Origin of the sequence: Hyphomicrobium sp. (assembly GCF_051860585.1) — a bacterium.
GTDB lineage: Bacteria > Pseudomonadota > Alphaproteobacteria > Rhizobiales > Hyphomicrobiaceae > Hyphomicrobium_C.
Genome location: NZ_JBHYDS010000003.1, coordinates 111962 through 168388, shown reverse-complemented (window position 1 = coordinate 168388; position 56427 = coordinate 111962). Strand labels below are relative to the sequence as shown.

The 56427-nt window shown below is 64.2% G+C and carries 53 protein-coding genes (2 of these 53 only partly in view); 26 read left to right on the top strand and 27 right to left on the bottom strand.

Features of this window, described 5'->3' with window-relative positions; genetic code table 11:
- Nucleotides 1–838: the 3' portion of an ABC transporter ATP-binding protein gene (locus ACTIFK_RS06435; RefSeq protein WP_439542229.1), read on the top strand. 794 nt of this gene lie to the left of the window's left edge; only the last 838 of its 1632 coding nucleotides appear in the window; the start codon falls outside the window, past its left edge; it ends in the stop codon at nt 836–838.
- Between the two features lie 135 nt (nt 839–973).
- Nucleotides 974–1417: a hypothetical protein gene (locus ACTIFK_RS06430; RefSeq protein WP_439542228.1), complete on the top strand. Its 444-nt coding sequence runs from the start codon at nt 974–976 to the stop codon at nt 1415–1417.
- Between the two features lie 127 nt (nt 1418–1544).
- Here the strand turns inward: ACTIFK_RS06430 and ACTIFK_RS06425 are convergent, their stop codons facing one another.
- On the bottom strand, nt 1545–2525 hold the full coding sequence (locus ACTIFK_RS06425) for a C40 family peptidase (protein ID WP_439542227.1): 981 nt from the start codon (nt 2523–2525) through the stop codon (nt 1545–1547).
- Nucleotides 2522–3976: a leucyl aminopeptidase family protein gene (locus ACTIFK_RS06420; protein WP_439542226.1), complete on the bottom strand. Its 1455-nt coding sequence runs from the start codon at nt 3974–3976 to the stop codon at nt 2522–2524. The genes ACTIFK_RS06425 and ACTIFK_RS06420 overlap by 4 nt, the downstream gene beginning before the upstream one ends.
- A gap of 125 nt (nt 3977–4101) precedes the next feature.
- On the opposite strand from ACTIFK_RS06420, the gene ACTIFK_RS06415 reads away from it, so the two are divergent.
- Nucleotides 4102–4755, top strand: a complete 654-nt coding sequence (locus ACTIFK_RS06415) for a glutathione S-transferase family protein (RefSeq protein ID WP_439542225.1) — start codon at nt 4102–4104, stop codon at nt 4753–4755.
- 93 nt (nt 4756–4848) lie between these two features.
- Complete coding sequence (locus tag ACTIFK_RS06410; RefSeq protein ID WP_439542224.1) at nt 4849–5847, top strand: tetratricopeptide repeat protein; 999 nt, start codon at nt 4849–4851, stop codon at nt 5845–5847.
- Nucleotides 5848–6163: 316 nt separating this feature from the next.
- Here ACTIFK_RS06410 and ACTIFK_RS06405 read toward each other — a convergent pair whose 3' ends face one another.
- From ACTIFK_RS06405 to secA, 11 genes are all read right to left on the bottom strand, one after another.
- On the bottom strand, nt 6164–7141 hold the full coding sequence (locus ACTIFK_RS06405; RefSeq protein ID WP_439542223.1) for a type II secretion system F family protein: 978 nt from the start codon (nt 7139–7141) through the stop codon (nt 6164–6166).
- 18 nt (nt 7142–7159) lie between these two features.
- Nucleotides 7160–8170, bottom strand: a complete 1011-nt coding sequence (locus ACTIFK_RS06400) for a type II secretion system F family protein (protein ID WP_439542222.1) — start codon at nt 8168–8170, stop codon at nt 7160–7162.
- A complete protein-coding gene (locus ACTIFK_RS06395; RefSeq protein ID WP_439542221.1) occupies nt 8163–9635 on the bottom strand; it encodes an ATPase, T2SS/T4P/T4SS family in 1473 nt (490 codons plus the stop codon). Before ACTIFK_RS06395 ends, ACTIFK_RS06400 begins: the two co-directional genes overlap by 8 nt.
- 7 nt (nt 9636–9642) lie before the next feature.
- Nucleotides 9643–10947, bottom strand: a complete 1305-nt coding sequence (locus ACTIFK_RS06390; protein ID WP_439542220.1) for an AAA family ATPase — start codon at nt 10945–10947, stop codon at nt 9643–9645.
- 14 nt (nt 10948–10961) lie between these two features.
- Nucleotides 10962–11699, bottom strand: coding sequence for a CpaD family pilus assembly protein (locus ACTIFK_RS06385; RefSeq protein ID WP_439542219.1), 738 nt, complete (start codon nt 11697–11699; stop codon nt 10962–10964).
- A gap of 23 nt (nt 11700–11722) precedes the next feature.
- Nucleotides 11723–13303: a type II and III secretion system protein family protein gene (locus ACTIFK_RS06380; RefSeq protein WP_439542218.1), complete on the bottom strand. Its 1581-nt coding sequence runs from the start codon at nt 13301–13303 to the stop codon at nt 11723–11725.
- 38 nt (nt 13304–13341) lie between these two features.
- Nucleotides 13342–14148 carry a Flp pilus assembly protein CpaB gene (gene cpaB, locus ACTIFK_RS06375; protein ID WP_439542217.1) on the bottom strand — a complete coding sequence of 269 codons (807 nt, stop codon included), beginning with the start codon at nt 14146–14148 and terminating at the stop codon, nt 13342–13344.
- 107 nt (nt 14149–14255) lie between these two features.
- Nucleotides 14256–14738 (bottom strand): A24 family peptidase, encoded by a 483-nt coding sequence (locus ACTIFK_RS06370; RefSeq protein ID WP_439542216.1) that lies wholly within the window; start codon nt 14736–14738, stop codon nt 14256–14258.
- A 48-nt stretch (nt 14739–14786) separates the two neighbouring features.
- Nucleotides 14787–14954 (bottom strand): Flp family type IVb pilin, encoded by a 168-nt coding sequence (locus ACTIFK_RS06365; RefSeq protein ID WP_439542215.1) that lies wholly within the window; start codon nt 14952–14954, stop codon nt 14787–14789.
- A 170-nt stretch (nt 14955–15124) separates the two neighbouring features.
- Nucleotides 15125–15292: a Flp family type IVb pilin gene (locus ACTIFK_RS06360; protein ID WP_439542214.1), complete on the bottom strand. Its 168-nt coding sequence runs from the start codon at nt 15290–15292 to the stop codon at nt 15125–15127.
- A gap of 1288 nt (nt 15293–16580) precedes the next feature.
- Nucleotides 16581–19622, bottom strand: coding sequence for a preprotein translocase subunit SecA (gene secA, locus ACTIFK_RS06355; RefSeq protein WP_439542213.1), 3042 nt, complete (start codon nt 19620–19622; stop codon nt 16581–16583).
- Between the two features lie 419 nt (nt 19623–20041).
- Between secA and ACTIFK_RS06350 the strand changes: the two genes are divergently transcribed.
- From ACTIFK_RS06350 to ACTIFK_RS06335, 4 genes are all read left to right on the top strand, one after another.
- Entirely contained in the window at nt 20042–20989 is a 948-nt protein-coding gene (locus tag ACTIFK_RS06350) for a peptidylprolyl isomerase (RefSeq protein WP_439542212.1), read from the top strand.
- Between the two features lie 62 nt (nt 20990–21051).
- Nucleotides 21052–21384 carry a DMT family transporter gene (locus tag ACTIFK_RS06345; protein ID WP_439542211.1) on the top strand — a complete coding sequence of 111 codons (333 nt, stop codon included), beginning with the start codon at nt 21052–21054 and terminating at the stop codon, nt 21382–21384.
- A 61-nt stretch (nt 21385–21445) separates the two neighbouring features.
- A complete protein-coding gene (gene argJ, locus ACTIFK_RS06340) occupies nt 21446–22693 on the top strand; it encodes a bifunctional glutamate N-acetyltransferase/amino-acid acetyltransferase ArgJ (protein WP_439542210.1) in 1248 nt (415 codons plus the stop codon).
- Nucleotides 22694–22845: 152 nt separating this feature from the next.
- Nucleotides 22846–23505, top strand: a complete 660-nt coding sequence (locus tag ACTIFK_RS06335) for a thiopurine S-methyltransferase (protein WP_439542209.1) — start codon at nt 22846–22848, stop codon at nt 23503–23505.
- Between the two features lie 25 nt (nt 23506–23530).
- Here the strand turns inward: ACTIFK_RS06335 and ACTIFK_RS06330 are convergent, their stop codons facing one another.
- The 4 genes from ACTIFK_RS06330 to bioB form a co-directional block, all read right to left on the bottom strand.
- Nucleotides 23531–24787 carry an adenosylmethionine--8-amino-7-oxononanoate transaminase gene (locus ACTIFK_RS06330; RefSeq protein ID WP_439542208.1) on the bottom strand — a complete coding sequence of 419 codons (1257 nt, stop codon included), beginning with the start codon at nt 24785–24787 and terminating at the stop codon, nt 23531–23533.
- Complete coding sequence (gene bioD / locus ACTIFK_RS06325; RefSeq protein ID WP_439542207.1) at nt 24784–25413, bottom strand: dethiobiotin synthase; 630 nt, start codon at nt 25411–25413, stop codon at nt 24784–24786. The genes ACTIFK_RS06330 and bioD overlap by 4 nt, the downstream gene beginning before the upstream one ends.
- A gap of 223 nt (nt 25414–25636) precedes the next feature.
- Nucleotides 25637–26770 carry an 8-amino-7-oxononanoate synthase gene (locus tag ACTIFK_RS06320; RefSeq protein ID WP_439542206.1) on the bottom strand — a complete coding sequence of 378 codons (1134 nt, stop codon included), beginning with the start codon at nt 26768–26770 and terminating at the stop codon, nt 25637–25639.
- Complete coding sequence (bioB, locus tag ACTIFK_RS06315; protein WP_439542205.1) at nt 26743–27831, bottom strand: biotin synthase BioB; 1089 nt, start codon at nt 27829–27831, stop codon at nt 26743–26745. The genes ACTIFK_RS06320 and bioB overlap by 28 nt, the downstream gene beginning before the upstream one ends.
- A 374-nt stretch (nt 27832–28205) precedes the next feature.
- Here bioB and ACTIFK_RS06310 point away from each other — a divergent pair, with 374 nt between their 5' ends.
- A complete protein-coding gene (locus tag ACTIFK_RS06310; protein WP_439542204.1) occupies nt 28206–28496 on the top strand; it encodes a hypothetical protein in 291 nt (96 codons plus the stop codon).
- A gap of 76 nt (nt 28497–28572) precedes the next feature.
- Here ACTIFK_RS06310 and ACTIFK_RS06305 read toward each other — a convergent pair whose 3' ends face one another.
- Nucleotides 28573–30597, bottom strand: coding sequence for a PhoX family protein (locus tag ACTIFK_RS06305; protein WP_439542203.1), 2025 nt, complete (start codon nt 30595–30597; stop codon nt 28573–28575).
- Between the two features lie 308 nt (nt 30598–30905).
- Between ACTIFK_RS06305 and ACTIFK_RS06300 the strand changes: the two genes are divergently transcribed.
- Nucleotides 30906–31406, top strand: a complete 501-nt coding sequence (locus tag ACTIFK_RS06300; protein ID WP_439542202.1) for a phasin family protein — start codon at nt 30906–30908, stop codon at nt 31404–31406.
- An 84-nt stretch (nt 31407–31490) separates the two neighbouring features.
- On the opposite strand, the gene ACTIFK_RS06295 is transcribed toward ACTIFK_RS06300, so the two are convergent.
- On the bottom strand, nt 31491–32021 hold the full coding sequence (locus ACTIFK_RS06295) for an invasion associated locus B family protein (RefSeq protein WP_439542201.1): 531 nt from the start codon (nt 32019–32021) through the stop codon (nt 31491–31493).
- A gap of 563 nt (nt 32022–32584) precedes the next feature.
- Between ACTIFK_RS06295 and coxB the strand changes: the two genes are divergently transcribed.
- The 12 genes from coxB to ACTIFK_RS06235 all read left to right on the top strand — a co-directional run bounded on the left by coxB (nt 32585) and on the right by ACTIFK_RS06235 (nt 47122).
- Nucleotides 32585–33487, top strand: a complete 903-nt coding sequence (gene coxB, locus ACTIFK_RS06290) for a cytochrome c oxidase subunit II (protein WP_439542200.1) — start codon at nt 32585–32587, stop codon at nt 33485–33487.
- Between the two features lie 87 nt (nt 33488–33574).
- Nucleotides 33575–35188: a cytochrome c oxidase subunit I gene (gene ctaD, locus ACTIFK_RS06285; RefSeq protein WP_439542199.1), complete on the top strand. Its 1614-nt coding sequence runs from the start codon at nt 33575–33577 to the stop codon at nt 35186–35188.
- Between the two features lie 148 nt (nt 35189–35336).
- The gene (locus ACTIFK_RS06280) at nt 35337–36263 is read left to right on the top strand and encodes a heme o synthase (RefSeq protein ID WP_439542198.1); all 927 of its coding nucleotides are present in this window, start codon (nt 35337–35339) and stop codon (nt 36261–36263) included.
- A 41-nt stretch (nt 36264–36304) separates the two neighbouring features.
- Nucleotides 36305–36442 carry a hypothetical protein gene (locus ACTIFK_RS06275; protein WP_439542197.1) on the top strand — a complete coding sequence of 46 codons (138 nt, stop codon included), beginning with the start codon at nt 36305–36307 and terminating at the stop codon, nt 36440–36442.
- Between the two features lie 60 nt (nt 36443–36502).
- On the top strand, nt 36503–37141 hold the full coding sequence (locus tag ACTIFK_RS06270) for a cytochrome c oxidase assembly protein (RefSeq protein ID WP_439542196.1): 639 nt from the start codon (nt 36503–36505) through the stop codon (nt 37139–37141).
- A gap of 222 nt (nt 37142–37363) precedes the next feature.
- Nucleotides 37364–38323, top strand: coding sequence for a cytochrome c oxidase subunit 3 (locus ACTIFK_RS06265; protein WP_439542195.1), 960 nt, complete (start codon nt 37364–37366; stop codon nt 38321–38323).
- A 167-nt stretch (nt 38324–38490) separates the two neighbouring features.
- Nucleotides 38491–38895, top strand: coding sequence for a DUF983 domain-containing protein (locus ACTIFK_RS06260; protein ID WP_439542194.1), 405 nt, complete (start codon nt 38491–38493; stop codon nt 38893–38895).
- 3 nt (nt 38896–38898) lie between these two features.
- The gene (locus ACTIFK_RS06255; RefSeq protein WP_439542193.1) at nt 38899–39663 is read left to right on the top strand and encodes an SURF1 family protein; all 765 of its coding nucleotides are present in this window, start codon (nt 38899–38901) and stop codon (nt 39661–39663) included.
- Between the two features lie 82 nt (nt 39664–39745).
- Nucleotides 39746–41155 (top strand): threonine synthase, encoded by a 1410-nt coding sequence (thrC, locus tag ACTIFK_RS06250; RefSeq protein ID WP_439542192.1) that lies wholly within the window; start codon nt 39746–39748, stop codon nt 41153–41155.
- Nucleotides 41152–42447, top strand: a complete 1296-nt coding sequence (locus ACTIFK_RS06245) for a M16 family metallopeptidase (RefSeq protein WP_439542191.1) — start codon at nt 41152–41154, stop codon at nt 42445–42447. The genes thrC and ACTIFK_RS06245 overlap by 4 nt, the downstream gene beginning before the upstream one ends.
- Entirely contained in the window at nt 42447–43046 is a 600-nt protein-coding gene (locus ACTIFK_RS06240) for a GNAT family N-acetyltransferase (protein WP_439542190.1), read from the top strand. The genes ACTIFK_RS06245 and ACTIFK_RS06240 overlap by 1 nt, the downstream gene beginning before the upstream one ends.
- A complete protein-coding gene (locus ACTIFK_RS06235; protein WP_439542189.1) occupies nt 43043–47122 on the top strand; it encodes an EAL domain-containing protein in 4080 nt (1359 codons plus the stop codon). The genes ACTIFK_RS06240 and ACTIFK_RS06235 overlap by 4 nt, the downstream gene beginning before the upstream one ends.
- 208 nt (nt 47123–47330) lie before the next feature.
- Here ACTIFK_RS06235 and ACTIFK_RS06230 read toward each other — a convergent pair whose 3' ends face one another.
- Nucleotides 47331–47945: a YqgE/AlgH family protein gene (locus ACTIFK_RS06230; RefSeq protein ID WP_439542188.1), complete on the bottom strand. Its 615-nt coding sequence runs from the start codon at nt 47943–47945 to the stop codon at nt 47331–47333.
- Between the two features lie 176 nt (nt 47946–48121).
- Between ACTIFK_RS06230 and ACTIFK_RS06225 the strand changes: the two genes are divergently transcribed.
- From ACTIFK_RS06225 to ACTIFK_RS06215, 3 genes are all read left to right on the top strand, one after another.
- Nucleotides 48122–49003 (top strand): protein-disulfide reductase DsbD domain-containing protein, encoded by an 882-nt coding sequence (locus ACTIFK_RS06225; RefSeq protein WP_439542187.1) that lies wholly within the window; start codon nt 48122–48124, stop codon nt 49001–49003.
- Between the two features lie 52 nt (nt 49004–49055).
- The gene (locus ACTIFK_RS06220; protein ID WP_439542186.1) at nt 49056–49538 is read left to right on the top strand and encodes a peroxiredoxin; all 483 of its coding nucleotides are present in this window, start codon (nt 49056–49058) and stop codon (nt 49536–49538) included.
- A gap of 179 nt (nt 49539–49717) precedes the next feature.
- Complete coding sequence (locus ACTIFK_RS06215; RefSeq protein ID WP_439542185.1) at nt 49718–50263, top strand: hypothetical protein; 546 nt, start codon at nt 49718–49720, stop codon at nt 50261–50263.
- 100 nt (nt 50264–50363) lie between these two features.
- Here the strand turns inward: ACTIFK_RS06215 and rnhA are convergent, their stop codons facing one another.
- The 3 genes from rnhA to ispH are packed head-to-tail and all read right to left on the bottom strand — an operon-like array spanning nt 50364 to nt 52834.
- A complete protein-coding gene (gene rnhA / locus ACTIFK_RS06210; protein ID WP_439542184.1) occupies nt 50364–50816 on the bottom strand; it encodes a ribonuclease HI in 453 nt (150 codons plus the stop codon).
- Nucleotide 50817: 1 nt separating this feature from the next.
- Nucleotides 50818–51786: a homoserine kinase gene (locus ACTIFK_RS06205; RefSeq protein WP_439542183.1), complete on the bottom strand. Its 969-nt coding sequence runs from the start codon at nt 51784–51786 to the stop codon at nt 50818–50820.
- 58 nt (nt 51787–51844) lie between these two features.
- The gene (gene ispH / locus ACTIFK_RS06200; RefSeq protein WP_439542182.1) at nt 51845–52834 is read right to left on the bottom strand and encodes a 4-hydroxy-3-methylbut-2-enyl diphosphate reductase; all 990 of its coding nucleotides are present in this window, start codon (nt 52832–52834) and stop codon (nt 51845–51847) included.
- A gap of 199 nt (nt 52835–53033) precedes the next feature.
- Here ispH and ACTIFK_RS06195 point away from each other — a divergent pair, with 199 nt between their 5' ends.
- Nucleotides 53034–53702 carry a hypothetical protein gene (locus ACTIFK_RS06195; protein WP_439542181.1) on the top strand — a complete coding sequence of 223 codons (669 nt, stop codon included), beginning with the start codon at nt 53034–53036 and terminating at the stop codon, nt 53700–53702.
- A gap of 73 nt (nt 53703–53775) precedes the next feature.
- Here ACTIFK_RS06195 and ACTIFK_RS06190 read toward each other — a convergent pair whose 3' ends face one another.
- From ACTIFK_RS06190 to ACTIFK_RS06175, 4 genes are all read right to left on the bottom strand, one after another.
- Entirely contained in the window at nt 53776–54903 is a 1128-nt protein-coding gene (locus tag ACTIFK_RS06190) for a hypothetical protein (RefSeq protein WP_439542180.1), read from the bottom strand.
- A gap of 134 nt (nt 54904–55037) precedes the next feature.
- Nucleotides 55038–55616 (bottom strand): hypothetical protein, encoded by a 579-nt coding sequence (locus tag ACTIFK_RS06185; protein ID WP_439542179.1) that lies wholly within the window; start codon nt 55614–55616, stop codon nt 55038–55040.
- Nucleotides 55617–55775: 159 nt separating this feature from the next.
- Nucleotides 55776–56267 carry a F0F1 ATP synthase subunit B family protein gene (locus tag ACTIFK_RS06180; RefSeq protein WP_439542178.1) on the bottom strand — a complete coding sequence of 164 codons (492 nt, stop codon included), beginning with the start codon at nt 56265–56267 and terminating at the stop codon, nt 55776–55778.
- Between the two features lie 7 nt (nt 56268–56274).
- Nucleotides 56275–56427, bottom strand: partial view of a F0F1 ATP synthase subunit B family protein gene (locus ACTIFK_RS06175; protein ID WP_439542177.1) — the end only. It continues 423 nt past the right edge of the window; only the last 153 of its 576 coding nucleotides appear in the window; its start codon lies off the right edge, out of view — the gene reads right to left on this strand; it ends in the stop codon at nt 56275–56277.

The following is a 56427-nucleotide window of genomic DNA, read 5'->3' as shown; positions in this document are numbered from 1 at the left end:
GCCGCCGCTGTTCGATGCCTCCGCGCCGGTTGTGGCGGAGACACAGGATCTCAAGGTGTGGTTCCCCATCAAGCGGGGACTGCTCCAGCGCACCGTCGATCACATCAAGGCGGTCGATGGGCTTTCGATCAAGATCTTTGCGGGGCAAACTGTCGGTGTGGTCGGAGAATCCGGTTCCGGCAAGACGACGCTGGGTCTGGCTTTGCTCCGTCTGATCTCGTCGACGGGCCCGATCGTCTACATGGGCAAACGGATCGACGGACTGTCGTCGCGCGAAATGCGGCCTTACCGCCGAGAGATGCAGGTCGTTTTCCAGGATCCGTACGGGTCGCTGTCGCCCAGGCTGTCGATTTTCGAGATCATCGAGGAAGGGCTGCTGATCCAGAAGCCGGAATGGACCAGCGAACAGCGCCGGGAGCAGGCCGCGCGCGCGCTCCGCGACGTCGGGCTCGACCCGAAAGCCCTCGACCGTTATCCGCACGAGTTCTCGGGCGGCCAGCGCCAGCGCATCGCCATCGCGCGCGCGATGGCTCTCGAGCCGAAGTTCATCGTGCTCGACGAGCCGACCAGCGCGCTCGACATGAGCGTGCAGGCGCAGATCGTAGATCTCCTCCGGGAGCTGCAGGCGAAGCGCAACCTTGCCTATGTTTTCATCAGCCACGATCTCAAGGTCGTGCGCGCGCTTTGCAACTATGTGATCGTGATGCGTAACGGTCGCGCCGTCGAGGAAGGGCCGGCGGAAGAAATTTTCACCGCGCCGAAGGCCGAATACACGAAAGCCCTGCTGGCTGCCGCGTTCGATCTCAAGGTGGCCCACCGCGCCGCCGTTGCGGGCTGAACGCTGTAAGCCCTGCGGGTCTCGTTCTCGTCTTGAAATCCGTCGTTCTCTTATTGAGAGCGTTCTCTCCTTGAGGGCCGTCGGCTTTTGGGACATGTTGAGCCCGTTCCGCCCCCCCCTGGTCCCTGAGTGAGTATGCCGAACGATTTCGCATCGACGCCGGTATCCGCCACGATCGAGCAGCTGCGCTATTGGGCGCCGACGATCAAGGATGTGGCGCGCGTGATCGAGAGCGACGGGCCAGGTGACGGCTGGACGCTCAGTATCGTGCCCAGCGTGGTGACGGCGTGCCCCGTGGCGATCACGCTGCAGCCGAGCGGCCGTTTCGACATCCTTATCGCGGGCGAGACCTACACCGACCGCGCGCTTGGCTCACTCGATCAGATCGTGGCGCTGCTCGAACGCATCACCGATGGCGGCGTCGTCCAGCGCCGCTGGGTGAGCTGCGCAACGGGCATCGAGACGGGCGTGGAGACCATGGTCCCGCTGGGGACGGGGCTGGTCTGGCGCAATGGTCCCGAGCCGGACGAGGAATCCGAGCGGCGCGACCGCCACTTTCTCCCGTACCGCCGCATCTGAAACGGACGGGTCATTCTCCCGCGCGCCTAGAGTCTTTCCGATTTTGGTTGGATCGCGGAAAGACTCTAGCCCTTTGCTTTATCGTGCTTCTTATCGGAAAACCGGTTCCCACTTTTCCGGAAGCACTCTAAGCGTCCGGAGCGGGGGACTTGGCTTCCGTTCCGGTCGATTTCAGCCTGCGGATGGCGACGATAGGAGACCCGTCGTTGGCGCGCGCGATGCGCTCCGCGGCCTCGGGCAGCGTTTCCGCCGCGACGGCCATGTGATGGGCATTGGCGTGCACGAGCATGACGCCGTCCGACATGACGCCGACGTGGCCTTTCCAGAAAACGAGGTCGCCGCGCACGAGATTTTCCAGCTCCGGCTGGATCGGCACGGCTTCACCCAGTTCGGCCGCTTGCATGTCGGTATCGCGCGGGCAGGGGCGGCCGGCCGCCTCCATCGACACCTGGACCAGACCCGAGCAGTCGATGCCGATGCGCGTGCGCCCGCCCCACAGATACGGCGAACCGATGAGACGTTCGGCAATGTCGACAAAGTCGCGCTCGAACCGATCGCGTTCGCTGAGGTGGCGCGTCACGACGAAGCCGCCGCGCTCGAGACGGCAGAACTTTTCGCTCCAATCGACGACGCGGACCTCGGCGTTGAGGGGGAGATGCATGATCGGCGGCGTCTTGATGTCGGCGGCCGGGTAGACGAACGTGCCGAGCGATGTGACACGATGCGTGGTCGAAAGAATTTCGGTCGTCAGCGCGGCGGAGGGCACGTAGCCGACATAGCGGTCGCGTTGAAGCTGGATCCAGGCCCAGCCTTCGGCCTCGTCGTACACTTTCACCAGCTCTCCGAAGAGCGCCTCGGTTTCGAGGCCGAGGTTCGGATCGGGCTCGCGGCGCAAGGGCACGACGGGACGCGCCACCTGGCGGACGGAGCCCGCGGAATAGCGCGGCGAAACGACTTGGCCGCGCAGCGACAGCGCCGCGAGATCGTCGCGGAACACGTGGCGGCGGGCATCGAGCTGCGCGGGTGCTGCGCGTCCCCCGAGCGCGGCCGCCGTATCCTTTCGGACGTCGCTGTTTCGTGCGTCGTTATTTCGAGCGTCGTTCGTCATGCCTGGGCTTCTTTGGTGAGCATCGAGAAGAGGGCGCGGGCCGTGTGGGGCTCGCCGCCTTTCGGCCCGAGAGGGCGTGGGGCCGGACGCCAGCCGTAGAGGTCGAAGTGCGCAAAACGGCGCGCGTTCTTGACGAAGCGCTTGAGAAACAGCGCGGCCGTGATGGCGCCAGCGAACGGCGATTCGTAGACGTTGTTCATGTCAGCGATCTCGCTGTCGAGATGGCGTTCATAGCCCGGCCAGAACGGCAGCCGCCAGACAGGATCGCCCGTGGCCAAGCCGTGCTGCGAGACAGACGCGGCGAAGGCCTCATCGTCGGTGAAGAATGCGGGGAGATCGGGGCCGAGGGCGACGCGCGCCGCGCCGGTCAGGGTCGCGAACGTGATCAGCGTGTCGGGGCTCTCCTCATCTGCAAGCGAGAGGGCGTCCGCGAGCACGAGGCGGCCTTCGGCATCGGTATTGCCGATCTCGACGGTTTTGCCGGAGCGGCTCGTCAGCACGTCGCCGGGCCGGAAGGCGTCGCCCGCGATGCTGTTTTCGGCGGCGGCGATCAGCAACCTCAGACGCACGTCGAGGCCACGGCTCATGATGAGCTCGGCGAGAGTGAGTGCCGCGGCCGCGCCGCCCATGTCCTTTTTCATCAGCAGCATGGCGGAGGCTGGCTTGATGTCGAGGCCGCCGGTGTCGAACGTGATGCCTTTGCCGACCAGCGTGACAGCCGGTGCGTCGGCCCGGCCGCCCGGGCGCTGCCAGCGGACGTCGATCAGGCGGGGCTTGCGCGGATGTGCGCGGCCGACGGCGTGGATCATGCGGAAGCCGTTGGCGAGCAGGTCGTCGCCGACGATGGTGTGGATGCTGGCGCCGTGCGCGCGGGCAAGGGCCGCGACCGCGGTTTCCAATTCCTCCGGCCCGAGGTCCGACGCGGGCGTGTTGATCAGATCGCGGCCTTTCCAGACGGCGCCGACCTGATCGACAATGGCCTGATACTCCAAACCGGCCGGAAGCTTGAGGCGCGCCGGCGGGGGCTCGGCGCCACCTTGGGTTTTGTAACGGCGGAACCGATAGGCCCCGAGACCCCAGGCGATCGCCGCCAGCTCCGGTTGCGCCGTGTCGCGCGCGATATGGTAGAGGCCCGCCGGAAGGGTATTGGGCAACTGGCCCAGCAGCAGCTCCGACGGCCCGCACGGATCGCCGGCCGCGCCGTTGCCTTGGCCGAGCACGACGCCGGCCAGCGCGCCTCCGCGGCCCGGGAACACGGCCTGCTTGCGGGCAGCACTCGTGAACCGCGCGCCTTCGAGCCAACGGTTGGCCGTGGCGTCGATGTCCGCAATTGCGGACAGCGGCGTGGCGTCCGACACCAGCCAGATGGGCGTGCTCGGGTCTTGCGTATCATGCGGGGCGAACACGTCGGAGGGAGAGAGCGTGGGCGCTGCGGCGGTCGGTTCGGTCATGGATGGGTCTGGTCTCTGGAATTTCGTAACGACGGCGGCGAATTTTGGTCGCTTGGCGTCACCTTGCGGAATGGGGCAATATCCTTACACACGCACGGCAGCATAATCGCAAGGGGGCTTCGTTCATGGCGGATGGGTACCGGTTGGTCATCGGCAACAAGAATACGTCCAGCTGGAGCCTGCGGCCGTGGCTCGCGATGAAAGAGGCCGCCATCGACTTCACGGAGATCCGGATCAATCTCCGCGCTCCCGATATGAAGGATCAGATTCTGGCTCATTCAAGGGCCGGCAAGGTTCCGGTGCTGTGGGCCGGCGACACCATGATCTGGGACAGCCTCGCCATCCTCGAATATCTGGCCGAGCAGCATCCCGAAATGGCGCTGTGGCCGTCCAATATCGAGGCGCGGGCGCTGGCCCGGTCGGTCAGCGCGGAGATGCATTCCGGGTTTCAGGCGCTGCGCGAGCATTGCCCGATGAAGCTTCTGGCGCGGGAGCCGAAGGATGATCTCATCGACCCGGTGCAGGTCAACATCCGGCGGATCGTCGACATCTGGACGGAGTGCCGCCAGAAGTTCGGCGGCAGCGGTCCGTTCCTCTTTTCGCACTTCACGATTGCGGATGCGATGTACGCGCCGGTGGCATCGCGGTTCAAGACGTACATTCGGGATCTCGCGCCGTTCGGTGACGACGGGACGGCCGCCGCCTACATCGACGCTGTGTTTGCGCTTCCCGCTATGGCCGAATGGTCGGACGGCGCGCGCCAGGAGACGGCCGCCTAACGCCGACGGTTAAGGCTTTGTTGACTGCTGTATCGGAAAGTGACGGGAGAGGGTGCCAGCACCTTCATGTCATGCGATCAGTGGGAGAAACCAATGGCCGACCTCGACGTGCGCTTCGCGATGCCGAAGCCCGTTCGCTCCGTCGGTGTCATTGCGGCCCTGTCGGCCTGCCTGATGCTCGGTGCGTGCGCCCAGGTGGGTGGTGACGAAAGTGGGGGACTGTTCTCCGCCCTGGCTCCTGAAACGGCCCAGCCCGCAGCCGCCCAGCAGCCTTCGGATCCGCTGCAGGCGACCGAATACTGGGGCAAGGAATACGGCAAGAACCCTCGTGATCTCGATGCCGCGCTGGCCTACGCGCAGAACCTTCGCGTGACGGGGCAGAAGCGCGAGGCGATGGCCGTGCTTCAGCAGGCGTCCATCATTCACGGTTCGGACAAAAAGCTGGCGGCGGATTACGGCCGCCTGGCCCTCGAACTCGACCAAATCGGCGTTGCGAAGAAGCTGTTGGCCGTGGCCGACGATCCGACCAACCCGGACTGGCGCATCATCATGGCGCGCGGCACCGTCGTTGCCAAGGAAGGCAGCTACCGCGAAGCGATCACATTCTACGAACGTGCGCAGGCTTTGAACCCGGGGCATCCGTCGGTGCTCAACAACCTCGCGCTCGCCTATACGATGAGCGGGGAGCCGGAGCGTGGCGAGCAGCTCCTGCGCCAGGCGTCCGCAGGCGGCAACGAGAACGCCAAGGTGCGCCAGAACCTCGCTTTGGTTCTCGGCCTGCAGGGCAAGTATGATGAGGCGACGAAAATCGCGTCTGTCGATCTCGAGGCTGCGCAGGCCCAGGCCAACACGTCGTTCCTGAAAAAGATGGTCAAGCTCGACGCCAAGCCGATGACGCCGGCCGGCCCCGCGCCAGATGCGTGGGCTCCGGCGGTTGTCGCGGCCAAGGCCCCGGCCGCGGCTGCTACGCCCGCCGCCGTCGTCAGCGTCACGCCCTCGACAGCTCCAGCGTTGCGCGCGAGCAAGGTCGAGACTGGCTTTGGCGACGCCACCGGCAGCGGGAAAGCCGCGTCGCTGTTCGACGCCGAGTAGGCGCCGGGACACCCGTTCCTGCCGCGTCATCAATCTCCTCAAGCTCGTCATCGTCCGGCGCAGGCGCGTCCTTGCGTCCGGCACGCGGCTCCATCGGCAGTTTGTGCGTGGCCGGTGTCCGGCTGCGCGGCGGTCGCGCTTGTGGTTTGAGCGGGCACCACGGGCCGGAGCCATTGTCCGAGCGATTGCGCCGGTTGCGGTCGCCAGTCCCAATGACGACGCCCGCGCGAACGTGTGTGCTGTCCCAGGAGGACGCGATTTCGGCGATCGCGCGGCAGGCGGACTTGTCCTCGTGGGCAAGGCTGCCCGACGCGGCCTATTGCATCTTGAAGTAGGTGATCGCGGCCGGGCCGAGAATGACGAGGAACAGGACCGGCAGGAAGAACACGATCATCGGGACCGTGAGTTTCGGCGGCAGGGCCGCTGCCTTCTTCTCAGCTTCGCCCATGCGTATGTCGCGATTTTCCTTCGCCATCGTGCGCAGGGCCTGGCCGACGGGCGTGCCGTAGCGGTCCGCCTGGATCAGGGCGGTGGTGACGGCCTTGACGGTCGGCAGAGCAGTGCGCTTGGCGAAATTCTCGAATGCCTGACGGCGATCTGGAAGGTAGGAGAGCTCGGCGGTGGTCAGAGACAGCTCTTCGCTGAGCTCGATGCTCTGGTTGGCGATTTCCTTCGCAACCTTGCCGAACGCGGCCTCCACCGACATGCCCGATTGGACGCAGATCAGCAGCATGTCGAGCGCTTCCGGGAACGCGAGCTTGATAGCCTGCTGGCGCTTTTGCGCGAGGTTCTCAATGAAGACGTTCGGGAAATAGTAACCCGCGGCGCCGGCGAGTGTCGCATATAACAGCTTCATCGAGTCCGTCTGCTCGATGTTGGCGATGAGAAAGAAGTAGATGAGGCCGGCCAGGAACGACACGGGCGGCGCCGCAACACGGAAGAACATGAATGCGACGAGAGGGCCCTGGCCCCGCAGGCCCGCCATTTTCAGCTTGTTGCGCAGCTCCTCGTTGTCGAACTGCTTACGCAGGTTGAGCATGTCGACGATGCGCTGCATGAAGCCCTTCGGTGTGTGCCGAAGCTTTCCCTGGCTGCCGCGCTCTTTCGAGAGTTCGGTCAGGCGCTGGGATCTCAGTTTGTCACGCTCCGTCGCCATGACGCGCATGCGCTGGTTCATCTGGTCGCGCGCGAGCATCGGCATGACGAGGGCCAGAATCGTGGCGAACGCGGACACGGCAGCCAGCATCGTCGCCAGAAACTGCGGAGACATGACCGTATCGACGAACTCTTGCATGCGTGATCTCTCGCAGCGTTAGAATTTGAAGTTGATCATCTTGCGCATGATCAAGATGCCAATGAGCATCCAGGATATGCCCACGAGGATGAACATGTTGCCGGAGCGCGTTTCGAACAGCGGCGCGATGTAGTCCGGCGAGGAGGTGTAGACCATGAACATGACGCCGGGGGGCAGGCAGCCCAAGATGCCGGCAGACGCCTTCGCTTCCGCCGACAGGGCTTTCACCTTCATCTGCATCTTGAAGCGATCGCGCAGCACGCCCGACAGGTTCGACAGGGCTTCGGCAAGGTTGCCGCCCGACTGCTGCTGAATGGCGATCACGATTGCGAAGAATTTTACTTCGGCCAAGGGCATGCGGTGCGTCATGCGCTCCAGCGCGTCTCCGAGCGTCACGCCGACCCGCTGTTGCTCGATCACTTCGCCGAACTCGCTCGCAAGGGGCTCGGGGCTTTCCTTAGCAATGACGCTCAGGCACTCGTTGAGCGGCAAGCCGGACTTGATGCCGCGCACGATGATGTCGATGGAATTCGCCAATTCGCCCAGGAATTTCTTCTGGCGGCGCTGAATGATCTTCGACAGCACGAAGCGCGGCAGGCCGAAGCCGCCAACGAAGAGCGCCGCGATCATGACCATCGGCGTAATGCCCGCGCTCGAGGCGGGGACGGCAAATCGCGAGGCGAATGCGCAGACGACGGCGGAAATCGCGCTCGCTATCCAGAAAAATTTTGGGTCGATATCGAGACCGGCGCGCTCGATGAGAAGGCGCAACGTGACCTTCTCCTTCGCTTTCTGCCGGATCTCCATTTCCTTGACGCTGTCGCTAACCTGCTTCTTGCGGCCGGCGGCGATGTCAGCCTGGGAGCGGACGTTCAGCTTCTTGGCGCGGTTCTCGGTGACGTTCGCGACACGCTTGTCCTTGATACGGTCGCTCGAAATGTAGGGATACATGACAGCATAGGCGGTCGCGGCGATCGCGATCGCGGCCACCATCGCCGTCAGCAGGGGCATCATGCCGGCGTCACCCATGCTTCTCACCGATGGGGTTGCCGTTCTCGTCGAGAATTTCGGCCGCGGCGAGGGCTGCGGCGAGACGGGAGTCTTCCTTGTAGTACTGGGCGCGTTCCCAGAAGGCAGGGCGCGCGATGCCGGTCGAGCGATGCTGCCCGATGAGCTTTCCGTTCACGTCCTCGCCCGTGATGTCATAGACGATCAAGTTCTGGAGGGTGATGATATCGCCTTCCATGCCCGTGATCTCGGTAATGTGAGTCACCTTTCGCGAGCCGTCGCGCAGGCGCGCGGCCTGGATGACGACGTCGATCGAGCCGACGATCATCTCGCGAATGGTTTTGATGGGGAGGGCAAACCCGCCCATCATGATCATGGATTCGAGACGGCTCAGGGCCTCGCGCGGACTGTTGGAGTGGAGCGTGCCCATCGAGCCGTCGTGGCCCGTGTTCATCGCCTGCAACAAGTCGAACGCCTCGGGTCCGCGGACTTCGCCGACGATGATGCGCTCGGGACGCATGCGCAGGCAGTTCTTGACGAGATCGCGCATCGTGATCTCGCCCTCGCCTTCGAGGTTCGGGGGGCGCGTTTCAAGACGAACGACGTGGGGCTGCTGGAGCTGAAGTTCGGCCGAGTCCTCGCAGGTGATGATGCGCTCGTCGTGGTCGATGGTGCCGGTGAGGCAATTGAGGAGCGTGGTCTTGCCGGAGCCGGTGCCGCCGGAGATCAGCACGTTGCAACGCACGCGGCCGATGATCTCGAGGATGGTTTTTGCCTGGGTCGTGATGGCGCCGAACTTCATCAATTGTTCGAGAGTGAGGCGATCCTTCTTGAACTTTCGAATCGTGAGGCAAGGGCCGTCGATGGACAGCGGCGGCGCAATCACGTTGACGCGCGAGCCGTCGGGAAGACGCGCGTCGCAAATCGGGCTCGATTCATCGACGCGACGGCCGACCTGGCTTACGATGCGCTGGCAGATGTTCATCAGCTGCTGGTTGTCGGCAAAGCGGACGCCGGTCTTCTGCGTCTTGCCGTTGACTTCGATGAACGTCGTTGCCGCGCCGTTGACCATGATGTCGGCGATGTCGTCGCGGGCGAGCAGCGGCTCGAGCGGGCCATAACCGAGCACGTCGTTGCAGATGTCCTCGAGCAGCTCTTCCTGCTCGGCGATCGACATCACCACGTTCTTGACCTGGATGATCTCGCTCACGATGTCGCGGATCTCTTCCCGCGCGGCGGCGGAGTCGAGCTTGGCGAGCTGTGTGAGATCGATCGTGTCGATCAGCGCGTTGAAGACGGTCGTCTTGACGTCATAGTACTCTTCGGAGTGTTGACGCTGCTGTTCCGCGGTCTCATGGCGCGCAGGTGCCGACACCGGCGGCGGGGCGCTGTGAGAGGCAGGCGCAGGGGCAGACATCGGCGTTGCCGAGGGACTAGCCGGCAGCCTGCGTTGCGTTCCAGGATCGTTCGTACGCCTGCCAAACATGGTGACCTCAGCGCATCAATTTGAGCTTTTCGAGGAAAGGCGCGAGCGGCGACTTTTTCTCGACTTTTATTTCCCGGCGGTGAGCGAGGGTCATGGCGATATCGCGGAAGGCCTGCGGGGCCTTCGACTTTGCGTTGTACTCTTCGATCATCTGGCCGTTGTTGGCGGCCTGTCCGAAGTTCTCGCAATCGAAGTCGATGACGGCGAGCGTCTTGACGTCCAGGGCCGCTTCGAATTCCTTCGCCGTGATCTCGGGGCGCTTCTGCATGTTCGCCATATTGAGCACGAGGTGCGGAGGGGAATCGTTCTTGCGCGTGGTGCGCACGAGATCGATGATATTCTTGGCGTTGCGCAGATTGGCGAGATCGGGGATCGCCGTGATGACGATCTCGTCGGCTTGCGTCAGCAGGCGCTTGGTCCATGGCGCCCAGGTGTGCGGGAGATCGACGGCAACGAACGGCACGTTCTGGCGCACGACGTCGATGACCGTTTCGCACCCTTCGGGCGACATGTCGTAATCGCGATCGAGGACGACGGGCGCTGCAAAGATCGACAGATGCTTGGAGCAGGTGGTCAGCAACCGGTCGAGGAGCACTTCATCGAGGCGATCCGGGTTCTGCAGCGCATCGGCGATGCCCTGCACGGGATCCTGATTGAAATCGAGGCCGGTGGTGCCGAACGCGAGATCCATGTCGGCGATGACGATGTCCGTCGACAGGGCTTCGGACAGCGTCCACGCCACGTTGTGGCAGATGGTCGATGAGCCCACGCCGCCCTTGGCGCCGACGAAGGCCAGCACTTGGCCGACGGGATCCGTCTCCGGGTTGTTGTAAAGTCCCGACAGGCATTCCATCAGGTCGAACGTCGAGACCGGCGCGACAAGGTATTCCGAGATGCCGCGCTTCATGAGGTCGCGATAGAGGACAACGTCGTTGGCCTTGCCGATGATGACGACTTTCGTGCCCGGGTCGCAGCTCTGCGACAGCTCATCCAGTTCGGCGATCAGCTCGCCGCGCGACAGATGCGATTCGAGGACGATCAGGTTGGGCGTCGGGCTTTCCTGATAATGCGCAACGGCGGCGCCCGCTCCACCCATCTGGATCGTAACATGCGTCTTGCTCAGGCGGCGATCTTCCGATGCCATCTGGACGGCCTCGGCCACGCCCGGCGTTTCGCAAAACGCCTGGATGGAGATGCGCGGTAGGGGGCGCGCGCGATCGCTCGGGGCCAGCTCTGCGCCCGAGGCCTCGTGAGACTGAGATGTCTGCGGGTCGAACGCCTCAGGCGCGGACCCCCTCATCTGCTTGGACATGGGTGTGCCTATCGTCACTTTGCGATCTTGACCTTTTCATCGTCAGACTTCTTGGCGCCGGTGGACTCGCCCTTCACGTATTTGTCCCAAGCCGCGTCGCGGCGCTCGCCGGGGCGGCCGCTTTCAGTGCGCGGTCCCAGGAGGTCGGCCGGGTTGGCCACCATCACCGCGAGGTTGCGCTGATTGGCGCAACCGAAGTTGGGGTAGTTGCCGTTGTCGCGCTGGTCGGCGAGATTGGTCGGCCAGTAGCCGCACGTCGGCGCTTCCGCGACGTAACGCAGGTATGAGAGGCGCACGGGCGAATTGTAGTTGTCGCTGGCGTGGTAAGCTTCGACCGCAATCGAACTCTCGGGGAATCCCATATCGCTCAGGATCTGGCGAACTTCGCCCACGGCGTTCATGGCGGCGATTTCGTTGTTGCCGCCGCCGGGAGCCTGAATGACAAGACGGCTGTTGCCGGCATCGGTGGCGCGGGCCCGATCCGCGAAGGCGAGCACCTCGGCGCGCTGCCGCGGACCCAGGCCGCGTGCGCCTGCGCCGACGTGAATCTCCATCGTCTGCGGCTCCTGCGAGACGGAAATCGGATGGCGCTGCGAGGGGTCGACCATCGACCAACCGGCAACCTGGGGCTGGGTGACATCGTGCTCGCAACCGGCGACGGCGGTGGCGACGAGCGCCAGGATCGCGCAGGCGGCCGGCCGCAGGCGCGAAGGCGCGCGGTGCTCTGGCAGCGATGCAAATCGGTACGTCATAATCGCGTCTCCAGCGTCAGCCGCTATTCAACAATAAAGCCGTAGTCGCCCTTGAGATCGCCCACGGGGGCGGCGCTCTCGGTGCCGTAGATCCGGTTGAGATGACCCATGAAATTTGCCTTGCGGTCCGTCGCTTCGGCGAGCCCGTCGAGGGGTTTGGCAAGATCCTTCTGGCTGACCGGCTTGACGAGATACGGCGTGACGATGACCACGAGCTCCGTTTCGCGCTTGATGAAGTCGCGGCTGCGGAAGAGCGTGCCGAGCATCGGCAAGTCCTTGAGGCCCGGGAAGCCGTCGATGTTCTGGCGCACCTCGTCGGAGATCAGGCCCGCGAGGGCGATCGAGCCGCCTGACGGCAGTTCCACTGTCGAGTTGGCCTGACGCTTCTTGAGTGCTGGGATCGAGGTCGAGTCGATCACCACTGCGCCGACGTTCGACAGCTCGCTCACTTCGCTTTCGATCTTGAGGCTGATGCGGCCTTCCGAGAGCACTGTCGGCGTGAAGGCGACGCCGACGCCGAACTCCTTGTAGGTGATCGAGGTCTGGCCGTTGCTGTCCTTGACGGGGATCGGATATTCGCCGCCGGCCAGGAACTTCGCCGGCTCGCCGGAAATTGCGGTCAGATTGGGCTCGGCCAAGGTTCGGATCAGGCCATCGCGCTCGAGGGCACGCATGGCCTTGCCGAGGCGGACGTCGCCGTTGCCCCAGCTCGAGACCGTGCCCGAGTTGCCGAAGGTGCCGCTCGGGCCGCCGTTGTAAAAGCAGGTTGTGCCGGCGCACGAGTTTTTATCATCGGTAATCGTGCTGATGCCTGGAATCGGGAGGTTGCCCAGACCCGCTGCCGCCGTGAGCGGAAGCGCATTGGCCGTCAGCAGGCCGAGGCTGAAATTGCCGGCGTTGATGTCGGCCGCAAGGTTGATGCCGAACTGCTTCAGAAGCTCGCGCTGAACTTCGGCCACGACGACGCGAAGCATGACCTGCTCCTCACCCTCGACGCCGAGCAGGTTCACGACCTTGTTCTTCTCGCGGGTGTCGGATTCGGGCGTGGCAACGATGAAGCGCGAGGCGATGTCGCTGGCGCGGTTCGAGTCGACCGGCGTGCGGACGCTGCCGGTGAGAATGACCGTATCGTTGAGAATCTCGGTTTTGACGTTCGAGCCCGGCAGCAGGCGCGACAACAGAGCGTCCAGCACGGCGGTGTCCTGTTCGACGCTGATTTCAAGCGTCAGCACCTGCTCACCGCTTGCGTCGAAGAAGAAGGCGTTGGACTGGCCGATCTTCTTGGCGATGAGATGCACGCGGTTGGACGACTGCACGACGGCGTCGACGATCTCGGGCGCGGAGACCATGACGTCGCGCAGGTCCACCGGCAACTCGACGAGAAGGGATTTGTTGCGGCCGATGCGTACGGCGCGCGTCTGCGGGAGCACGTCGGCAGAGCTGATGCGAAGCACCGAACTGTGCGCGCTGCCGTCGATCGCAACAGGAATGACATCCCCGCCGGCAAGAGCGTGGTGTGCGTGGAAAGCCAGGGCCGATGCAAGGATAAGTGCCGCTGCCCGAACGAATGTTCGACGGGCCGACGGTTCGACGTTGATGCGCATTGATATCGCCTTTTGACGGACTAAAACTCGAGGCTTACTCAGTTTACGCCGTATGCACGCGAAGCAGTTCCATAACGCATCACTCGAATTGCACTGCTCTCCCTGGACGAGGACGGATCCACACCTGCGGTCGGACCGGCATTGACATCGAGGTCGGCGATCGAGCGCAGTGAAAGACTGATGTCGCCCATGGAATTGGAGAGGGCCATAAGCTCCGCCTGACGCGCGGTCAGCTCCAGCGTCGCGGTGTTGGCCACGCCGTCAGCGGTCTTCTTGCCTTCCTTGTTCTCGATCTGCTGACCGATGGCGAGGACGCGCACATTGCCGAACAGAAGGTCGCTGACGAATTCCTCGGTGCCGGAGCGTCCGCGCATGCGGCGGATGAGGATGACGTCGACGCGGTCGTTCGGAAGGATGAGGTTGCCGACGGCGGTTTCTTCTTTGATCCGGGTGGAGATCGCGCGCATGCCGGCGGGCAGAATGGCGGCAAGCACGCCGCCCTGGCCGGCCTTGACGAGCTTGTTGGGTGTGATCGGTTCACCGGCCATCAGCGGTGCGCGCGCGATCGATCCCGAGAGCTGGGTCATGGCGTCGGGCTGTGCGGTGCGCGTGATAAATCCGGGGGTGACCGTTTCCTCGGGCCAGGATTGCCAGCGGAACAGGCTGTCGTTGGTGATCTGGCCGAGGCCGATGTCGGTGCGCGCGACCAGCACGTCGCTCGACTTGACCTTGATCTCGACGGTTTTCTCGACCGGCGGCCTGCTGACCATGCCACGCACCATGACGAACGCGAGCACGCCGGCGGTGGCGGCGATGGCAAGGCCAATGAGCTGCGGTCGTTTCATAGCGGGCGTCGTCCCATGCCGGCAATCTTGCCGTAACCTTTCGCGTAGAGCGGAAGATTGAAGGACAATCGTCAACGCGCCGTTAATGGCTGTGTCGGATTAGGAAGTTAGCCGACGGCTGCGAGAAATAGTGGGGTCTGAGGGAAGACGGTCAGGGCGGCGCTGGCAATGGCGATGCCGTATGGGATGCCGGTTGACCGGTCGTGGAGCCGAATTGTCCAATCCGTCGCGATCGTTCCGGTGAGAGGAAGCTTGCGGAAATGAAGGATGGCAACGGCGAGGAGGCCACCGAACATCGTGACGTAGATGAGAAACGGCAGCAGGTGTTCGAAGCCGATCCAGAGACCCGCCCCGGCCAGAAGCTTGGCGTCGCCGCCGCCGAAGCCGCCGACGGCAAAGAGGGCGATGCCTGCGGTCAGGACGGCCATACCGGTTGCGACGTGGAGCAGCACGGCTTGGGTGGGCAATCCGAAGGCGATGGCGGCAGCAAAAAAGAACACAACCAAAGCGATCGAGACCCGGTTGGGGATCGTCATGGTCAACAAATCGTAGGCGCCGCCAAATGCGAGCAGCGCGGGGAACGTCAGCAATAGTGCGTACTCAAACACTAAGCACCCATCTTTTCGGCTTCTCCGGTATCAACCGTCGAAGCTGTTCGCCGCATCTTCGAAAAAGCCACTCAGGGAATCTCTGATGTTCCCCATGCTCGCAATCAGGCCCACCGACATGAGCGTAGCAATCAGCGCGTATTCGATTGCCGTCGCCCCTTTGTCGTCGGCCCAGAACTTCGCCAATAGAACTTTCATGCGATCTCCTGCCAGCCTGTTACTCGGTTGCCGTGAACGGTATCACGCAGATTGTTAAAGCGGAGTAGACACAGCCACGGCGCGAGTGTCGATTTGCGCGAACGGGTGTGAGAATGCGAAAGGCCGCCGGGAATGTCCCCCAGCGGCCCCTCTGCTTATGCGTTACGCGCTTAGTTCGTGAGGGCATCCTCTACGTCACCGAAGGTGCCGATCAGGGCGGTCTTAACCTGGCCAAGGCTGGCAAGGATGCCGACGCTGATGATGGCTGCGATCAGGCCGTACTCGATTGCCGTGGCGCCGGATTCGTCCTTGAGGAAGCGCGAGAAGATCGTGGTCATGATTTGTAACTCCCAATGTCGACTTCGAATTCTTTTTCAGTTCGCCGCGTGGCATCAGCCGTCGCCTTTGAACTGGAAATCACCCTACGCCCCAACTGTTAAAGGGATGTAAAATCCAGAGGTAAATATATGAACAAGTCTTGAATAGACATGAAGAAATTCGATAAATGTGTATTTTATCCATGTATTCGCTAGTATAGCGGCGCTCACCTCTTGTATTGCTCTGCTCAACGCGCGAGTGTCATTGCGATCAACATGCATGGATCGTAATTAATATTCTATTATTCGCCAAAGCGTGCCAATTTCATTTGGATCTGGTGCGCGGTATTGCGCGCCGAATGCTCGTGAGGCGGATGGACCGCCCGTCGGCGGCATCGCGGACACTTCGCAAAACATCCTGCGGACGTTGGAGGGTGTCGGGCCGTCGGGTGATTTTGGGCGATTGAAAGCCCGGTTCCGGCCACCTTCGGGCTGTGGGGAGCGCCGCCACTAACGGTAAGCGTGTGTGTCAGGTCGCAGGTTTACGCGTTTTTAAGCGTACTTGGCGGCATCCGGACCCTTGCGGCTTTCAGAACGGGCCGGGAGATGGGCCGCCGGCATCAGATCAATCGATTTTGGATTCAACCTCGGCCTCGGGCCTAGGATTCAGTCCGCCACCGGGGAAGTGCGGTGCCTCTAGCGCGGGCGTCGCCACCGCTGCCCGATGGATCCCCGGGACGAGCCCGAGGATCACAACTGTGGGGTGCTGATCAGCGCCGACGCTCTCTCGCTCGGACTACCTCACCCGTCCTTCGGCATGACCACGGCGATGATGTTGGTTTGGACGATGCTGCCGATGCAGCATTCGTCATCCCGGTGTCAGGGCGGAGCCATGCTGTGCATGGACGGCCGGGATCTACGACACGTTGCAAATGACCTGATCGACTCCTCGCCGCGCAGGGGGGACGCGGTGACTGCTGTGCTTCCATCTTACGTGTGCGATTGCGGAAACTTGCGTGGGTCCCGACCTGCGTCGGGATGACGGAGCAACGAGGTTCGGCGTCACTCCATACTGTCATCTCAGGCCTCGGGCCTAGGATTCAGTCCGCCACCGGGGAAGTGCGGTGGCTCCAGCACGGGCCGCTTCAACACCTACAACTTTCCGTCGCCCCGCTGCCTGATGGATCCTCGGGAGTCCACATGGCTACGCCATGACCCCGAGGATGACAGATGGGGGAGGCGGTTTCGGGCCGGACATTGTCGTTGGCATGGCTTCGCCATGACCGGATCCCGCTTTTCCGGCAGCACTCTAGTCGTGCTTGCCGTGGCAATGCTTGTACTTCTTGCCTGAGCCGCAGGGGCACAGCGCATTGCGGGAGATTTTGCCCCACGTGGCGGGTTGATCGGGATCGACGGCATCGGCGGCCTTGCGGGTTTGCAGAGGCGCCCGCTTTTCCGGCGGGCGGGCGGCGCCGCGGCCCCGCGCGGCGATCGCCGCATCGACCATCGCCAGTTCGTCCGACAACTCGTCGAGGCCGGTGGCCGGGTCGATATGGCGGGCGTGCATTTCCGGCAGCTCCGGCTCGTCGAGCAAGGCGCCCTCTTCGCCGGGAGGCGTCAGCTCGACGTGCATCAGCTGGCCGGTGGTCGCCTCGCGCAGGCGGGAGAGCAGCGCCTCGAACAGGACGAACGCTTCGCTCTTGTATTCGTTGAGCGGATCGCGCTGGCCGTAGGCGCGGAAGCCGATGACCTGACGCAGGTGCTCGAGCGTCACGAGATGCTCGCGCCAGAGGTGATCCAGCGTCTGCAGCAGCACCATCTTTTCGATCTGGCGGTACGTGTCGGGGCCGATGGAGGCGGCCTTCGCGGCAGCCTTCTCGTCCACCGCAGCCAGCAGGCGCTCGGTGATCTCCTGCTCCGCGATGCCTTCCTCGGCGCCCCACTGTTCGAGCGGGAGGTCGATATCGAAAATCGCCTGGATGGCCGCGCGCAGCTCGACCATGTTCCACTGCTCGGCGTAGGCGCGCTCGGGAATGTACCGGGTTACGAGGTCGTTCACGACCTGATTGCGAAGCTCCCTGACGGTTTCGGAGACGTCGTCCTCGCCCATGATGTCCTTGCGCTGGTCGAAGATGACCTTGCGCTGATCGTTCATGACGTCGTCGTACTTCAGGATCTGCTTGCGGATGTCGAAGTTGCGCGCCTCGACCTTCTTCTGGGCCATCTCGAGGCTCTTGTTCATCCAAGGGTGCGTGATCGCCTCACCTTCCTGGAGACCGAGCGTCTTGAGGACGCTGTCCATGCGGTCGGATCCGAAGATGCGCATCAGATCGTCGTCGAGGGCGAGATAGAACTTGGAGCGGCCGGGGTCGCCCTGACGGCCCGAGCGGCCGCGGAGCTGATTGTCGATGCGCCGGCTTTCGTGGCGCTCGGTGCCGATCACGTAGAGGCCGCCTGCTTCGAGTGCGATCTTCTTCTGTTCGTTGATGGCGGCCTGGATCTCGGTTTTCCGCTTGGCGGTGGCGGCCTCATCCGGTTCGCGGCCGGCCGCGCGCTCTTCGATGATCCAATCGCGCAACTGGTAATCGACGTTGCCGCCGAGCTGAATGTCGGTACCGCGGCCAGCCATGTTGGTGGCGATGGTGACGCCGGCCGGCTTGCCGGCCTGCGCGATGATGCTGGCTTCCTGCTCGTGATAGCGGGCGTTCAAGACTTGATGGGCGACCGGGGCCGCGTCACCCTTGGCGCTGGCGATCTCGACGAGATAAGCGCCGATGTCGTTGAAGTAAGCCTTGAGCTCGGCTTCGGGGCTCGACTTTCCCTCCTTGGCGTCCTTGAGCGTCTCGGCCTGCGAGATGAGCGTGCGGCCGAGGTTTGCGATGTAGTCCTTGTCCTTCAAAAGCTCGGCCAGCTGCTCGGATTTTTCGATCGAGGTCGTGCCGACAAGGATGGGCTGGCCGCGCCGCGCGCAGTCCGCAATGGTGGTGACGATGGCCGCCAGCTTTTCCTTTTGCGTGCGGTAGATCTCGTCGTCCTCGTCGAGGCGTGAGACCTTGAGGTTGGTCGGGATCTCGACCACCTCTAGGCCATAAATGTCCATGAATTCAGAGGCTTCCGTCAGCGCCGTGCCGGTCATGCCGGCCAGCTTCTTGTAGAGTCGGAAGTAGTTCTGGAAGGTGATCGAAGCCAGCGTCTGGTTCTCAGGCTGAATCTCGACGTGTTCCTTGGCTTCGAGGGCCTGGTGGAGGCCTTCCGAATAGCGCCGGCCCGGCATCATGCGGCCGGTGAACTCGTCGATGATGATCACCTCGCCGGACTTGACGATGTAATCTTTGTCGCGCTGGAAGAGCGAGTGGGCCTTGAGCGCCTGATTGACGTGATGGACGAGGGATACGTTTTCGATGTCGTAGAGCGAGCCCTTGAGCAGGCCGGCTTCCACAAGCATGGCTTCCATGCGCTCGTTGCCGACCTCGTTCAACGCGACCTGGCGCTGCTTCTCGTCGAGATCGATGTAGCCTTCGAGCTTCAACTGCTCCTTCAGGTCTTCCTTCGAGAGCGTCTTGGTCAGTTCCTTCTCGATGGTGGCGTGCTCGGCCATCAGCGCTTTCACGAGCCCGTCGACGGCGACGTAAAGATCGGCGCGATCTTCTAGCGGTCCCGAGATGATGAGCGGCGTGCGCGCTTCGTCGATGAGAATGCTGTCGACCTCGTCCACGATGGCGAAGGCGTGGCCGCGCTGGGACATGTCGTCCTTACGCAGTTTCATGTTGTCGCGCAGGTAGTCGAAACCGAGTTCGTTGTTGGTGGCGTAGGTCACGTCGGCTGCGTAGGCGGCCTTGCGCTGCTCGTCGTCCAGGCCATGGACGATGGTGTCGACGGTCAGTCCGAGGAAGCGGTAGACCTGACCCATCCATTCGGCGTCGCGCTTGGCGAGGTAGTCGTTGACGGTGACGACGTGCACGCCGTCGCCTGCTATCGCATTGAGATACACGGCGAGCGTGGCGACGAGGGTCTTGCCTTCGCCCGTCTTCATTTCGGCGATGTTGCCTTCATGGAGCACCATGCCGCCGATCAGCTGAACGTCGAAATGACGTTGGCCGAGGGTGCGCTTGGCCCCTTCGCGGACGGTGGCGAAGGCCGGCACCAGGAGGTCGTCCAGGGAGGTGCCGTTGCGATACTGCTCGCGGAACATGTCCGTGCGGGCGCGCAAATCGGCGTCGGAGAGGGATTCGACCTCGCTTTCCAGGGCGTTAATCGCCACAACGCGGGCGCGAAAGCTCTTGATCCTCCGCTCATTGGACGAACCGAAGATCTTCGAGGCAAAGGTGCCGATGGTGCCGATGGAAAGCATCAAGAAAATTCCTCAAAATCATGGGCTTGGCGAAGCTGCACACGAGAGATCTAGGGTCTCTCCCCGCCGGCTACCGTCCCGTTCGTGGATCAGTCGTCACCGAGAACTGGAGTAGCGCGACCGCGCCAGTCCGGCCGTTGGCCATTCCCGGGCAGACATAAGGATTGCAGCCCTGAAATGTCAACGCGTGGCGGCCTTTCCTTTTGAGGCGAATGTTCGGCCCGCCCTCCACTGCTGTCCCGGGCAAAAGCGGGCAAAACTCTGCAATTGTTAACTTGGCAGCCTGTCGGGGGGTGGTCTAAGGATGCCCGGAATTTGCGATCCCCGCATCCGTCAGCCTCTACCGGAGCACGCACACCGCGGCACGCACTGGGCGGCCGGCGCACTTCGAGGCCTCAAACCGGCAGGAGCCGTTTCCCGTGATTCATTCCCAAGCCCTACGCCTTGCCGTGCTCGTGATCGGTGGCGCGCTCGTACTCGGCCCGAATACGGCATCGGCGGATGCCGTGCTGGCCAAGGTGAATGGCCAGGAAATCAAGGAATCCGATCTCAAGTACGCCGAGGCCGAGGTTGGCCCTCAGCTGGCTGAAATGCCGGCCGACAAGCGCAAGCGGCTGCTGCTTGAATTCATCATCGAGATGCGCCTGTTCGCGGATGCCGCGGATAAGGAAAAACTCACCAGCGGTCCCGATTACGAAAAGCGGCTGGCCTACTGGGCGACCCGCGCCAAGCGCGATGCCTATTACGAGGGCGCGATCAAGGGGTCGATCAGCGACGGGCTGGCCAAGGGCATCTACGAAGACAAGGTCAAGATGATCCCGGCCGAGGAAGAGATCGAAGCGCGCCACATCCTGGTCGATAGCGAGGATAAGGCCAAGGAAGTTCTCGAGAAGGTCAGCAAGGGCGAGGATTTCACCAAGCTGGCGGAGGAATATTCGAGCGATCCGGGCTCCAAGGCGCAGGGCGGCAAGCTCGGCTATTTCTCCAAGGGCCAGATGGTCAAGGAATTCGAAGAGGCTGCATTCGCGCTCAAGAAGGGCGAAGTCTCGAAGCCTGTGAAGAGCCAGTTCGGCTGGCACGTGATCAAGGTCGACGACCGCCGCACGAAGCCGCTGCCGACGTTCGAAGAGGTCAAGGTGCACATCGTCGACAGCATGGTGCAACAGAAGGGCCAGCAGGCTGCGACCGAGCTGCGCGGCAAGGCGAACCTTGAATACGTCGATGCCGAAATCGCCGAGCAGGTGAAGCAGGAGACGGCCATCAACGCTGCCAAGAAGAAGATGTTCGAGCAGCAGATGGAAGATGAGGTAAAGAAGATGGGCACTGAAGGGCAGCCGAAGGCAGGCGAGCCTGAAAAGAAGGACTGAGGGCAGCGGCACATCGACCTCGGGCCCATGCTCCGCGAGGCGCGTTATTTGAGGATTTCGGTGTGCCCAGCCAACTGGCTCTCTTAATCGCCATTTTGTTGGAGGTTGTGGCAACCTCTGCGCTGAAGGCGTCGGATGGCTTCAGCAACCTCATCCCTTCGATCGTTGTGGTCGTCGGCTATGGCGCGGCGTTCTATTTTCTTTCGCTGGCGCTGAAGACAATTCCGATGGGAGTGGCTTACGCCATCTGGTCGGCCGTCGGGATCGTCTTGATCTCGCTGGTCGGATGGATCGCCTTCGCGCAGAAGTTGGATTTGGCGGCTTTGGCCGGCCTTGGGCTGATCATTGCCGGGGTGCTGGTCTTGAATGTCTTTTCCGGCACGGCGGGACACTGACTATAGTCTCGAGTCCAGTCGCGCGGCGCTCACCGCCCAGGCCCCTACCGGAGTTATTTCTATGGGCAAAATCACCACTCGCTCTCCGTTTGCGCCCGAAACCCTCGCCACGTTGCCTCCCCTGGAAGGCGTGCGCTTCGCGACCGCCGAGGCCGGCATCCGCTACCAGGGGCGCACCGATCTGATGGTCGCCGTGCTCGACGAGGGCACGCAGGTGGCGGGCGTCTTCACGCAGTCCAAGACGGCCTCGGCGCCCGTGCTGGCGTGCCGGAAGCACCTCAAAAAGGGCGAGGCCAGGCTGCTGGTCGTCAACTCCGGTAACGCCAACGCCTTCACCGGCAAGAAGGGAACCGAGGCCGTCGACATCACCGTCGAGGCGGGAACGAAGGCGGTCGACTGCAAGCGGCACGAGGTGTTCGTCGCCTCGACGGGGGTGATCGGCGAGCCGCTCGACGCCTCGCAATTCGCGCATCTCGTGGGCGGTCTCGCGGAAAACGCCGTAGCTGGCGGGTTCGAGGCGGCGGCGCGCGCCATCATGACGACCGACACCTATCCAAAGATGGCGACACGCACGGCGCTGATCGGCGACGTCGAGGTGACGATCAACGGCTTCTGCAAGGGCGCTGGCATGATCGCGCCCGACATGGCGACGATGCTGTGCTTCATCTTCACCGACGCGCACATTGCGGCGAAGCCGCTGCAAGCCCTTTTGTCCGAACATGTCGAGACGACCTTCAACGCCATGACGGTGGACGGCGATACGTCCACCAGCGATACGTGCCTGCTGTTCGCGACAGGCGACGCAAGCGCGCGCGGCCAGGAGCCGGTGGCCAAGGTCGGCTCGAAAAAGCTCGAAGCGTTCTCCGAGGCGCTGCACGATTTGATGCGCGATCTCGCCGTTCAGGTCGCCAAGGACGGCGAGGGGTTGTCGAAATTCGTGACGTTCGTCGTCGAGGGCGCCGAAAGCGAAAAGGCGGCCCGGAAAATCGCGCTGTCGTGCGCCAATTCTCCCATTCTCAAGACCGCCATCGCGGGCGAGGATCCGAACTGGGGCCGCGTGGTGATGGCCGTCGGCAAGTCCGGGGAGGCTGCCGATCGCGACAAGCTTTCGATCTGGTTCGGCGATCATTGCGTGGCGCGCAATGGCGAGCGGGCCGACGAATACGACGAAGCGACGGCCGCCTACTACATGAAGGGCCGCGAAATCGTCATCCGCATCGATGTCGGCGTGGGGAAGGCTGCTTCGCACGTGTGGACGTGCGATCTCACGCACGACTACGTGTCCATCAACGCGGACTATCGCAGCTGACAACCTAGGGGTCTTACGGACTGGCCTCGGCGCGGAAATGCCTCGAGGATCGTGTTCGCTGTGCGCGCGTTATCGGGGTGGCGCGTCCCGATCCTCGGACAGGGCTCGCAAGCCGGCCGCCAGAGCCGGCGCAAATACGACGGAGGTGGGCTTTGACACCCGACTTTTGGCTCGAACGGTGGCAGAAGGGCGAGATCGGCTTTCACCAATCGCGTGTGCACGATTTCCTGCCGAAGTACTGGCCGGACCTGAAAGTCGAGCGCGGCGGCGCCGTATTCGTGCCGCTCTGCGGCAAGAGCCTCGACATGGTTTGGCTGGCCGCGAACGGGCATCGGGTCATCGGCGTTGAGCTGTCGCCCCTGGCTGTCGATGACTTTTTCCGCGAGCATGAGCTCGAAGCGGAGACGCGTCCGGCAGGATCGTTCGTGGTTCGCTCGGCAGGTCCGTTCACGATCTGGTGTGGCGATCTCTTCGAACTGCCGGCGGAAGCGCTGCACGAGACCAAAGCGGCTTATGACCGGGCCGCGCTGGTGGCGCTGCCGCCGAGCCTGCAGCCGCGCTATGCGCAGACGCTGTCCGACCTCCTGCCGGTTGACGCGCCGATCCTGCTCGCGAGCCTCTACTATCCTCAGGGCGAGATCTCGGGGCCGCCGTTCTCGACACCGTTGGCCCAGGTCGCGGCGTTGTTCGGCGATACGCACGCGATCCGGCTTGCGGAGACGCGCGATGGGCTCGAGCAAAGCCAGAACCTCAAGTCTCGCGGCGTCACGGCGCTCGACGAGTCGGCCTACATTCTGACGCGCAAGCGCTAAGCGGGTGACTGGGCGGTGGTGGCGCTTACGCCACCGCGCCGGGAGCGGAACGGATCGCGTCGTAGACCCGCTCAAGTTCGTTTTCGGTGATGCAGTACGGCGGCAGCACATAGATCGTGTTGCCGAGCGGGCGCAGCAGGACGCCCTTCGAGAGCGCGTGCGCCCGCAGCCTCAGTCCGACCGTGGCGAGGTAGCCCTGGTCCGCGACCTTGAGATCGACGGCGGTGATGGAGCCGAGGCGGCGGGGGTTCTCGAAGCGCGGATCGGACAGCGCGTGCAGGGCCGCCTCCTGCATCTCTGCGAGCTTTTCGATGCGTTCGAGCACGGGCTCGCTATCCCACACCTCCAGGTTGGCAAGGGCCGCGGCGCAGCAGACCGGATTGGCGGTGAAGCTCGACGAATGGAAGAGCGTGCGCGCGCGGTCGGTGGAGACGTGGGCCTCGAAGATGCGTGCGCTGGCGAGGGTCGCGGCCAGCGGCAGCGATCCTCCCGTGAGGCCCTTGGCGGTGCAGAGGATGTCGGGCGCAATGCCTGCCTGCTCGCACGCGAAGAACGTGCCGGTGCGACCCCATCCCGTCATGACCTCGTCGGCGATGAAGAGCGCGCCGTGGCGTTCGCAGATCCGTTTCATCCCGGCGAGGGCGGCCGCGCTGTAGATCAGCATGCCGCCTGCGCCGGCGATCAACGGCTCGGCGATGAAGGCGGCGAGGTTGCCCGTCCGGCCGGCGGCGTCCAGCGCGTCGAAGGTGGCTTGCTCGAGGCCCGCATACGGAAAGGGAATGCGGACGACATCGAACAGCAGCGGCGCGTAGGCGTCGTTGAACACGCCGCGGCTGCCCGCCGACATGGTGCCGATGGTGTCGCCGTGATAGCCGTGCTCCAGCGCCGCAACGCCCGTGCGCGGCTCGCCAATGTTGCGCCAGAAGCCGAGCGCCATCTTGAGGGCGACCTCGACCGACGTGGAGCCGCTGTCGGAATAGAAGACGTGGGCGAGGCCGGCAGGCGCGCGCGCGATCAGTTTTTTGGCCAGCCGTTCCGCGGGTTCGTGCGTGAAGCCCGCAAAGATGACCTGGTCGAGTTTGTCGAGCTGCTGGCGGACGGCGGCGACGATGGCCGGGTGGCGGTGGCCGTGCGTGATGACCCACCATGACGAGATGGCGTCGACGATGCGTTTCCCATCGGCGGTTTCGAGGCAGGCGCCTTCGCCGCTTACGATGGCCGTCGCGGGCGGATCGAGGCCGTGCTGCGTGAACGGGTGCCACACCGCGCTGCGCGCCGTCATCGGAAGTCCTCGATGTCGAAGTGGGTTGCAAAGGCGCTTGCGAGGCTCGCGCGATCCAGCGGCTGGATGCGCGGCAAGCGGCCGAGCGCGCGCACGTTACCCATTTCCGCAATCGTGCGCTGGGTGTCCGGCACTTCGTCGCCCACGAAGGCGATGCCGAGGATCGGAATGTTGCGCCCGTTGAGCGCTTCGATCGAGAGCAGGCTGTGGTTGATGGTGCCGAGGGCGGTGCGTGCCACCAGCACGACCGGCCAGCGCCAGGAGGCGAAGGCATCGATCATCAGCGTCTGGCGATTGACGGGGACCATGAGGCCGCCTGCGCCTTCCACGACCAGCGGTCCCTCCACGTCGGGCGCGGCGAGATCGGCAAGGCTGATCTCGATCCCTTCGGCTTCGGCTGCGCGATGAGGCGAAGCCGGCAGTGCAAGGCGGTAGCGTTCGGCGAGCAGGCGGTCCGGCGCGAGACCGGACAAGGCTTGCACGCGTTCACGGTCGCCGCCGTCGTCCTCGATGCCGCATTGGATTGGCTTCCAGTAGCGCGCGCCGAGCGCTCCGGCGAGGGCAGCTGCGAACACCGTCTTGCCGATGCCGGTGTCCGTGCCCGTGACGATGATGCCCTGGGTCATGGGTGCGGGCCTCTTGTCTCTCCACTGGCGTCGCACGCCCGGAGACTTGCGTGGGTCCCGGCCTCTGCCGGGATGACGGAGTGTGTGTGGCGTGCGGCCCGCTTTCTCTCGACGTCATGCCGGCGAAGGCCGGCACCCACGCCAGCTTCCACAAACGCTTGGCTCGCCGGATCCTCGTGCGGTACCGCAACTCGGAACCTCGGATTCCCGGTCTGATGCCCCGTCATGCCGGCACCCGCTGCAGGATGGCGGCGAGGGCGTCGAGCAGGCGGGCGGTCGCGTCTTCACCGGCGTTGAGAGTCAGCGAGATGCGCAGCCTGGCGGTGTTCTCCGGAACGGTGGGCGGCCGGACGGCGCGGACGTCGAAGCCCTGCGCGACGAGGCTGCGGGCCACGTCCATCGCCCGCTCGTCGGCGCCCAGTACGATGGGCTGGATGTGCGAACCGGAGGGCGCGATGCCGCATCGTTCCGCAAGCCCGTGTCCGGCAAAGGCGACGAGATTGGCCAAGCGCTCGCGGCGTGCGGGCTGGCTTCGCACAAGATCGAGCGCGGCGCGCACGGCGGCGGCCATCAACGGCGAGGGTGCGGTCGCGTAGATGAAGGGCCGCGCGCGGTTGATGAGAAAATCGCGGATGACACGTGGGGCAAGCAAAAGAGCGCCGGTCGCGCCTAGGGCTTTCCCGCAGGTGTGCAGCGAGATGACGTCCGGCGCGCCTTCGAGCGCGTAGCCGAGCCCGCGGCCGCCGGGGCCAAGGGCGCCGGTGGCGTGCGCTTCATCGATGACGAGCATGCCGTCATGCCGCCGCGCGACCTGGATCAGGTCGTCCAACGGGGCAGCGTCGCCGTCCATCGAATAGAGGCTTTCGACCGCGATCCACGGCCGTCCGACGCCGCCACCTTCGCGCCAGCGGCGGATGGCGTCGTCGAAGCTCTGCGCGTCGTTGTGGGTGGCGCTCGCCGTTCCGGCTTTGCCCGCGCGCATGCCGTCGATGACGCTGGCGTGGATGAGGGCGTCATGAACGACGAGATCGCCGCGCGCGGGCAGCGTCGAGAAGAGCGCATAGTTGGCGACAAATCCGCCGCCGAAATAGAGGCAGCTCTCGGCGCCGAAGAAGCGCGCGGCCTCGTCTTCCAGCGCCTCATGCTCGGGATCGTTGCCGCGCAGCAGGCGCGATCCACCTGCACCCACGGCAACACCGCGATCGAGCGCGGCCGTGACGGCTGCGACGAGCTCCGGCGCATTGGCGAGGCCGAGGTAGTCGTTGGAGGAGAAATCGATGCCGCTGCGGGCCGCGAGACCGCGCAGGCGTCCGCGACGCTCCAGCGCCCTTAAAGCCCGCTCGTGGCTGTCTGACATGACGAGGTCCCGGAGCAACCGCAACCGGCGTGCTCCGTGTCATTGCTTTCGCGCGTCGCAGCGGCGGATTGGCCTTCGAGCGCCATCGGCTCGATGCCGAGCTTGTCAAAGAGCGCCCGGTCCTTGTCCTCGCCGGGATTGTCGGCGGTCAGCAGGGTTTCGCCGCAGAAGATCGAATTGGCGCCGGCGAAGAAGCAGAGCGCCTGGGTTTCCTCGCTCATTTCGGTGCGGCCAGCAGACAGGCGGACGAACGAGGTCGGCATCATGATACGGGCGAGCGCGATGACGCGCACGAAGGCGATCGGATCGACCTTCTTGCGGTTTTCAAGCGGCGTGCCCGGGATCGGGATCAGCATGTTGATCGGCACGCTTTCGGGATGCTCATCGAGGTTGGCGAGCGTGATCAGCATGTCGATGCGGTCTTCGACGGTTTCGCCGAGGCCGACGATGCCGCCCGAGCAGACCTTGATGCCCGCTTCGCGCACGCGCGCGAGCGTGTCGAGGCGATCCGAGAACGAGCGGGTCTTGATGATCTCGGAGTAGTAGCGCTCCGACGTATCGATGTTGTGGTTGTAGTAGTCGAGGCCGGCGTGCTGGAGCTGGGCGACGTCGGTATCGGACAGCATGCCGAGCGTCATGCAGGTTTCCATGCCGAGCGCCTTGACGCCCTCGACCATGGCGACGACGGACTCCATGTCGCGCGATTTCGGCGAGCGCCAGGCGGCGCCCATGCAGTAGCGCGTCGCACCTTGCTCCTTGGCCTTCGCCGCCTCGGCGATCACGCGCTGGACTTCCATCAGCTTCGAGGCCTTGAGGCCGGACTCGTGGTGGGCGGACTGGCTGCAGTAGCCGCAATCCTCGGCGCAGCCGCCCGTCTTGATCGACAGCAGGCGGGCGAGCTGGACCTTGTTGGGGTCGAAGTAGCGGCGCTGGACGGTCGCGGCGCGGAACAGGAGATCGTTGAACGGCAGATCGTGGATCGCCTGCGCCTCGGCCCGGGTCCAGTCGTGGCGGACCCCGTCAGCGGTGTTGGCGGGCAACGGGACGACATGCACGTTCATCGAGGGTCTTCTCCAACTTCGCGGACGGCGCATCCTAGGGCACGCCGGTTCGATTGGGAACCGCATCCCGGCGCACTTCGGCCAGCAACTCTCTGTATTCTATTCGTTAATTTCGTGCGTTGGGAAGCCGAGAGGCGCGCGCTTCCCTGTGCGCGTGGTCCATGAGGATGTTTGCACCGCCCGGGCACGGGACTGCAAGGCTCAATTTACCAAATGGGACCCTCAAACTCCCGGGCGGGGCGGGCAGATAGCTGAAAGTGGTTAGCGCGAATGCTCTCTTGCTTTGACTCGGCACATGCGAAAGGCTGGCGGTGTTCGGTCGATTTGAGCTTTCGCAAAAACGCAGGCCAAATCGAAATTGGGGAGACGATACTATGGATCTTACGGCATTGCTTATTCAGGCTGTCAGCGGCGCCATCGGCGGCAATGCAGCCAACGCAGTTGCAAAGAACGACTCTCTCGGAACGCTCGGCAACACCATCGCCGGCGCGCTCGGCGGTGGACTTGGCGGTCAGCTCCTGGGCCCGCTGCTTGGGCTCGGCGGCGCTGCCGCGTCGTCGGGTCTCGACATCAACACCATCATTTCCGGTTTCGCGACCGGCGGCGTGAGCGGCGCTGTTACGGCGCTCGTGCTCGGACTGATCAAGGCGAAGCTCGCCGGCTGATTTTGGCATATCGGCAGTCGCGGCCGGTCCATCTGCTTCCGGACCGGCCGTTGCTCACTTCGGACCGGGCTGTTGCTCAGCTCGCAATCCTGCCGCCGCCCTTGCGCGTAATGGCGACGATGGCGGGACGCGGTGGCATGCCGTCCTGGAAATCCGGCCATCGCGTCAGGGGCGCCTCGAACGTCGACGGCGTGGCTGCGTCGTCCGGAGTTTCTCCGGGATGCTGGACGGCGACGAAGAATGTTTCCAGGTCCGGCGTGAAGCAAGGTCCGCACATTTCGGCGCCGACCGGGACCTGAAAGAAGCAGCGCGCCACGCCGCGGTTCGCGCCCTCCGTCTCGATCGCCCAGATGCCGTCATGGCGGCCCGTGCGATGCGCGTCATTACCATCGGTCGCGACCCAAAGGCGGCCATCCGCATCGACCGCGAAATTGTCCGGCATGGCGAACCAGCCGTTTGCAGAAGTGGCTGGATTGAAGCTCGCGCCGACGTCGGCGATGTCAGGCGAGCCGCACTTCAGGAGGATGTCCCACGTGAAGGTGGGTGCCGCATGGTCCCCGCCGGTGGGCGTCAGCTCGATGATATGGCCGAAGGTGTTCGGTCCGCGCGGGTTGGCGGCATCCGTGCCGTCCGGCTTGCGCTTGCTGTTGTTGGTCAGCGCCAGATAGACCTTGCCGTTGCGCGGATTGACTTCGATGTCCTCGGGCCGGTCCATGCGTGTCGCGCCCAGGAGATCGGCGGCGAGGCGTGCGTGGATGAGAACCTCGCCCTGGTTCTGGAAGCCGTTTTGTTCCGAGAGCCAGACCTGACCGTCCTTGTTGGGGCGTCCGTGGACGAGCGGGAGCCATTCGCCGCTGCCGTCGGGATGGAAGCGCGCAACGCATAGCTCGCCGTGATCGAGCAGGGTCTTGTTGGCGTCGCGATTTTCGGCATCGACTTTGCCATCGGTGACGAAGCGATAGACGTAGTCGAAGCGCTCGTCGTCGCCCTGATAGACCACGAACCGGCCGTCGCCGTTGACGATGTTGCCCGCGCCTTCATGCTTGAAGCGGCCCATGGCGGTCCGCTTGACCGGCGTGGAGCGCGGATCGAACGGATCGATTTCGACGACCCAGCCGAAACGGTTGGGTTCGTTCGGCTCCTTCAGCGTGTCGAAGCGGTCGTGGTAGCGGCCCCAGGCATACCATTCGGCAGGCGTGCCGTAGCGGCGCAGCGCGCGGGCTTCGGGGGTGATCGGCTCGGCCGCGGCTTTGCCCCAGAAATAGCCGTTGAAATTTTCTTCGCAGGTGAGCCAGGTGCCCCACGGCGTGATGCCGCCGGCACAGTTGTTGATCATGCCGAGGACGCGCGTGCCGCTCGGGTCGGCCGAGGTTTTCATGCGAGCGTGGCCGGCGGCCGGTCCCGAGATGTCCATCGGCGTCTCGGCCGTGATGCGGCGGGCAAATTTCGAGCCCGCGACGACGTTCCATTTGCCGTCGGCACGGCGGATTTCGAGCACCGATCCGCCGTGGGCCATCATTTCAGCGTCAGCGACCTCGCGCGTCACCGCCTGGAAGTCGGCGTTCTTGTCGCTGCGGGGGGCAAGGCCGGGGAACATCAGTTCGCCGTTGGTGAATTCGTGATTGACCACCAGGAGACCGTGATCGGAGCGGCGGTCGATCGGGACGTAGCCGAGAAAATCGTTGTTGTAGCCGTACTGGAGGCGCTGGGCGGCGGCATCCGGCTTGCCGGGCGCGAAGGGCGGCGCGTCGGCGAGCACAGCGTCGCCCCAGCGGATCAGCACATCCGCGTCGTATCCTTCGGCGACGTGGTGGGTGGGCGAGTCCGGGCTCACGGCCAGTTCGGTGAAGGAGAACCGGCTCGCATCGGCTGCGGTCTCGCCTGTACTTGGCGCAGGTGCGCTCGTACCTGGCGCGGCGTTCAGCGCGTCCGGCCAGATCAGTTCGGCCGCCACGGCGACGGCGGCAAGCCCCTTCACAAGATCGCGCCGGGACAGACGCTCGGCGACGAGGTCTCCCATGGTCGGGCCCGAGGTGGTGTTGGAGCCCTCGTTCTCCGCCGCTTCGAAGGCGACGGCGGGTGGTAGCCGATGGTTGGACATGGGGCGTGGTTCTCCTCGAGAGGCCGGATCGGACGCTGGCACGTCCGAGGCCCGCTTAGCGCGCCCTAATCACCGGTTGATGACACTCATTTATCGGGGCTTTATCGGGGCCTGGGACGGCCGCGGCCGAAATGTGCGTCGCATTTTCCGCATTGTGAAAAAGCAGTGCGAAACTCATCAAACTTTCGTTATTGCCTTCCTTTGATCGGTTTCTTTCTGATCAAATGCTAGGCAGTCTCGTCTTACCTCCGAGGCGCGTTTGCGAGGCTCCTGCCACGTAGCCGGGGCCCGAGTAGGGAGTTCAAGGCATGGCAACACAAGCGGGGTTCGATCCGAACGCGTTTGGTCCGTTCGGCGCGCTGTTTCAAAATTACTTTTCCGCACTCGAAAGTTTCAGCCAGGGGCGGTCGCCATTCGGCGACGGCCTGCCGGGGTTCGACCCCCAGGCGTTGTCGGCTCAGGCCACCGCGCCGCTCAAGGTGGCAGCCCGCTGCCAGCTCGAGGTGATGGGTCTCGCCAACCGCCGCACGCAAGCTTATCTGCAAGCCCCGACACGCCTCGCGCAGTGCCGGACGCCGCAAGATTTTCTCAATGAACAGATGGCGTTCTGGCATACGGCGATGGAACAGTACGGCGAGAGTTCACGCAAGATGGCGGACGCCTGGGCGCATCTGATGCCGGCATCGTTCGGATCGGCGGGTGCGGCACGTGCTGAGCGCGATTACATCAGCTTCAACAATGGCAGCGGGAAGGACCACGGCGCGGCCGCCAAGCAGGATCCCGCGAGCAAGCAACGCCGCGTCGCGTGACACCTTGAAGTGTTGAATTCGATGAGGTTTGCCGAGACTTGAGACGCGCCGTCGCGACCAATCCGCGACGGCTTTTTTGTGTGCTTATTTGAGGGCGGCGAGGCCGTCCCCGAAACCCGCGAGAGAAATGGGAATGCCGATACCGGCTTCCTCGGTCTGAAATATAATAAAGATCGCCGTTTTGCCGGTTTTGAGCTGCTCGATCAGTTTGTCCTCGACCGTGACCTGGGCGTAGCACGCGAAGGTGTGGCAGCGCAGGAACGGCGCATGGCCGATATCGGCGCCGTCGATCTTCAGGCCAACGCCCGGCGGCAACAGAATGCCGACCGGCGCGAAAACGCGCAGCACCCTGACGCCGTTCGAGAACTGCTGGAAGTAGATCGTCAGGCCGACGTTCTGGCGGTCTTCGGCGGTGACGCTCTGAACCAGCGCGCAGGCCTCGTGCTTGGCGCCAGGCGGAGGCGGCTTGCAGACGTACTGCCAGTCGCCGTACTGGCCCTTCACGGTGCCGTCGGCGAACTGAGGCGAGAGCGCCGCCGCTTTCGGCGACTCACCGCTTTCGGCGCCGGCAAGCGCCGGACTTAAAAGCGATAAACCCGTGCTGGGCAGTCCCATTAACAGTGCGCATAACGCGACGCACAAAATACCTAAGGTGCCGGAGGCGGGCAAAAGTTTGCGCCCCTGAGTCGTGCCGATGGAGTTGGCCATGTGTCTTTCAAAGGTCCCCGAATGCGCGCCGGTCCGTCCCTCGAATGCCTATAAACAGCGCATCCGCGGCTCTAGCGCACCGGGATCGTCTCGGCGAGGAAAAAGGCCAAAGTGGGACTCCGCAATGCAAGCCGCGCGTCGCGCCGACTGCTGACGTTTCAAACCCGCCGCCGAAGCGCGTGTTGCTATGCTGCGGTGCAACAGATTTTATCGCGCGATCCTGCGGCATTAAGCGGGGTTAGAGCTTAGAAAACTTGACTTGAGGTGTGTTTGACGATTGTGCTCTCTTTCGTTTTGGGGATTTCTGCCATAGGCGCACATTCGAGCAGTCGAATGTGGCGACATGGGGCCATTTGGGGGTCCCGTCCGGGCCGGCGCACGGCCGGACGAGAACGATCGGCAAGATCGAACGAACCGAAACAAGGGAGATTCCCAGCACAAACGCTGGGACACGAACCGGGGAGCGGAGAATGCTGAATTGGATTTTCAAGTGTGGGCCGAAGGCGGCGCTTGCGGGGCTCGCAATGCTGCTACTGCCGGCGGCCGCAATGGCTGAGAGCGGTTTGGGCCATTCCCTTCCCGGGCAGATGACTCTGCAGGCTGCGGCGACGCCCATCGCCCATGAGCTGCACGCCTTTTACCACTTGACGAACATCATCATCATCGCGATCGCACTCTTCGTGCTGATCCTGATGCTCTACGTGATGTACCGCTTCAGCGAGAAGCGGAACCCGACCCCGAGCACGACCACCCACCACACGATGCTTGAAATCGCCTGGACGGTGATCCCGATCCTGATCCTGGTCGTGATCGCGATCCCTTCGTTCAAGCTGCTGATGAACCAGTACACCTACCCGAAGCCCGACGTGACCATTAAGGCGATCGGCAACGCATGGTTCTGGGAACACGAATATCCGGATTTCGGCAACTTCACCGTCACCTCCAACATGCTGACGGACGAAGAAGTCGCTGAGCGCAACCAGAAGGGCATTCCGACGCCCCGCCTGCTCGGCGTCGACAACGAGATCGTCGTGCCGGTGAACAAGGTCGTCCACGTGCTGGTGACTTCGAACGACGTCATCCACAACTGGACCGTCCAGTCCTTCGCTTCGAAGGTCGACGCCGTCCCCGGCCGTCTGACCTCGACCTGGTTCCAGGCTGAGCAGGAAGGCGTCTACTACGGCCAGTGCTCGGAACTCTGCGGTCTCAACCACGCGTTCATGCCGATCGCGGTGCGCGTCGTTTCCGATGCCGTCTTCAGCGAGTGGGCCGGCGCCATGCAGTCCAAGGACCGCAAGAAGGCCAAGGAAATCCTCGACAAGGTTGCCCTCGAGCAGGCGAGCATGAAGACCGCCGCCACGGGCGTTCAATAACGCGCTGGAGCTCAAACGGTGACCGCCGCGCGGCCGCCGACCTGAACTCAGGAACGGAAACACCCAGGTCAACAAGGGTTTTACAAAATGGGTAGCACCGCTGCACACGCCGACCACGATCACGCCCCAACCGGGCTTCGTCGTTGGCTTTTCTCGACCAACCACAAAGACATCGGCACGATGTACCTGATCTTCGGCATGATCGCCGGTCTGATCGGTGGCGGCTTGTCGATCGCCATGCGTCTCGAGCTCGCCGAGCCGGGCATGCAGTACTTCACCAACCCGCACACCTTCAACGTCTTCGTGACCGGCCATGGTCTCATCATGGTGTTCTTCATGGTCATGCCGTCGACGATGGGCGGCTTCGGCAACTGGTTCGTACCGCTGCAGATCGGCGCGCCGGACATGGCGTTCCCGCGCATGAACAACATCTCGTTCTGGCTGCTGCCGGTCGCTCTGACGCTGCTCGTCATCTCGATGTTCGTCGAGGGGCCGTCGGGCATGCACGGCGTCGGCGCCGGTTGGACGATGTACGCACCGCTCTCGACCGCGGGCCATCCTGGACCGGCCGTCGATCTCGCGATTCTCGCGCTGCATATCGCGGGTGCTTCGTCGATCCTGGGCGCGATCAACTTCATCACCACCATCTTCAACATGCGCGCACCGGGCATGACGCTCCACAAGATGCCGCTGTTCGTGTGGTCGGTGCTGATCACCGCGTTCCTGCTGCTTCTCTCGCTCCCGGTTCTCGCCGGCGCGATCACGATGCTGCTCACGGACCGCAACTTCGGCACGACGTTCTTCTCGCCTGCCGGCGGTGGTGACCCGATCCTCTACCAGCATCTGTTCTGGTTCTTCGGCCATCCGGAAGTTTACATTCTGATCCTTCCCGGCTTCGGCATGGTCAGCCACATCATCGCAACGTTCTCGCAAAAGCCGGTGTTCGGCTACCTGGGCATGGCCTACGCCATGGTTGCAATCGGCCTCGTCGGCTTCATCGTGTGGGCGCACCACATGTATGCCGCCGGCATCAACGTGAACACGCAGGCTTACTTCGTGTTCGCCACGATGGTGATCGCGGTGCCCACGGGCGTGAAGATCTTCTCGTGGATCGCCACGATGTGGGGCGGCTCGCTGCAGTTCAAGCTGCCGATGATCTGGGCGCTCGGCTTCATCTTCCTGTTCACGGTCGGCGGCGTCACGGGCGTCATGCTGTCCAACGCCGGCGTGGATCGCGCGCTGCACGACACCTATTACGTCGTCGCGCACTTCCACTACGTGCTGTCGCTCGGCGCCGTGTTCTCGATCTTCGCGGGCTACTACTACTGGTTCCCGAAGATGACCGGCTACATGTACTCGGACTTCTGGGGCAAGCTGCACTTCTACATCACGTTCATCGGCGCGAACGTGCTGTTCTTCCCGCAGCACTTCCTCGGCCTCGCCGGCATGCCGCGCCGCTACGTCGACTATCCGGATGCCTACGCATTCTGGAACCACGTATCGTCGATCGGCTCGTACATGACGGCTGTCGGAACGCTCTGCTTCTTCATCGGCGTGTTCGTTGCCCTGGCCCGCAAGGTGCCGGCCGGCGACAACCCGTGGGGCCCGAGCGCAACGACGCTCGAGTGGACGCTGCCTTCGCCGCCGCCGTTCCATTCGTTCGAGACGCTGCCGCGCATCACGGGCAGCTCGCACCACTAAGTGTGTGCGGCGGGGACGGAAGCCTCGCCGCTCATTCACTCGACAATCGACGGCGGACGCGTGAGCGCCCGCCGTCACCTCGAAGGCCGCAACACAGAATTGCGAGCGACACGTGCGGGGGCAACCCGCGGCGGGAGGACTGAGAACAATGACGACTTCGATCGCCGAAGGGACACTCGATAGCCGCATCACCACGGCGGAGCCTTCGGTCAGCGATTTCCTCGAGCTGATGAAGCCGCGCGTGATGTCGCTCGTGGTGTTCACGTCGCTCGCCGGGCTGTTCGCGGCCCCGGGCCACTTGCATCCGGTTCTGGCCGTCATCGCAGTCATATGCATTGCCGTCGGCGCCGGTGCGTCGGGTGCACTCAACATGTGGTACGACGCCGACATTGATGCGCGCATGGCGCGCACGGCGGCCCGGCCCATCCCGCGCGGCCGCGTCACTCCCGACGAAGCGCTGGCCTTCGGCTCCGTGCTTTCGGTCGTGTCGGTGCTGACGCTCGGCGTTCTGGTCAACTGGGTGGCGGGCGGCCTGCTTGCGCTCACCATCGCCTATTATATTTTCTTCTACACGATGTGGCTGAAGCGGCGGACGCCTCAGAACATCGTTATCGGCGGCGCCGCGGGTTCCTTCCCTCCGATGATCGGCTGGGCTGCGGTGACCGGCACCGTGACGATGGAAAGCGTGCTGATGTTCCTCATCATCTTCATGTGGACGCCGCCGCACTTCTGGGCGCTCGCACTCTATCGTTGCCGGGACTACGAGCGCGTCGGCGTGCCGATGCTGCCGGTGGTCGCGGGCCCCGACGAGACGCGCCGCCAGATCCTTCTCTATTCGCTCGTGCTCGTGCCGCTCGCGGTCAGCCCCTACTTCATCGGGCTCGGCGGCATCGCGTATGCGGCCGTGTCGACCGTGCTTGGGGCGATCTTCCTCTATTTCGCGGTCAAGGTCTGGCGCGTGCGCGAAGGCCGTGAAGGCGACCGCGTGGCCAAGCAGCTGTTCGTGTTTTCGATCTTCTACCTCTTCGCCTTGTTCGCGGTGCTGCTCGGCGAGCACATCGCGCTCAAGTTCTAACGATCCGGCCGACGACGTTTTACGAAGCTCAGGGAGGCTCAGTGGCAGTGACGCAAGACCAGGACGAGTACAGGAAGCGCCTCCAGCGCCAGCGTCTGCGTTCCGTGGCGATTGCGCTCGGCCTCGCCTTCCTGGTGCTGCTGTTCTACGCGGCGACGATCGTGCGGATGGGGAACTAGGTTCGGGTTTTTACTGGCCAGGATGGGTTTGGACCATCGGTTAAGCGCTCAGGAGACGACGTGACGATAGACGACAACAGCACCAAGGCCGCGCAAGTGGCCATCGGGTCCAAGCCTGACCCGGTTCGGCGCGGCACCAATCGGGGTGTCGTGCTGGTGTGCCTTGTCGCGCTCTTCGCCATGGGCGGGATGACCTGGGCGGCCGTTCCCCTGTACCGGCTCTTTTGCCAGGTGACCGGCTACGGCGGGACGACCATGCGCGCCGACAAGGCGCCGGACACCATCAGCGAACGCAAGATCACCATTCGCTTCGACGCCAACGTGTCGCCGGGCATGCCGTGGCAGTTCCAGCCGGCGCAGCGGACGATCGAGGTCAAGATCGGCGAGAACGCGCTGGCCTTCTACAAAGCGCACAATACGTCGCCGCACGCCGTCACAGGGTCTGCGACCTACAACGTATCGCCCGATATCGTGGGCGCGTATTTCAGCAAGATCGAATGCTTCTGCTTTACGGAGCAGACGCTCGCGGCCGGCGAGAGTGTCGAGATGCCGTTGTCGTTCTTTGTCGATCCGTCGATCGAGAAGGACCGCGAAGCGATGCTCGTCAAGGAGATTACGCTGTCCTACACCTTCTATCCGATCGACGGGACCGGGGCGAAAGCCGAGGTCAAGACCGGCGACACGGGCAAGGGCGGATAAGGTTATCCGGTGACGGGTTCGTCGCCGGTTACAAGACGAACGATCCGATGTGGTGCGCCGAGTGGCGCTGACACCCGGATCGACGGAACCCCGGGGCCGCAATGCCGCGGGTTAAGAGACGGGCCGAGGCACGTGCCGCCGAACTGATCTACTGAGATCATGGGCGCGGGGCTTGCCGAGGCCGGGGGAAAATAAAGCGAACGGGGATTTACGGAGACGAAAATGGCCCAAGCGCACGGCAAGCAACACGACTACCATCTGCTCGACCCGAGCCCGTGGCCTATTATGGCTTCGCTCTCGGCGTTCGTTATGGCCATCGGAGCAGTCATCTGGATGCGCTCCATGGGCGAAGGGGCAACCGGCCTGTTCGGCGTCCATGGACCCTGGGTTTTCGCCCTCGGGTTCCTGAGCCTTGTGACGATCGCTTCCCTGTGGTGGCGCGACGTCATCATTGAGGCGAACCGCGGCGATCACACGCCCGTCGTCCAGCTTCATCTCCGTTACGGCATCCTGCTGTTCATCGCCTCGGAAGTGATGTTCTTCGTGGCCTGGTTCTGGGCCTACTTCGATTTCGCGCTGTTTCCCGCAGATGTCGTCACGCTCGACAACATGAAGGAAGCGGTCGGCATGGTGACGCGCAATGAGCTGTTCGGCGGCCAATGGCCACCGGTGCCGGTCGAAGCAACGGAAGCCGTCATCCCGGCCACGGGCGCGCCCGTCAACGGTTACTTCAAGGGCACGTTCGATCCCTGGGGCATTCCCTTCGTCAACACGCTGATCCTGCTCTCGTCGGGCGTCACCGTGACGTGGGCGCACCACGCGCTGCTCAAGAACGATCGCCGCGGCCTCGTGCTCGGCCTTCTCGCCACCGTCATCCTCGGCGCGATCTTCACCGCGCTGCAGGCCTACGAGTACATGCACGCCGCCTTCACGTTCGGCGGTCACGCGTACGGCTCGTCGTTCTTCATGGCGACCGGCTTCCATGGCGCGCACGTCATCATCGGCACCATCTTCCTGCTGGTGTGCCTGGTGCGTGCGACGCGCGGTGCGTTCACACCGCAGCAGCACTTCGGCTTCGAAGCGGCGGCCTGGTACTGGCATTTCGTCGACGTCGTCTGGCTGTTCCTGTTCGCCTCCATCTACATCTGGGGCGCAGGCGCACATCCGGGCGCCGGCCACTAGGGCCGGTGCGCGGTGGTTCCGCCTTGGCTGGCGTGCTGTCGAAGCACTTCTGCCAAGCGGACCCGCGACCGATATAAGATCGAGCGAGGGGCTGGACTTGCGTCCGGCCCCTTTGCGTTTCAGGTGCGCCCTGTCTCCGTCGGCTCGTCCGACGTCCGGGAGGTTTCATGACCGGCGAAGACCACGATGCGGAGCGGCAGGGCCGGCAAGGCGGCGTGCTATCCGTGCTCGCATCCGGAGTGCTGGCGCGGTGCCCGCGATGCGGAGGCGGCGCTCTGTTCAAGAATGGGTTGATGCTGCGGCCGAAGTGCGAGGCGTGCAGCCTCGACTATGCGTTCATCGACACCGGCGACGGCCCGGCGGTGTTCGCGATCCTGATCCTCGGGTTCGTGGTGCTCGGCGCGGCGCTGTTCGTGGAGTTCAGGTTCGGGCCGCCCGTCTGGGTGCATGCCCTGCTGTGGGGGATCTTGACGCCGCTGTTCGCGTTCGGGCTGCTCAGGTTCCTGAAGGCGATCCTGATTGCACTGCAATGGTTGCACAAGGCGGAAGAGGGCCGGCTGGCGAAGGACTGACGCATGACAACGGAGAACAGCGCGGGCGTGCGCGCCGGATGGCGAAGCCTGATCTGGCCGGGACTGATGACGCTGGTGGCGTTGGCAATCCTGATCGGGCTCGGCGTCTGGCAGATGGAGCGGCTAGCCTGGAAGGAAGGGCTGATCGCCTCGATCGCCGAGGAGCTCGGTAAGGCGCCTGTGCCGCTGGAGCAGCCAGCCGATGCGTGGAAGGCCCTGGCGACGGAGGAGTATCGTCCGGTGTCGGTCAAGGGACGTTTCCGGCACGGCGATGAACGCCATCTCTTCGCGTCGACCGACGGGGCGACGGGGTGGCACGTTTACACGCCGCTCGAGACCGAAGGCGGCCATGTGCTGTTCGTCAACCGCGGTTTCGTGCCCGACACGATGAAGGATCCGGCGACCCGCGCCGAGGGGCAGGTCAACGGCGTCGTCGAGGTGCACGGCCTGTTGCGCAAGCCCGGCGTGCACGGCTCGTTCGAGCCGGACGCGGACCGGGCCCACAATGTCTGGTACTGGCGCGATCTGGCGGGGCTCACGGCGTCGCTGGGCACGGGCGTCGACCCCGCCAGCGTCCTGCCGTTTTTCGTCGATGCGGCGGTCGATCCGGCCAATCCCGGCGGATGGCCGAAGGGCGGCGTCACGCGGCTCGATATCCCCAATCGCCACCTCGAATACGCGCTGACGTGGTTCGGTCTAGCGGTTACGCTGGTTGCGATTTTTGCGGCTTTCGCCTGGCCGCGTCTGCGGCGTGGGAGCGCGGCTTGATCCCAGGCGGGGTGACCGTTACAGCGTAAGAGCGGCCGGCCGCGCGCGACTTCGCGGTCCCACAACCCAGGATTTCGAATACGTGACCTACATCTCCACCCGGGGCGAAGCGCTTTCGCTGACGTTCGAGGATGTGCTGCTCAACGGGCTTGCGCGCGACGGCGGCCTTTATGTGCCCGACGTGTGGCCGACGCTCTCGCCTGAGACCATTGCGGGCTTCGCCGGAAAGCCGTTCGCGGACGTCGCGACCGAGGTGATCCTGCCGTTCGCGCAGGGCTTCGTCGACCGCGAAACGCTGCATGCCATGGCGGTCGACGCCTACAGCCGGTTCGACCACCCAGCGGTGACGCCGCTGGTCCAGATCGACCGCAACCGGTGGGTGCTGGAGCTGTTCCACGGTCCGACGCTGGCGTTCAAGGACGTTGCGATGCAGCTCCTGGCGCGTCTTATGGACCACGCGCTGGCGCGGCGCGGACAGCGTGCGACCATCGTCGGCGCGACGTCGGGCGACACGGGCGGGGCGGCGGTCGAAGCCTTCCGCGGCTCGAAGCGTGTCGACGTCATCGTGCTGTTCCCAGACGGGCGGGTCTCCGACGTCCAGCGGCGCATGATGACGACGCCGACCGACGCCAACGTCCATGCGGTCGCCATCAAGGGTACGTTCGACGATTGCCAGTCACTCGTGAAGGCGATGTTCAACGATCATGCCTTCCGCGACCGGATGAGCCTGTCCGGCGTCAACTCGATCAACTGGGCCCGCATCGTGGCGCAGGTGACCTACTATTTCGTCGCGGCGGCGGCGCTCGGCGCGCCGTACCGGCCGATGCGGTTCGCGGTGCCGACCGGCAATTTCGGAGACATCCTCGCCGGCTGGGTCGCCAAGCGCATGGGGCTGCCGATCGATCAACTCGTGATCGCGTCGAACGCCAATGACATCCTGCCGCGGGCGCATGCATCCGGGGTGTACGAGATGCGCTCGGTCGTCGAGACCTCGTCGCCGTCGATGGACATCCAGATCTCCTCCAACTTCGAGCGGTTCCTGTTCGAGGCATCCGGCCGGGACGCCGGGTTCATCCGCGGGGCCATGGGGGCCTTGTCCCAGGGCGGAAGGTTCGAACTCGGGGCGGCCGCAAAGCCGTTCGCGACGGAGTTCGCGGCGGTGGCCGCCGACGAGGCCGTGGTCGCGGAGACGATCCTGCGCACGAAGGCCGCGACGGGCTACCTTCTCGATCCGCATACCGCCTGCGGGGTCGCGGCGCTCGAGGCGGCGGCGGCGCAATCGGCAAGCCCCGGCATCGTGCTTTCGACGGCGCATCCGGCCAAGTTCCCCGACGCGATGGAGAAGATCACCGGCGCGCGTCCTGCGTTGCCGCCACGGCTTGCGACGCTGCTCGACGAGCCCGAGCGGTACGAGGTGCTCGAAAACGATCCCGCCGCGGTCAAGGCGTTTGTCGAACGGGCCGTCCGCCCGGTAACGGCTGGTGCGCAATGACGGTGCAGATTACGCGTCTCGGAAATGGGCTGACTGTCGTCACTGACGCCATGACGCACGTCGAGACGACATCGCTCGGCATCTGGGTCAATGTCGGCGCCCGGGACGAACAGCCGGCCGAGAACGGCATCTCCCATTTTCTGGAACACATGTCGTTCAAGGGAACGGCGACGCGGTCGGCCCAAGCGATTGCCGAGGAGATCGAGGCTGTCGGCGGCGAATTGAACGCGGCGACGGGACTCGAGACGACAGCCTATTTCGCGCGGGTTCTGAAAGGCGACGAGGGCGTGGCGATCGAACTCATCGCCGACATTCTGCTCAATTCGAGTTTTTCCTCGGACGAGCTCGAGCGCGAGCGGGAGGTGATCCTGCAGGAGATCGCCTCGACGCGTGACATGCCCGACGATATCGCGTTCGAACTGGTCAACGAAGCCGCCTATCCCGCCCAGGCGGTGGGTCGCCCCATTCTCGGGCCGGCGGTCAACGTCAAACGGTTCTCGCCGGCCGATCTGTCAACCTTCCTCGCCACCCATTACCTGCCGGGCTCGATGGTGCTGTCGGTAGCTGGGGACGTGCAACATGAGGCGCTCGTCCGCCACGCTGAGGCCCTATTCGGCGGGCTCTCTTCGAAGCTCGTGAAAGCCCAGGAAGCAGCGCACTACCAGGGCGGAGTCCGGTGGCATCCCAAGCGCTTCGAGCAGAGCCATCTTGTGCTCGGGTTCGAGGCGCCGTCCTATCGTGATCAAGCGTATTTTACGGCGCAGGTGTTCTCTGGGCTCTTGGGCGGGGGCATGTCGTCCCGGTTGTTCCAGGAAGCCCGCGAGAAGCGGGGGCTGTGCTATTCGATCTATTCGTCCGCATGGAGCCTTAACGATACCGGGCTTCTGGCGGTGCATGCGGCGACGGGACCCGAGATGATGGCCAGCCTCATCGACATCACATGCGGCGAGCTTGAGGACGTGGCACGGCAGGGGCCGTCGACGGCCGAGCTCAACCGGGCGAAAGCTCAGCTCAAGGCGGGGCTGCTAATGAGTCTCGAATCATCTTCGGCTCGCGCCGAGCAGATGGCCCGTCATCTGCTGGCTCACGGACGGATCATCGGCCGTGACGAGTTGATTCAGAACGTCGACGCCGTCAGCGTCGAGGATGTCGGCCGATTTGCGCAGCTCATGCTGGCGCGGCCGCCATCCGTTGCCGTCGTCGGCGCCGGCAAGGCGTCGCAACGGCTCGCGGTGCAAGCCGCCGACCGCGTTGGGCGCGGTTCGGCAAGCTCGGAGGCGAAGACTGCCTGATGGCGTTCCTGAGGGCCGGAAACTCGTCGGAGTGGGCGGTCATCCAGGGCCGCAGCGTCTGGCTGCGTCCGCCGCTCATGAGCGACTACGGTCCCTGGGCTGAACTGCGCGCGCTCAGTCGCCCCCATCTGGTGCCGTGGGAGCCGGCCTGGCCGCGGGACGACCTTACGAAGAGCGCCTATCGCCGCCGCATCCGCCACTACCAGCGCGAGGCGCGCGACGATCTCGGCTATGCGTTTCTGATGTTCAACAGCGGCAACGAGCGCCTCATCGGCGGACTCACGCTGTCCAATGTTCGCCGCGGCGTGACGCAATCGGCCATGCTCGGCTACTGGCTCGGCTCGCCTCACGTTGGGTGCGGATCGATGACGAGCGCGGTCACCGCCGCGCTGCCGCATGCGTTCGAGCAGCTTCGCCTGCACCGCGTCGAGGCGGCCGTGCAGCCGGCCAACACACGCTCCATCGCCGTGTTGAAACGGGCGGGATTTATCGAGGAAGGCCTCGCGCGGCGCTATCTCAAGATCAACGGCGTGTGGCAAGATCATCTCGTGTTCGCGATCCTCGCTGAGGATTGGATGACGCGGGAGGTGCAGTCTTGACGCGCAGCGCTTTCCCGAGCCTTCGAGACGGCCCGCGCGCTTGGATTGCGGCGCAAATCGCTGCCTTTGCGGCCGTGCTGCTGGCGTCGCTCGTCGCCGTTTCCGCGCCCGCGCTGGCGCTCAAGCCGATCGAGATCGGCCAGGACCAGGGGCGCCTCGACGTGACGCCGCTGGCCGACCTCTACGAAGGGCGCGGCGACAGCCTGCAGGTCGAAACGGCTGCCGGCGCGGACGGACTCGCAAGCCGCATGTCGGTCTCGGCCGCCACGGCGGGCGACAATCCCAACTGGATTGTGTTTGCGCTCACCAATTCCACGGACAAGCCTGTCGAGCGCTGGCTGTCGGCGGCGCGCTACAGCGTGATCGGATCGGGCGTCGTGTGGCCGGACCTCGACGCGCAGCGGATCGAGGCGATTACGCCGTCGGTGGGCTTCGTGCCGGAGCGCATCAAGAGCGATCGGGCGGATCTGTTCCGCATCACGCTTGAACCGGGGCAGACCATCACGTACGTCGCCGAGCTTTCGTCGGAGCGCTTCGCGCGCCTGCATCTCTGGAAGCCGCTCGACTACGAAATCCGCATTTCAAACCGCCAGCTGTTCAACGGCGTGCTGCTCGGCCTCACGGGCCTGATGGCGATCTTCCTGACGGCGATCTTCGCGGCGAACCACAAGCTCGTGTTCCCGGCGTCGGCGCTGGTGGCGTGGTGCGTGCTGGCGCATCTTTGCGTCGATTTCGGCTTCTTCCATAAACTGTTCCAGCTCAAACCCGAGGCGAATGCCGTTTATCGCGCGGCGTCGGAGGCGGCGCTCGCGGCCAGCCTTGTCGTGTTCCTGCATGTGTTTTTGCGGCTCGCGCTGTGGCACGGGCTGATACGCATGCTGATCACGGTGTGGCTGCTGGCGCAATTCTCGCTCATCGCCGTCGCGATCATCGATCCGCGATTGGCGGCCACGTTCGCGCGCCTCTCCTTCCTGTTCATCGGGTTGACCGGCACGGGCCTGATCCTGTTTCTCGCCTTACGCGGGCAGGATCGCGCCTTGTCGCTCATTCCGACGTGGATCCTGTTCCTGGTCTGGATTTTCGGCGCGGGTGTCGCCCTGACGGGCAAGCTCACCGGCGAGGCGGCGGTGTTCGGCCTCGTGTCGGGCATGGTGCTGATCGTGCTGTCGATCGGGTTTACCGTGACGCAATATGCATTCCGCTCGGTCGAGCCCTTGCACGGCGCGGCGCCGTCGGAGCTGCAGGCGCGCTCTATTGCGGTCGACGCCTCAGGCGCTGCGGTGTGGGAATGGAATGCGCGCCGCGACGAGGTCAAGGTCAGCCAGTCGATCGAGGCCTTGCTCGGTCTTTCGCCGGGCGATCTCTCGACGCGGACCGACGACTTCATGCGCCATCTTCATCCCGCGGACCGCGAGCGCTTCCGCCTGGCACTGTTCACGGTGCAGGAGCGGCGCGACGGCAAGGTCTGCTGCGAATTCCGTCTGCGTCAGTCCGACAACAACTACCGCTGGTTCGAGCTGGAAGCGGCCGGTGTGCCGGGCACCGATCCGCGCTCGTTCAAGTGCATCGGCCTGGTCCGCGACGTGACCGACGCCAAGCGGGCGCATGAACGGCTGCTGCACGATGCCGTGCACGACAGCCTGACGGGGCTTCCCAACCGCGAGCTGCTGCTGGACCGCCTCGAAGTGGCGATGGTGCGCGCGAAGTCGGAGCCGCAAATACGGCCGACCGTTCTGATCATCGACATCGACAAGTTCACGAGCCTCAGCTCGTCGCTCGGCCTCGTGCTCGGCGACAGCCTATTGCTCACCATCGCGCGGCGGCTGCAGCGTCACCTTGGGCCCAACGACACGCTGGGGCGCATCTCCGGCGACCGCTTCTGTCTGCTGTTGCTGGCGGACCAGCCGGTGGCGGAACTGGCGCAGCACGCCGAGCGTATTCGCCGATCGCTCCGCTCGCCGATCAAGATTTCGGGCGAGGAAATCGTGCTGACCGGCTCGATCGGCATCGCCATTTTCGACGGCGAGGAAACGAACCACGCCGACCTGCTGAAGAAGGCCGAGATCGCGATGTTCCGCGCCAAGCGCGCGGGTGCGGATCGGATCGAAGTATTCACGCCGGAAATGAAGGGCGACCAGGACGACCGCCACGCGCTCGAAGCCGAGCTGCGTCGCGCGCTCGAGAAGAACGCGGTGCGCGTTTCGTATTATCCCGTCGTCTATTTGCCGACCGAGGAGCTGGCCGGCTTCGAAGCGGTGGCGCGCTGGGATCATCCGCAGCTCGGCACCATCGATCCGGCGCAGTTCTCCCCGTTGTCCGAAGACAACGACCTCATCGCGAGACTCGGAATTTATCTGCTGCAAAAGGCGTCGCGCGACGTCGCGGCCTGGCAGAAGGATTTCCCACGCGGAGATTCACCGCTGTTTGTCAGCGTCAACATCTCGTGCCGTCATCTCTTCCGGCCCGATGTCATCCAGGAAGTGCGCCACATCCTCGGCCGCTCGGTGGTGCCCAAAGGATCGATCCGCATCGAAGTCACGGAGCAGATTACGCTCGAAAATCCCGAACAGTCGACCGAAGTGCTCGAGTGGCTCAGGGCGTCCGGCGCGGAGATCGTACTGGACGAGTTCGGTACCGGATATTCGTCGCTGTCTTATCTCGACCGCCTGCCGTTCGACACGGTCAAGATCGATCAGGCGATCATGCAGGCCGGCGACGTCAGGGGTGGCAGCGACAGTGTGCTCCTGCGCTCCATGGTGGCGCTGGGGCATGAACTCGGCAAGAAGATCGTGGCCAAGGGCGTCGAGGCCGCGACGGAAGTCAGCTTCCTGCGCTCCATCGAATGCGAGTATGCGCAAGGGCCCTATTGCGGCGATGCGATTGCGGACGTGGACGTGGCGCAGGTGCTCGCGTCGGTGAAGACGTCCGAGAGCAAGGTCAAGCCGGTCGGCGTGTTCCGGCCCAAGGCACGGAAGAAGGGCAAATCGCAAGCGCCACAGACGGGCGCGGATGTCCAACCCGGGATGGCTGCCGCCGCGAACGGGCAGGCCGTTCAGCCGCGCGCGAACGACAAAGCGGACCACGCCTCCAACGGGCATGCTGCGAACGGGGCCGCGAGCGGACACGCCTCAAATGGGCACGTCGCGAATGGTCATGCCGGTAACGGCCATGCTTCCAACGGCCATGCTCAGAACGGAAGTGCGCCCAACGGGAATGGACACGGCGCACCCGAGATGCCGCACGCCGCCAACGGCGCCGGGACTCAGATGAAGCCTGTGCCGCGTGCTCGCGATCAGGCCACCGGTGGTGGACTGGCGCGCGCGCAAGCGCGGCTGCGCGGCGAACAGCCTCCGTTCGGCCGTGCCCCCCCGAGTGGCCCGCCGATAGGCCCCTCCCCGCACGTGGGACCTGGTCAGCAGGCCTCGCCTCCGCCTCCGCCTAACGGCGCGATGCCGCCGCAGCACACGAGCGTGCCAGCCGGTGTGCCACCGCCCGTTCCACCCGCACAGCCGCCGATCGCGAGCGCCACGACGCGCCTGACCGACGTGCTCCCGAATGTCGCGTCGCTCGAGACCACGCAGCGTCCGCCTGCACGAGGGCCCGGTTTTGCTGGCGCTCCGGCAGGCATGCCGCCGACGATGGATGCGCCGCCGCCGTTTACCGCTCAGCGTGCGCCTCAGCCGCCGCCCCAGCTGCAGCCGCCTCAGCTTCGCGCGATCGAGCCGCCGCCGTCGATTCCCGGTGCTCCGCCTTCGCCGGGTGGGCCGCCGATGCAAGGCGCGCCGCCGCCGATCCCGAACGGGCACCCCTTGCGCGCCGCTGCGTCACCGCCGCCCATGCCGCCACCTGCCGACATCCCGCCGCGCCCGGTGCTGGTCCAGCCGCTGCCGCCGTCGCCTCTGCAATCCGCCGCGTCCGCGCCGCCGCATCCGTCCGCGGGGCCCGCCGTACGGCCTGCCGTGCCGCAGGTCGTCAACGGCTTGGCTCAGCCGATCCCGCCGGACTTCTCGAACCTCCCACCCGCCATCGCCGAAAGCCTGGCGCGTTTGGCCGGCGTCGCGCGCAAGCCGGGTTGAGCAGGGCTTCACGTTAGTAGCATCCACCGTCGGGAGATCGGCGCGGAACGGGCAGCATTATCTGTCGGCCGTGCTGCAGGTCCAGGCGTGGCGCGCACATTGGACGGGCGACGCGTGGCGTCCCTGTCGTCAGCCGCGCGGCTCTCCGCTTAGGTCGCTTGCTCAGACGTATGCAGGGTGCGCGTCGTCAGCTTCAACGTCGCCAGCCTCAAGCGTGACCTGTGTCGCTCACCAGATGCGAGGGGTCGACGCCGATCTTGGCGAGGGCGCGGGTGTACTTGCCGTCGATGTCGGAATCGAACAGCAGATTGACGTCCGGTGGGCAATGCAGCCAGCCGTTGGCCTGGATTTCGCTTTCGAGCTGACCGGCCGACCAGCCCGCATAGCCGAGTGCGAGCAAGGCGTGCGAGGGCCCTTCGCCGGCGGCGATCGCCTTCAGGATCTCGATTGACGCCGTGAGGCTCACCTCGTCGTCGATCGGCAGGGTCGACTCGCTCGAGTGATAATCCGACGAATGGAGAACGAAGCCGCGCCCCGTCTCGACCGGGCCGCCGGCGTAAACTTGGCGCTCCAGGATTTCGTTCGAGATGCCGTCCTCGGCGCCGCCCGTCGTGATGCCGAGGCGTTCCAGAAGGTCGGGGAAGTTGATGTGATCGGCGCGATGATTGATGATCAGGCCCATTGCGCCGTCGTCGGAATGGGCACACATGTAAATGACCGAACGGGAAAACCGCCGATCCGTCATCAAAGGCATGGCGACGAGAAGCTGCCCCTTGAGAAAGCTATCGCTGCGTTTTTTTCGTTTTGATTTCGATGTCGTCATCGAGAGAGATTATCTCCGCGGACCGCTGCCTGTGAAGCCGCGATTTCTTCGGTTATGAGGGATCTGCCGCACGTGCGCGACGTCCAGCAGCGACAACCGGCCCACGTTAAAGCGCGATTGCGGCTGAAAGATTCGCAGACTAAGCGAACAGTCGCGTAATAGAAGGCCGATACGACATGATGCGTTCCACGTACCTGCGATCCCAGTCTCTGCGCTACCACTTGGCGACCCTATCGATATTTGCCTTCGGGCTGGCGGCTTCAAGCGCCGTATCCCCAGCAGCGGCGCTTTCTTCCGCCTGGGTGCCCGGCCACAAGGTCAAGGCACGGCTCGTCGCCGGGCGCACGACGCCGTCGGACGGCAACAAGCTGATGGCGTTCGTCGAGATCGTGCTCGAGCCCGGCTGGAAAACCTACTGGCGCTCGCCGGGCGATGCCGGGCTGCCGCCCTCGCTCGATTGGTCGAAGTCGGTCAACCTTGCATCCGCCGAGGTCCTATTTCCCGCGCCGCGGACGTTCACCGACAAGTCCGGTCATACCGTCGGCTATGAAGGCACGCTGTTCCTGCCGATTGCGCTCACGCCAAAGTCGCCGGGCGAGGCGGTCTCGCTGGCGGTCGATGCGCACTATGGGATCTGCAAAGACATCTGTGTGCCGGTCGAGGCGGAGCTAAAGCTCGACATTCCGGCCGGCGAGGCCGCGCTCGCGCCGGCGGCCGCCCTCATTGCTCTCGACCGCGTCCCCCGGCCCCAGGGAAGCGTCATTGCCGACGATCCGGTGCTGGTCCGTGCCGAGGCCCTGGTCAATGGTGACCAGCCGAAAGTCGTCGTCGAGGCCCGTTTTCCTGGCGGAGAAGCGGCGGGCGCTGTCTATCTCGAAGCCTCCAACGGTCAATTCCTGCCGATCCCGGACAAGGTCTCGGATGGCGCGGGCGGGTCGGCGGTGTTTGAAGCGCCGCTCGGCGCCGATGTCGATCTCAAAGCGCTCAAGGGCGCGACCGTGACCGCCACGATCGTCGGCGAGGCCGGCGCTTCCTTTGCAACATTCGCGGTTCCCTGACCGCCGCCAATCCATCCGACATACAAGCCAGCCAATTCGAGAGGAGCGACCGATGAGCATCAAAGTGGGCGACAGGCTGCCTGAGGCTAAATTCACCATCATGGGCGAGGGCGGACCGAAGCCCGTGACGTCGGGCGAGCTTCTCAAGGGGAAGAAGGTGGTGCTGTTCGCGGTGCCGGGGGCGTTCACACCGACCTGCAGTGAGCAACACCTGCCGGGCTTCGTCGGTCTCGCCGATGACTTCAAGACCAAAGGCGCCGACATGGTGGCCTGCACCGCGGTCAACGACGTGTTCGTTCTCAATGCGTGGTCGAAGGCGCGAGGCGCCGGCGACATCACGATGCTCGCGGACGGGAACGCCGATTTCGCTCGGGCGTTGGGTCTCGATATCGACCTCGGAGCGTTCGGTCTGGGCACGCGCTCGAAGCGCTACGCGATGATCGTGAACGACGGCGTGGTCGAATACCTGGCGATCGAAGACAGTCCTCCGGAGCATATCAAGGCGACGGCGGAGAAGGTTCTTGCGTCCTTCTAAGTAAAAATCAAAAATCTATTCTTATCAATACTTGGGTTTCGCTCGGGTCAGTCTTGCCGCTTTGCGGCTGGACATATTGACGCGCTTGCGGGCCGTTTCCTTGTTTCTGCCCTTCACCCGTGCGACTGGCGCTCTGTTCAGTAAGCTTTCAGTAAGCAAATAGCATGGGGACCACAGAGATGAGAAAGAACGTCTACGCCGTCGCGGCGAGTCTGTTTGTGATCGTCGGCGCGACGTCTGCGGATGCGCGTCCGTCTCAAGGCTCGGCCCACGACAGCTGGAATCCTTTCGTCCAGCATTCTTCTTCGATCGCGAGCACCGGCAGCAGCCGGGCAGCGGGGCAGAGGGCCAGCCGCGGCGAGCGCACCGCTTATCGCGGCCGCAATCAGCGCGTTCGCCACGCGCGCCAGAACAACGACTCCGCACCGTCCTACTCGTCGTCCGGCGGCGGCCACTCGGCCGGCGGCCGTCCGCGCGCCTGGTGCGGCTGGTGGATGCGCACGCAACGCGGCGGTGGCGCTCACCTCAACCTCGCCTGGAATTGGAGCAAGTGGGGCAGCCCGAGCGGTCCGCAGGTCGGCGCCGTTGTCGTCTGGCGTCACCACGTCGGCGAGATCGTCGGCCGCGCGGCCAACGGCCAGTGGCTCGTCCGCTCCGGCAACGACGGCGGCGCTGTCCGCACGCGTGCCCGCTCGGTCTCAGGCGCCGTTTTCCGCGTCGGCTAAGCCGGCCGGATCACGTCTCGATACCAAAAAGGGCCGCCCGCCGCTTGGCTGGGCGGCCTTTTCGTTTTTGCGCGGGCCGTCCGCTGACCTCGAGGTGCCGTCAGCGGACCTTGAATTCCGCCATGCCCTCCCGGGCCAGCTCATCGGCGCGCTCGTTCTCCGGGTGGCCGGCGTGCCCCTTGACCCAATGCCAGGTCACCTTGTGGCGGGCGAGCGCCTGCTCGAGGCGCTGCCACAACTCGACGTTCTTGACGGGCTTCTTGTCCGCCGTGCGCCAGCCGTTGCGCTTCCAGCCATGGATCCAGCTCATGATGCCGTTCCGGACGTAGGAGCTATCGGTGTACAGGTCGGCCGTAACGCCGGTCTTTAGGGCTTCGAGCGCGGAAATGGCGGCCATCAACTCCATGCGGTTGTTGGTGGTCTGGGCTTCGCCGCCCATCAGCTCCTTGCGGTGGTCACCCCAGATCAGGATGGCGCCCCAGCCGCCGGGGCCGGGGTTTCCGGAGCATGCGCCGTCGGTGTAGATCTCGACCGTTTTCTGCTGATCGCTCATATCAGGCGCGCTCCAGGCCGTATTCGGCCGGCGACGTGACCTCCTGGTGGAACCGGAGGCGGCGCAGATAGGCGTAAGGGTCGTGCGGCTTGACGAGAGCGTTGGGGTCTCTGTGCAGCCAGTCGTGGGCGCGCGTCAGCAGGAAGCGCAGGGCGGCGCCACGGGCGAGGGTGGGGAAGGCATCGTATTCCGCCCCCGTGAGCGGGCGGAGGCTCTGGTAGCCGGCGAGCAGCGCCCGGGCCTTGGTCGCGTTGAAGGCGTAATCCGCCTCGAAGCACCATGCGTTGAGGCAGATGGCCAGGTCGTAGGCCCAGAAGTCGTTGCAGGCGAAATAGAAATCGATCAGGCCGGAAAGCTTCTCGCCCAGAAAAAAGACGTTGTCGGGAAAGAGGTCGGCGTGAATGACGCCTTCCGGCAGATTGCGCGGCCACGCCCGGTCGAGGTAGGCCAGTTCGTAGGCGATCAGGGTGCCGAGGCCGCGTGAGACCTCGTCGCTGCGGTCGGTCAGGCGATCGTAGAGGTCGTGCCACCCGGAGAGGCCGAGCGCGTTGGTCCGCTTGGCCTGGTAGCTCTCGCCGGCCGTGTGCAGTTCCGCCAGCGCGCGGCCGAGGGCCGTGCAGTGGGCCGGTTGTGGGCGACGCGGCCAGACGCCTTCGAGAAACGTGACGAGGGCGGCGGTGCGACCCGAGATTTCGGTCAGGACCTCGCCCTGACGGCTGCGGACGGGCAGCGGGCAGGAAATGCCGCGTTGGTTCAGGTGCTCGAGCAAGCCCAGAAAGAACGGCAGATCCGCCGTGTCGACGCGACGCTCATAGAGCGTGAGGATGTAGGTGCCGGCGGTCGTGTGGACGACATAGTTGGTGTTCTCCACCCCTTCGGCGATGCCCTTGTAGGACAGCAGTGTCCCGAGGCCATAGCTCTCGATGAGGCGCGAAAGGTCATCGTCCGTCACTTCCGTATAAACGGCCATGGTTTGCGTTTTTCTCTGGCTTTGAATGGGTCGCGCAGGGACGGGACGTGTGGGGCTATCAGGCTTCGGCCGGCTCGCGCAACTCACGCGGCACGTTGAAGGCAATGCGCTCGTTCGCGGTCGTGACCTGCTCCACGGTGATTTCGAAGCGCTGGGCCAGGGCGTCGAGGACCTCGTCAACCAGCGTTTCCGGGGCGGATGCGCCCGCCGTCACGCCCACGGCGCCGGCGCTGTCGAGCAAGTCCCAGGGGATCTCGGCCGCGCGCTGGATGAGGATGGCCTTCGGGCATCCTGAGCGCTCGGCCACTTCGACGAGGCGCAGCGAGTTGGACGAATTGGGTGCGCCGACCACGATCGTCAGATCGACTTTGCCGGCGATGGCCTTGACGGCCGCCTGGCGGTTGGTCGTGGCGTAGCAGATGTCTTCCTTGTGGGGTCCGACGATGTTGGGAAAGCGCCGTTTCAGGATGGCCACGATCTCGGCCGTGTCGTCGACCGACAGCGTGGTTTGGGTGACGTAGGCGAGTTGAGACACGTCGTCGGGCGCGATGGCCTCGGCGTGGGCGGCCGATTCAATCAGGGTGACGGCGCCCGGCGGGAGCTGGCCGGTGGTGCCCTCGACCTCGGGATGGCCGGCATGGCCGATGAGCAGGATCTTGCGGCCTTCGGCAAAGTGGCGGGTCGCTTCCGTGTGGACCTTGAAGACGAGCGGGCAGGTGGCGTCGATGGCGAACATGTTGCGCGATTTCGCAGCGCGCGGCACGGACTTGGGAACTCCATGTGCTGAAAATATCACAGGCTGGGTGGTGTCCGGGATCTCGTCGAGCTCTTCCACAAAAACGGCACCTTTGGCCTTCAGGGACTCTACCACGTACCGGTTATGGACAATCTCGTGGCGCACATAGACCGGCGCTCCGAACTTGGCCAACGCCAGCTCGACGATTTGGATGGCGCGGTCCACGCCGGCACAGAAGCCGCGAGGCGCGGCAAGGAGAACCTTGAGGGCGCGGCGCTGCGGACGATCTGGCTCGGTATCTGACGGGGACAAAAGACGGGATCCTTCGGCGCGTGCGGCGTTGAGAGTGTGGGTCAAATCGGGCGGCCGCTTTGTGGTTCCTGACAGGGGTGATACAGCTTGAGTCTGGCGTTCAATTGAGACACACATCGCTTACGATCATTGGCGCGACGGGGTCGGGGGATCTCGCGGTGCACGAACAGAACTCAGTGATTATGCGGATCGGAGTGGCATGGCGCAATCCGTCATGACGAAGGCATTCACGGCGCGAGCATTTACCGTGTGTGGAACGGCCATCGCCCTTGGCGTGGCCTCCGCGCTCGGCGGGTGCGGCATGTCGTCCGTTACGTCCGGTCTCGGCTCGAGCATCTTCGGCAGCGGGTCGAGCACCGCGGAGCCGACGGTCAGCGAAGCCGAACTGATGGCGGCGGCCAAGCAAGGCGGCGCAGATGCTGCGTCGCTCGGCGGCGGTGAAGCCCAGCCCGGTTGCCCGCGCTTCGTCACCTGGCCGCGCGACAGCTTCGTCACCGTCTACGAACCCGGCCGCGACGGCGACGGGCTTGCGATCATGCATCGCGGTGAGATCACGCAAACGGCGCGCGAGTGCCAGATGAACGGTTCGCAGGTCACGGTGAAGTACGGTTTCTCCGGCCGTATCCTGCTCGGGCCGCGCGGCAAGTCCGGACCGATCTCGCTGCCGATCAATGTGTTCGTCACGGACGCCAAGCGCGAGCGCATTACGGAAGACAAGCTGCGCGTCGATGCGTCGGTCGCTGTGGAAAATCCGATCGGATACTTCTCTGCCGTGCGGACCGTGACCTTCAACGTTCCCGAGGGCTCACGCCCGGGTGAGTTCGAGGTCTATGTCGGATTCGACCGACCGGCCCCGAAGGCGGGTTAGAGCCGTTCTACTTCATGTAGAATCGCGGAACGAGCACTCTGGGTTTTTGTGTTTGCGACGATTTGCGCAAACATCACGCGCTCATCTGATTGCGGGTCAATACAGGCTTGGATGCGCCCAGTTCGCGGATCCGTTGGCTGAAAATTGCGTGCAATGGCTCGTCGATATCCTTCATGTTGTTCGTGATGATTTCGCCCCCGGGCAGCGGGAATATGAATTTGTCGTACCCGTTGCTGCCTTCGATGAAGTCGAACAAGCGTCCTTTTCGGATCTGCTCGTAGTAGACGGCGAACTTCCCGAGATAATCCTGATATTGCAGCCTTTCGATCGCGGAAAACTGCTGCTCATCCTTGGACAGAAATGCAAGCCGCTGACGGACGTAACGATAAACCGCAAGCTCTCTGTCCGTCGTTACGATGCCATCAGCGGTGCCTTCTTGAGCTGGCGCGAGAGGATTGGCCTGTGCCGTTTGAGTGCGCAGGCGATCCATCACAGGAATGACAACGGCCTGTTCGAAAGCGTCACGAACCAGACTGCTGTAGCGAGTCTGGATCGATGATCGCCGAAGATTTTTCATACCTAAGCGCTGCAACATCAGACGACAAAGATCGTCAGATGGCTCGCGCATTTCCTGCACCAGAAGCGATCGGAGCCGTCGGGAGACCAGTCTTAGATCCGCGAGGTCCGCAACGTCTTCAGGCTGAAAATTGGTACTCGAGAGCATGTTCAGCGCTTCAAGAACATCAACGGGGATGGGTGAGCGCGTTGCCGCTTCCAGATCAAGGGTGACGAACGGTTCAGCGTCCATCACGTTGGGCTGATCGCAATCTACAAAAAACTCGAACATGATGCCGTCCGTGAGAATTCCCAGACGGACAGTTTGCAATGCTGAGAAATACGAGCGGAGCTGCCCGCGGCACGAGGGCAAATCGGATCCGACCGACTTGCATTCGATGGCGATAACGGGAGCGCCATCTTGCATGATCGCGAAATCCACGCGATCGACTGAACCGGTTCTGAAGTCTGCTGGGAGTTCCGGCTGAACGACGAGCGGATCGGTGTAGTCGTAGCCAAGCGCTCCGATGACCGGAAGGATCAGGTAGAGCTTTGTGCTTTCCTCATTGGTGCAATGAGATTTTATGACGTTTGATCGTTCCGCAATTCCGGTCAGGATTTCGCGTAGTTCTCGGAGTGCGCCCATGGTCGTTCTCCAGCTGCGGACGCATTACCGATTCTCTGGTTCAACTAGAGCATGCCGGTTGACCGGCTCCCAATCTTTGGAAGCATGCTGATTTTTGTTTGCCCGTTATCCACAGATCGGGCGGCGCCGGCCGCTCACGGTTTCTGGAATACGGTCATCGAGATCATGCCGCCGGGGGAGCCGGATTTCGGGGCGTAGTGGTAGACCAGCACGAGGAGACGATCGTTGCCGCCGCTCCAGGACGTGATCGCCCAGGGGCCTTCGACATAAGCAGCGTCAGGCTTGCGCTCGATGAGCTTCTGCATTTCGGCGGAGACGGATGCGGGCGGCGTCTTGTCGGCGGGCAGGATCAGGCTGCAGGCGAAATTGGTTGCATCGGCGTACTTGGGGAAGTCGGCCTTCGACTGGTCGTCCATCGGGCTCTTCGTGATGGCGAGCGAGTACGTGCTGCCCGCGGCGGACAGTTTCCAGGCCTTGAGAATGTCCGGCGCGACAGCGGGGCGAAACGCGTCGAGATCCTTGCCCGTGATCGGTTGCCAGGTACTGTCGGTCTGCGCCTCGACGCGTCCGATCTCGGGCATGGTTGCGTAGCAGAGCTTGTCGAACAGGCGCACGCTGGCGGCGGCACCGTCCTGGGCGTGCGCAAGCGACGGCGCGGCGAGTGCGAGGATCATGAGAGATGCCGCCACGCTCACACGCCGAAGCATGGTCATCGGTGTTTCCTTGGTCATCGCGAGCCAGTTCGGATGCGGGGACGATCGTTCAGCCGACGTAACACATTTCTGGTCGCTGCCGTTACGGCTCCGACCACAAAAAAAACCGGGCGCGAGGCCCGGTTTTGAAAGTTCTGATGTCGAGGCCCGCGAGGCAGCTCAGTTGAGCTTGCCCTTGAGGTCGCGAATGGCGGTCTCCGTCAGAGAGCCACCTGCTTCGCCGGCCATCTTGGCCTGGAGAATGGTCTCGGAAGCTTTGACGGCCAGGTCGACCGCGGCGGCGCGGACGTCGCTGATGGCCTGGGCTTCGGCACGGGCAATCTTTTCCTCGGCAGCCTTGGTGCGGCGCTCGACCTGCTCGGTCAAGGCGCGGCGCGTTTCGGCGGCCAGGCTTTCAGCCTCGCGCTTGGCGGCGTCGATGATCGACTTCGCCTCGCCTTCAGCTTCGCGCGCCTTGCGCTGATAATCGGCAAGGAGCTGCTGGGCTTCGTCGCGGAGGCGGCGGGCTTCGTCGAGCTCAGTGCGGATGGCATTGGCGCGTGCGTCGAGCGTGCGGCCGACGATGCCGGGCACGCCTTTCCAGATGAGCAGTCCCACGAACAGCAGGAACGAGAGCAACACCCAGAATTCAGGATAGGCGGGGTTCAGCATGCTCGCCTCACTTGTCCGAACCGGACGGGATGGCGCGAACCGCCTCGTCCTTCGTGACGTTGATATTGGTCAACGCGCTGACGATCTGGACAACCGTGTCACCGGCGATGTCCTTGACGCTGGCGAGGGCCTTGGTCTTGGTGGCGGCAATGCTGGCCTC

Excerpts from the sequence above, each read along its gene's own strand:
- ACTIFK_RS06430 (WP_439542228.1), top strand. The coding sequence starts at position 974 with ATGCCGAACGATTTCGCATCGACGCCGGTATCCGCCACGATCGAGCAG.
- ACTIFK_RS06425 (WP_439542227.1), bottom strand. The coding sequence starts at position 2,525 with ATGACGAACGACGCTCGAAATAACGACGCACGAAACAGCGACGTCCGA.
- ACTIFK_RS06420 (WP_439542226.1), bottom strand. The coding sequence starts at position 3,976 with ATGACCGAACCGACCGCCGCAGCGCCCACGCTCTCTCCCTCCGACGTG.
- ACTIFK_RS06415 (WP_439542225.1), top strand. The coding sequence starts at position 4,102 with ATGGCGGATGGGTACCGGTTGGTCATCGGCAACAAGAATACGTCCAGC.
- ACTIFK_RS06410 (WP_439542224.1), top strand. The coding sequence starts at position 4,849 with ATGGCCGACCTCGACGTGCGCTTCGCGATGCCGAAGCCCGTTCGCTCC.
- ACTIFK_RS06405 (WP_439542223.1), bottom strand. The coding sequence starts at position 7,141 with ATGCAAGAGTTCGTCGATACGGTCATGTCTCCGCAGTTTCTGGCGACG.
- ACTIFK_RS06400 (WP_439542222.1), bottom strand. The coding sequence starts at position 8,170 with ATGGGTGACGCCGGCATGATGCCCCTGCTGACGGCGATGGTGGCCGCG.
- ACTIFK_RS06395 (WP_439542221.1), bottom strand. The coding sequence starts at position 9,635 with ATGTTTGGCAGGCGTACGAACGATCCTGGAACGCAACGCAGGCTGCCG.
- ACTIFK_RS06390 (WP_439542220.1), bottom strand. The coding sequence starts at position 10,947 with ATGTCCAAGCAGATGAGGGGGTCCGCGCCTGAGGCGTTCGACCCGCAG.
- ACTIFK_RS06385 (WP_439542219.1), bottom strand. The coding sequence starts at position 11,699 with ATGACGTACCGATTTGCATCGCTGCCAGAGCACCGCGCGCCTTCGCGC.
- ACTIFK_RS06380 (WP_439542218.1), bottom strand. The coding sequence starts at position 13,303 with ATGCGCATCAACGTCGAACCGTCGGCCCGTCGAACATTCGTTCGGGCA.
- cpaB (WP_439542217.1), bottom strand. The coding sequence starts at position 14,148 with ATGAAACGACCGCAGCTCATTGGCCTTGCCATCGCCGCCACCGCCGGC.
- ACTIFK_RS06365 (WP_439542215.1), bottom strand. The coding sequence starts at position 14,954 with ATGAAAGTTCTATTGGCGAAGTTCTGGGCCGACGACAAAGGGGCGACG.
- ACTIFK_RS06360 (WP_439542214.1), bottom strand. The coding sequence starts at position 15,292 with ATGACCACGATCTTCTCGCGCTTCCTCAAGGACGAATCCGGCGCCACG.
- secA (WP_439542213.1), bottom strand. The coding sequence starts at position 19,622 with ATGCTTTCCATCGGCACCATCGGCACCTTTGCCTCGAAGATCTTCGGT.
- argJ (WP_439542210.1), top strand. The coding sequence starts at position 21,446 with ATGGGCAAAATCACCACTCGCTCTCCGTTTGCGCCCGAAACCCTCGCC.
- ACTIFK_RS06330 (WP_439542208.1), bottom strand. The coding sequence starts at position 24,787 with ATGACGGCGCGCAGCGCGGTGTGGCACCCGTTCACGCAGCACGGCCTC.
- bioD (WP_439542207.1), bottom strand. The coding sequence starts at position 25,413 with ATGACCCAGGGCATCATCGTCACGGGCACGGACACCGGCATCGGCAAG.
- ACTIFK_RS06320 (WP_439542206.1), bottom strand. The coding sequence starts at position 26,770 with ATGTCAGACAGCCACGAGCGGGCTTTAAGGGCGCTGGAGCGTCGCGGA.
- bioB (WP_439542205.1), bottom strand. The coding sequence starts at position 27,831 with ATGAACGTGCATGTCGTCCCGTTGCCCGCCAACACCGCTGACGGGGTC.
- ACTIFK_RS06310 (WP_439542204.1), top strand. The coding sequence starts at position 28,206 with ATGGATCTTACGGCATTGCTTATTCAGGCTGTCAGCGGCGCCATCGGC.
- ACTIFK_RS06305 (WP_439542203.1), bottom strand. The coding sequence starts at position 30,597 with ATGTCCAACCATCGGCTACCACCCGCCGTCGCCTTCGAAGCGGCGGAG.
- ACTIFK_RS06300 (WP_439542202.1), top strand. The coding sequence starts at position 30,906 with ATGGCAACACAAGCGGGGTTCGATCCGAACGCGTTTGGTCCGTTCGGC.
- ACTIFK_RS06295 (WP_439542201.1), bottom strand. The coding sequence starts at position 32,021 with ATGGGACTGCCCAGCACGGGTTTATCGCTTTTAAGTCCGGCGCTTGCC.
- coxB (WP_439542200.1), top strand. The coding sequence starts at position 32,585 with ATGCTGAATTGGATTTTCAAGTGTGGGCCGAAGGCGGCGCTTGCGGGG.
- ctaD (WP_439542199.1), top strand. The coding sequence starts at position 33,575 with ATGGGTAGCACCGCTGCACACGCCGACCACGATCACGCCCCAACCGGG.
- ACTIFK_RS06280 (WP_439542198.1), top strand. The coding sequence starts at position 35,337 with ATGACGACTTCGATCGCCGAAGGGACACTCGATAGCCGCATCACCACG.
- ACTIFK_RS06265 (WP_439542195.1), top strand. The coding sequence starts at position 37,364 with ATGGCCCAAGCGCACGGCAAGCAACACGACTACCATCTGCTCGACCCG.
- ACTIFK_RS06260 (WP_439542194.1), top strand. The coding sequence starts at position 38,491 with ATGACCGGCGAAGACCACGATGCGGAGCGGCAGGGCCGGCAAGGCGGC.
- ACTIFK_RS06255 (WP_439542193.1), top strand. The coding sequence starts at position 38,899 with ATGACAACGGAGAACAGCGCGGGCGTGCGCGCCGGATGGCGAAGCCTG.
- ACTIFK_RS06245 (WP_439542191.1), top strand. The coding sequence starts at position 41,152 with ATGACGGTGCAGATTACGCGTCTCGGAAATGGGCTGACTGTCGTCACT.
- ACTIFK_RS06240 (WP_439542190.1), top strand. The coding sequence starts at position 42,447 with ATGGCGTTCCTGAGGGCCGGAAACTCGTCGGAGTGGGCGGTCATCCAG.
- ACTIFK_RS06230 (WP_439542188.1), bottom strand. The coding sequence starts at position 47,945 with ATGACGACATCGAAATCAAAACGAAAAAAACGCAGCGATAGCTTTCTC.
- ACTIFK_RS06225 (WP_439542187.1), top strand. The coding sequence starts at position 48,122 with ATGATGCGTTCCACGTACCTGCGATCCCAGTCTCTGCGCTACCACTTG.
- ACTIFK_RS06220 (WP_439542186.1), top strand. The coding sequence starts at position 49,056 with ATGAGCATCAAAGTGGGCGACAGGCTGCCTGAGGCTAAATTCACCATC.
- ACTIFK_RS06215 (WP_439542185.1), top strand. The coding sequence starts at position 49,718 with ATGAGAAAGAACGTCTACGCCGTCGCGGCGAGTCTGTTTGTGATCGTC.
- rnhA (WP_439542184.1), bottom strand. The coding sequence starts at position 50,816 with ATGAGCGATCAGCAGAAAACGGTCGAGATCTACACCGACGGCGCATGC.
- ACTIFK_RS06205 (WP_439542183.1), bottom strand. The coding sequence starts at position 51,786 with ATGGCCGTTTATACGGAAGTGACGGACGATGACCTTTCGCGCCTCATC.
- ACTIFK_RS06195 (WP_439542181.1), top strand. The coding sequence starts at position 53,034 with ATGGCGCAATCCGTCATGACGAAGGCATTCACGGCGCGAGCATTTACC.
- ACTIFK_RS06190 (WP_439542180.1), bottom strand. The coding sequence starts at position 54,903 with ATGGGCGCACTCCGAGAACTACGCGAAATCCTGACCGGAATTGCGGAA.
- ACTIFK_RS06185 (WP_439542179.1), bottom strand. The coding sequence starts at position 55,616 with ATGACCATGCTTCGGCGTGTGAGCGTGGCGGCATCTCTCATGATCCTC.
- ACTIFK_RS06180 (WP_439542178.1), bottom strand. The coding sequence starts at position 56,267 with ATGCTGAACCCCGCCTATCCTGAATTCTGGGTGTTGCTCTCGTTCCTG.